The sequence below is a fragment of the Undibacterium sp. Ji42W genome (assembly GCF_049340405.1).
Lineage (GTDB): Bacteria > Pseudomonadota > Gammaproteobacteria > Burkholderiales > Burkholderiaceae_D > Undibacterium.
Genome location: NZ_JBMPOV010000020.1, coordinates 1 through 56295, shown reverse-complemented (window position 1 = coordinate 56295; position 56295 = coordinate 1). Strand labels below are relative to the sequence as shown.

The following is a 56295-nucleotide window of genomic DNA, read 5'->3' as shown; positions in this document are numbered from 1 at the left end:
TAGACAACTACGATTCCTTCACCTACAACCTGGTGCAGTATTTTGCCGAGCTGGGTGAAGATGTGCGTACCTACCGTAATGACGAAATTACGATTGCTGAAATTGAAGCATTGAAGCCAGATCACATCTGCATTTCGCCCGGCCCTTGCACACCAGCAGAAGCGGGGGTTTCCATCGCCGTCATAGAACGTTTTGCCGGCAAGACGCCTATCCTGGGTGTCTGCCTTGGTCACCAGGCAATAGGTGAAGCATTTGGCGGCAAGGTCATCCGCGCCAAGCAAGTCATGCATGGCAAGACTTCTGCCATTGCCCATACTGGCGTTGGCGTCTTCAGGAATTTGCCCAGCCCCTACACGATTACCCGTTACCACTCCCTGGCGATAGAACGCGCCAGCCTGCCAGATTGCCTGGAAGTGACCGCTTGGACAGATGATGGCGAAATCATGGGTGTGCGCCATAAGGAATTCAATCTCGAAGGCGTGCAATTCCACCCCGAATCCATCTTGTCCGAGCATGGTCACGCCCTGCTGAAAAATTTTTTGACTGGAACAGCATCATGACCATCTCTCAACAAGAAGCACTGACACGCCTGATTGAACACCGTGAAATTTTTCACGATGAAATGTTGTTTTTGTTCCGCAAACTGATGGGTGGCGAAATGTCGCCAGTCATGATCACCGCGCTGACCATGGGCCTGCGCGTCAAGAAAGAAAGCATAGGCGAGATCACCGCCGCCGCCCAGGTCATGCGTGAATTCTCCACCAAAGTGCCACTGGCAAATACTGACAATATGATAGACATCGTCGGTACTGGCGGCGACGGTGCACATACCTTCAATATTTCTACCGCATCGATGTTCGTTACTGCCGCCGCTGGTGCGCGTGTTGCCAAGCATGGTGGCCGCAGTGTGTCTTCTTCTTCCGGCAGTGCCGATGTGCTGGAATCACTGGGTGCTAATATCAATCTCAAACCTGAGCAGATCGCCCAGTCGATAGCACAAACCGGCATAGGCTTCATGTTTGCACCTAACCACCATGCGGCGATGAAGCATGCAGCGCCCGTACGCCGTGAACTGGGCGTACGCACCATCTTCAACATCCTGGGGCCATTGACGAATCCAGCAGGCGCACCGAATATTTTGATGGGAGTATTTCATCCTGATCTGGTCGGCATACAGGTGCGCGTCTTGCAAAGACTTGGCGCGCAACATGCGCTGGTGGTATGGGGTCGTGACAATATGGATGAAGTCTCGCTAGGCGCACCAACCATGGTGGGTGAGCTGGTGAATGGCGAAATCCGAGAATATGATATCCACCCGGAAGACTTTGGTTTGCAGATGGTGTCCAACCGCAATCTGCGCGTATCTGGTGCCGATGAATCAAAAGCGAAAATACTCGACGTGATGAACAATCTCGAAGGTGCAGCGACAGATATCGTTGCCCTGAATGCAGGTGCGGCCTTGTATGGTGCGGGCATAGCCACGTCGATTGCAGATGGTGTCAGGCTGGCACAATCAGCCATCGCTTCTGGCGCAGCCAAGGCCAAACTGGAACAGTTTATTGAAGTCACCCAGCAATTAGGGAAGTAAGCCCATGTCTGACATTTTAAATAAAATCCTGGCAGTCAAAGCAGATGAAGTGGCGACAGCCGAGAAATATCAATCCTTTGCCAGTCTGCGTGCAGAAGTGGAGAGTAACAAGGAAGCGCAAGCAGAACTACGCAGTTTTGAGGGAAGCTTGCGTGGCAAGATTGCTGCAGGCAAGGCAGCAGTAATTGCTGAAATCAAAAAAGCCTCACCGTCCAAAGGTGTGTTGCGCACTGACTTTCACCCGTCAGAAATTGCGCGAAGCTATACAGAACATGGCGCCGCCTGTTTGTCAGTGCTGACCGATGTGCAGTTCTTCCAGGGCGCGCCTGAATACCTGCAACAGGCGCGCGCAGCTTGCGCACTGCCAGCCTTGCGCAAGGACTTCATGATCAATCCCTACCAAATCTATCAAGCCAGGCACTGGGGCGCTGATTGCATCCTGCTCATTGTCGCTGCCCTTGATCACGGACTGATGGCTGACCTGGAAGCCTGCGCACATGAACTGGGCATGGGTGTTCTGGTGGAAGTGCATGACGCGCAAGAACTGGAAGCCGCACTGAAACTCAAGACCACCATGCTGGGCATCAATAACCGTAACCTGCGTACCTTTGAAGTGTCGCTAGATACGACGATAGGTTTGCTGCCAGGAATTACGCCAGACAAACTGGTGATTACTGAATCCGGCATCATGTCAGCGGCCGACGTCACTCGCATGCGTGAAGCAAATGTACATGGATTTTTGGTGGGCGAGGCTTTTATGCGGGCTCAGAATCCGGGTGTGGAACTGGCGAAGGTGTTTGGTTAATTTCCGACAGCGACAATGGCTTAGCGCAATCCCTCAATACTACGTTTGCTGGTAGTTTCGTCGCTCCTGCGCAGGCAGGAGCCCACCGGGCTGGCGCTCCAGCGGCTTTCGTTGATTATCGAAGATACTTGTAAATTCCGCATAAAAAAACTTTCGTCCTTTAATGCAAACCGAGAAAAACCGGACATTGCATCTGGCAGAACTTAATCTTACCACGTACACCCCTTCCCACTAACCATATCCGCCACGATCACCCCAGTGACGAGCAAACCAGATATGGCTACATTGCCTATTCTCGCCCCTTGCGAATACGCATTCATGCAATTTTTTCGTCTGGCCTCTGAGATATCCTTGCCAAACTTTTCTTCCATTCTCAATTCAGATACAGGCTGACTATAAGCCAATGCGGGCTCTTTCAAACGCTGCTTCTTGTCATTCGCAACAGCACCACGCCGCAAGGCATCGAGATCAAGCGACGCTGATTTATTCTCTGTCGCAACTTGAGTAGCTGACACATCAGTTATAGGAAAGATCTGGGGTTCAGGCAATGCGTATGCAGAAATTGGCCTGCTCTTTTCATGGACAGATGGCAATCCAGGCAAAATTGTCCTGGGTGCCAGAATAACTTCAGGCTTGGATTCGGGAAGAGACTTTGACATAGACTGCACCACAATGACATCCAGATATGCCCGGTCATCCTGCTTATTTATATACCGCCCATGTATCTGCCGCAAACCAAGCAAAAAGATCAGGTGCAACAAAATTATCCCTATCCAGCTAAGAGAGTTTTGCCATAGCGCTTGCTGCGGATAAGAAGGTGATAATGTCATCCAGGTTCAGGCTGGTGTGATAATTTAGTATGACAAAATCATACTATAGAAAATTCAGCGCCTGCGCACCAGAAATATCAGGCGTAAAAAAACGCCTTACAATATATCGCTGTAAGGCGTTTGATCGAATGCAGTTTATAACTTATTTCTTTCCAGGCTTCTGAAAGCTTGGTCTTACCAAACTAGCAGCCTTGCCTGATGCCAGCACTGTCAGAGTCACTGCTGGCACATCATCTGCCTGCAATTTTGCCTGCATCGCCATCAACTCATCACGGCGGAAGGCATGAATCTGCACCGTCTCACCAACGCGATAGCGGCCCAGCGCAGTACTCAAACTATCAGCTGCATCTGCCGCAGTTACACGCAGACCATTGATGGCGGCGATGACATCGTTTGGTGACAAACCGGCGACATGTGCCGCACGGTGTTCATGGGCGTTGGCGATCTTGCAGTCATTACCATCACGCACCACACGCACACCGAGGCTGGCTTTTTTGCTTGCACTACCATCGTTTACCTGCAAGGCGAAGTCTGCATACAGACTTGCCAGCGGCACGTCTTCAGTACCACGCACATGCTTATCGAGGAAGCGACGTACGTTCACGCCAGTGACTTGTTCCACCAGGCTTTCAAACTCAGTCTCGCCCAAGCCTTGCTGCTTGCCTGACAGACTACGCTCATAAAAGTCGCGACCAAATTTTTGCCACATGGCGCGCATGACATCATCCAAGGATTTTTTACCCGCAGTTTCTGCGCGTATCATCAAATCCAGGCCCAATGCAACCAGCGAACCCTTGGTGTAATAACTGACTATCGCATTCGGTGAATTTTCATCCTGGCGATAATACTTGGTCCAGGCATCGAAGCTGGATTCAGCCACACTTTGCTTCATACGGCCGCTGCCGCGTGTCACCATATTGATGGTCTTGGCCAGCAACTTGAAGTAAGCAGCTTCATCAATCACGCCTGAGCGTACCAGCATCAGATCATCATAGTAGCTGGTGAAGCCTTCAAATACCCACAACAGACTGGTGTAGTTTTCGTGACGCAAATCATAGCTGGCAAAGGCCGCAGGCTTGATGCGCTTGACGTTCCAGGTGTGGAAATATTCATGGCTGCACAAACCCAAAAAGCCGCGATAGCCATCGCTCATTTCTGGCTGGTGTTTGACTGGCAAGTCAGTGCGGTTGCAAATCAATGCTGTAGAAGCGCGATGCTCCAGGCCGCCATAACCTTCGCCGACCACCATGGTCATGAAGACATAGCGGTCCATCGGGGCTTTTTTGGTACGTGGCTCAAAAAAGGCAATTTGTGTTTCACAGATTTTTTTGACATCAGCGACCATGCGCTCCATGTCCATATTTGGCACTTTGCCCGTCACCACAAAATCATGAGAGATGCCGTGCGCATCAAATGTCGCCAGCGCAAAATCCCCCATTTCAACCGGGTGATCAATCAATTCATCATAATTGGCGGCCACATAAGTTCCAAAACCATAGCGTTTGGCTTTCAACTCAGGCAAGGACGTGGCAACGCGCCAGGTTTTGCATGCGACATCGTCAGAACGCTGGATATCAACGACATGCGGATTCATTTCCTGACCATGTACACTCAGGAACACGCTGGTGCCATTGAAGAAACCATGGCTTTGATCCAGGTGCGCTGCACGCACTGACAAGTCCCAGGCATACACTTCATAAGTGATACGCAAAGCGCCTTTGCCAGGCGCAGCTTGCCAGGTGTGTTTGTCCAGCTTTTTCAGTGCGACTTTTTTTCCTCCCGAGCTTGCCTTGATCTGTACGATGTTACGGGCAAATTCGCGGACCATGTAACTGCCTGGTATCCATGCGGGCAGGCTGACAATCTGGCCGTCAACATCTGGTGCGGCAATGTCCAGCGTGACCAGATACATATGCCCGGCCAGATCTTTGGGAACAATGCTATAAGCAAGCGCATGCGTAGATGCAACTGTGCCCGGTCTCTTTGTTGTTATCGTTTTTTTCATGCTGAACGATCTTTCTGTTTCTTTATTTATTAATTAGTCTGCTGATCTAAGCTGCGGGATAGGTGCGTACGTTCGCGGCGATAAAGGTAAAAATCTGCGCGCCCACGACCACGCGGGTCAGTTGCAAACGTAAATTAATAAACCATTCTGACACGCCATAACTTTGGTATAGACGCTTGTCTATTTTATAGGCAGCGATAAAACCGGCAACCTGCACTACAAAGCCCAGCAGCATATGACTCATGGACAACCAGGCGATCAGGATAGGAACCACCCCCCAGATCAGCGCTTTTTTGGTTTCCTCCTGGTCTGCGCCGCCAGCCATAATGGTCACACCCCAGTGCACACCACCGAGGAAAGACAAAATGACGATGCCATAATATAGCTGTGCCCTGATGACTGATCCCAACCAGTCAGGATGGACGATCCAGCAAGCCAGCGTCAAAAAGACAAATGGCGCGAGGCCAGCAAAACCAATCCGTATCGCCAGTTTTTGATTGAGATTATTCATAGATTTTGGCAGCACCAATACCGCCACGTCTTAAATCAGGTGGAAGAAAACCGCTATTCTATGGTTATTTTTGTTGTATAGATATATCCACAAGCTATTTAGAAGTAACAAAACTGGCAGCGAAGGTGAAAAATTGTAGAAAATCCTTATACATAAGAACGATTGTCTGTTAAAACATATCTTATTTACAGGATTTTCATACAAAATCATTGATCCCTACATTTCAAGCATTTGCTTTCCCCGCTGGATGCTGGTAACTGAACAAGGCATCCGGGGTATCAATATCTTGATGAATGCCTGGGTCATTCACCTCTACTTGCGTGACCGGATGGCTTTGCAAAAGACTGCGGGCACCAACATCACCTTGCAAATCCAGTAAGTGCAGTAAGTATTCATGCGCAAACCCCACTGGGTTGCCACGCCGTCCTTGATACACAGGCGCGACTATCCCAGCCTCTGCCTGCAGGGTATCAAAGAGTTTGATCAAGGTAGAGGGTTTTACTACAGGCATGTCTGCCAAAGCGATTAGCCAACCAGAACTGTCAGCCGTGGCACGTAAAGCATGCTTGAGGGAATTGGCCATGCCAGCATCAGCATCATGACAGATCAGGCACTCAATACCCATGGCCTGCAATTGATTTGCCAACTCAAGATTATCTGGCCTTAGCACGGCAACGACATGCGTCATGGCGGCCAACAAATTGAGGGCACTGTGTTGTGCCACAGATTTGCCATCGGCCAGTACCTGCAAGAGTTTGTCTTGCTTGCCGCTGGCATCAAAACGACGGCCGCGCCCCGCTGCCAGCAAAATGCCTGTCCAGCGGGACGAAGAAGTCATGGTGAATTATTGCTGTATTAGTTGGCTTTGGTATTGCCAGTTGCTGCAGCGATCCTGCTTTCCAGCGTTTTCACATCCAGCATGCCAGGCGCACGCGTACCGTCAGTAAAAAAAACTGATGGCGTACCCGTTACACGCAACTTTTGTCCAAGGGCAAAAATTTTATCGTTTGGTGTATTGCAGTTGGCAGAAGCCTCAGGTGCGACTTTGCCGTGCAACATCCACTCATCCCAGGCCTTGTTGCGATCAGCCGAACACCAGATATTTTTGGATTTGGTTTTGGAGTCCTCTGCCAGAATGTTATACATGAAGGTATACACCGTAATGTTGTCCATCGTCGCCAGCGTCTTGCGGAACTGCTTGCAATAGCCACAATTCGGGTCTTCAAACACGGCAATCACACGCTTACCATCTCCCTTGACCATCTTCAGAGCAGAGTCCAGCGGCAGCTCAGAAAACTTCACCTTGGTCAGGTCATCTATTCTGGCCTTGGTGTAATTGGTGCCATTCTTTGCGTCTATGACTTCGCCCGTGAACAAGAATTGCGCCTTCTCATCGGTATACATGATGTCTGACCCTATGCGTACCTCGAACAAACCTGAATAGGGCGTCTTCGTCACCGAATCAATCTTCACGCCTTCGCGAAAGGTAGGCTGTACCAGCTTGCGCACATTGGTTTCTTGCGCCGTCTCGGCAGCAAAGACACTGCCAGCCAGGGCCAGCGCAATGACCATCAGGCCTTGTAGAGTTTTTTTCATTTTCAATCTTCTTTCATTTTCTTCATACTTGTGCGAGAACGACAACACCATAAAAACCATAGTCTGGTTCTTGGTCGTATCCTTTGCCGCAAACTTACAGACACACCACGCCTGGTTTATTTTCCCATGGCATGGGCGATTAATTTGTTCTTTATGACTGGCAAGCGGTCCAGCAAGTTCAATCCCAGGTCACGTATTGTACGCAAAGGTGTCAAATCAGATGCAAACAGGCGCGCCAGGCCATCTGTGGTCGCTAGCATCAACATCACCTCTTCTTTGCGCGCACGCTGGTAACGCCCCAGCAAACGGGCATCACCACAATCGCGGTGTGCTTCTTTTTCTTTGATCACTTTTAGTAAATCGACCACATCAGCAAACCCCAGGTTCATGCCATGCCCCGCCAGCGGATGCACGGCATGCGCCGCATCGCCCACCAGCGCCACCCGAGGCGCGATCATGCTATGTGGACGCATCAGGCGCAACGGAAAAGCCTTGATCGCCTCTGGCAGCACTGGCTGCAAAGCACCAAGCGCCTCAGCGCAATACGGCATCAAACGCTCCACCAGGGACGACAAAGGTTCGCGCAATAAAGTCTCTGCCAACGCATCTGGTGCCGACCAAACTAGCGACACGCGATTACCCGGTAAGGGCAGCAAGGCAATAATACCCTGCTCCTGCACAAACCACTGGTGAGCAACACCATGATGCGGTTTCGTACATTCAAAATTGGTTACCACACCCTGCTGATGATAAGAACGATAATCCAGACCGATATCGCAAGCACCACGCACCCAGGACTGTGCACCGTCTGCACCGATAATCAGAGAAGCGCGTATGCTGCTGCCATCATCCAGCTCTACTTGTGCAGCATCAGCGCCGACTGCCAAAGCCTGCGCCCGCCCCTGCACCAGCGTCAGATTTTGCGCAAACCGCAAAGCCGTATCCAGTGCCTGGTTAAGATTCCTGTCTTCTATGATCCAGGCCAGCTCGTTCACATGCGCGCCATAAGCATCAAAACCCAGCTTGCCCGCGTCAATACCACCGCCCTGCACCTGCATGGCTGACACTGGTGCCACCCGCACCTGATCGAGCGCGTTCCACACCTTCAACGAAGACAGCAAATCATGCGCCACATGGTTTAGCGCATACACCCGCACATCCCAGTCAGCAAAGGCAGACGCCGAATCGGGAGCCGAATCGGGAGCCGAACCGGGAGCCGAACCGGGAGCACCAGCAGGAGCACCAGAACCCGGCGTGCACAACAAACTCACACGCAAACCCGCCTGGGCAAAGCCCAAAGCCGCCGCCTTGCCCACCGCCCCATTACCAACGATACAAATATCGCAATCCCGCACCTGAGCAGACATCAGTCCCCCATCAAAAACCAGATAATGTCCCATTATACGGGAAGCCAACCCACCTGCCCGATGCGCCAGATCAAAGCTCTGCCATAGAGGGAAACACAGGTTTTTTCACAAAAAGCTTGCAAACCACACCCAACATGTCTATAATTCTTGGTCTTGGCCTGGTAGCTCAGTCGGTAGAGCAGAGGATTGAAAATCCTTGTGTCGGTGGTTCGATTCCGCCCCGGGCCACCAAGTATATGCATTATCATCAGCGCTGACCCTTGAGGTCGGCGTTTTTGTTTGCGCGAGGATAAGATGCCTCAGAATCCCCAATTATTGCGACGCTTGCTGCGGGCGAAAGACCGGATGGATGGGTCTGCCCATGAGGACTGGTCTGTCCACAAGCTGGCTGAAGCGAGCGCAGTATCGCCAGCGCACTTTGCGCGTGAATTCAAGAAGGCTTTTGGCCTGCCTCCCCATCGCTACCTGCTCACACGCCGCATCGAGCGGGCAAAAACTCTGTTGCGCGATACTGATCTGCCTGTTACCGAGATTGCACTTCAAACTGGCTGGACCAGTCTAGGCACCTTTGGCCGCATTTTTCGTGATATTACCGGTGAGAGTCCGGGAGAGCTGCGGGAGCGCGAACGCATGCTTCCGCATGCGGGTGTGCATATCCCGGAGTGTGTCATGCGCAATGCGGCACGTCCTGACCTCAATACAGCAGTTTTGGAGAAGCGGCGCATGGAAGCTGCTGGCAAACTGGGGCCTCAATCAAATCAGGAGGATATATGACTCAAGGTGTTAATGTGGCAGGTCTGTATGTGCATGATCAGGATGAAGCGCTGGCATTCTACGTTGGCAAGCTGGGGTTTCTTGTCCACACAGATGTTCGCAATGGTAATTATCGCTGGCTGACGGTGCAGCATCCGGACCAGCCCACTTTCCAGCTAGGCTTATTCGTGCCCGGAGCCCCCTTGCATGACGCGGCAACCGCACAAACCTTGCGTGAAATGGTAGCAAAAGGGGCCATGCCGGCAAACGTACTCGTGGTGGATGACTGCCGCGCTACCTATGAACGTTTGAGCAAATGCGGCGTTGAATTTACGCAAGAACCAGTGAACCGCTACGGCACTGTAGATGCGGGCTTTCGCGATCCGTCTGGCAATGGCTGGAAAATGATAGAAGCTGCGTCCAAGTCACAAGCGGGGAAATCGTCATGAACTGGAACGAATGGATACGACAAAGTCACCGCTGGCTGTCCATTGTTTTCACACTGACAGTATTAGCCAACTTCATGGCGAGGGCAATTTTCCCGGCTGAACCACCGCCGTGGATTACCTATGCGCCACTGCCGCCACTGTTTTTGCAATTATTTTCCGGCCTGTATATGTTTGCATTGCCTTATACGAGCAAGCGACTAACTAAAACGCACACGTAACAAGGCTAGCTAGCGTCACAGAGAATCTGGAAAGACGATACATTCCCTTTCAATGACAAATTACTCAAGCTTGGGGAGCCTCACGCCAGACCGTAGGATCCCCTCGTTCAGCTAAGCACCTATTATCTTTTTCATTGATGCACCGATCTTGCCGCCGCAATAGTCATCACCGTAATCTTCGCGTGCTTTGGCGGCCAGCTTGACCAGAGGAGGTAGCGCACTGACGCGTCGTGACAAGTCTGCCGTCATGGGCGCAGTCTTTTCAAGCAGCTTTTTGATTTTGGGAAAGCGCTCACCTAAAGTCGTCCACAAAGTGGCTGTTACAATGTCAGCGATTCCAGCTGTCTCACCGCCTAATAAAAAGCCGCTGTTTGTCTGCAGGCCGTGACGCTTACCGGTCTCTTCCCATAGCGACATCCATTTTTTCAGCCTTGGAATGAATTCCTTCCAGCGTTTTTCAGTCCACATCTGGCGCCCGCCATCCAGAGTGATTTCGTCGATGACGTCATTGGCATCATTGACTATTTTCATGGTCATGGCACGGAGTTCTGGTGTTGCTGGCATGGAACCTAGTGTTTCGCCGAGATACAGCACGATGGCTGGCATTTCGGCGATGGCGAAACTGGTTTTCTTGTTGATGAGTAAGGGTGGCCCCATGAAGGGTACTGGCATGTTTTTTGTCGGCCCGCTCATGAGCATCGCGATCGATGCATCGTCAGCCTCTACCCAGGTTTTTCCGGCATATGCCAGAATCGCCCGGACAAATTGACCGCGAAATGGTACTGACCAATAGTACAGCTCGTAATCAGGCACATTTGAAATACTCATGACCTTTCCCTTTCTCAACGACTTGCAATTCATAAATAGATGTACTCTACGGAGCTACGAGAAAACCTTTTTCAACGGATACCATCCTCGATAATCGTCTCTTGACTGACGAGCGCTGTTTGCCTGTCATCTTCAGTCAGCCTGGTAGTTTTCCAGCTGCCTCTGGCAAACCAGCAGATGGCGATGAGGGCGACCAGGATATTCGTTACCGGAAATGACCACCACAAGCCATGCGCATGGAGTTGCGTATGCTTGGATAATACGTATGCCAGCGGAAACTGTATCATCCACTGCGACACCAGGGCGATGATCATGGCATTGAGCATATTGCCGGATGCACGGAAAGCCGACACGATGCAAAGCTGCACACCTATGCCGCCCCAGGCCAGGCACATGATACGCAAGAAATTCACTGCCTCTGTAATGACCGCGGCGTCATTGGGAATAAAAAAACTGACGATCAAAGGCGCGAGTGCATAGGCGAAGATACCCACCACGCTAAGTACGGCAAAGCCTATCAAGGTACCCAGCACTGTAATACGCGATGCCCGATCAATATTGCCTGCCCCGATATTTTGTCCCACCAATGTGGATATCGCCATGGAGATGCCCATGATCGGTATCGTGATGACTTGGAGAATATTTGCACCGACGCCATAAGCCGCGATCGTGACGGTGCCAAAGCTGGACACCAGGAAGGACATGACGATCAAGCCCAGGCCACGCGTTGATAGTTCAACCGAACCTGGCAGGCCCAGAAAGAAAGCCCGGCGGATGTATGCAGGGTCTGGTTTTAAAGCGCGCCAGTCCAGCTGTATGCCATGCCTGCCGCGCAAGAAAATGATCATGCCTATCAAGGCAGCCAGTGCCTGAGTGACCAGGGTTGCATAGGCTGCACCCATCACACCCAAGGGAGGAATGATGTGCCAACCATAAATGAACAAGGGGTCAAGCAAGAAATTTAGCAGGACCGTGCCGGCGACGATATATAAGGGGATTTTGGTCTGGCCTACGCCACGCATCAGTGCCTGGAACATCGCATAAATGAATACAAAAATGATGCCTATGAAAGACACACGCATGAAACCCAGCGCGCCATCATGAACTGCTGGCTCTACCGCCAGCAGTGTCAGCAAATGCGGTGCCAGGCTGTAACCAATCAGGCCCAGTACCACTGAGCTGATCGCGACCATCACCATGGTCTGCGCAGCTACATGGTTGACCATATCTTGCCGGCCTGCTCCCATGTATTGTGCTGTCAGCGTCGCTCCTGCCATGGCCAATCCAGAGCCGAGGGCAATGACCAGGAAGGTAACAGGAAAGCTGATGGAAATCGCCGCTACCGCAGAGGCCCCTAATCGACCGACCCAGAACGCATCTGTCAACTGATAACCAGTCTGCAAAATATTGCCGAGAATAATGGGCAACGCCAGCGTCGCAAGCGCTTTGGTAATCGGGCCCTCCAGAAAAAGCTGTTGGCGTTCCACGCGATGTCCTTTATTGGCTTTAGTGGCTATAGTTTGCACTGACAGATAGTGCGTATTGGTATGCATTATGCGACTATAGAAGTCAGATGAGTGTACGGCACCGAACATTTTGCTTTTGCCAAGGTCTCTCAACGCTCCTTACCGGCTAATACCCAAAGTATGCAATACATGCACTGCATATTCATAGTCGGAAAGATTCGTTTTACGGCACAAAACCAGCTCATATACTGTGCCGTCTGCCACTTGTCCATCAACATATATGAAAAAGAATCTGCATGTTCTCGCCCTCGCCGCCAGTGTCTTCCTCATGGGGAACGCTGTTGCCGAAACCAAAGAGGTCGTTATCGCTTATCAGGACATGGTCGTGCCCTGGCGCTATGCGCAGGAAACGCACAACCTGGAACAAAAGACAGGCTACAAAGTCACCTTCCGCAAGCTGGCCAGTGGTGCTGATGTGATCCGCGCACTGGCCTCTGGTTCCGTACAGATAGGCGAAGCAGGGTCGGCACCGATTGCCTCTGGCTTGTCGCAAGGTTTGAACATTCAATTGTTCTGGATACTGGACAATATCAATGATGCCGAAGCACTGGTGGTGCGTAATGGCAGCAATGTCAAAACACTGGCTGATCTGAATGGTAAACGCATTGCGGTGCCGTTTGTCTCGACCTCGCACTTCCATACCCTGCTGGCACTGGAACATGCCAAGGTTGATCCACGCGGTGTCAAGATTATCAACTTGCGGCCGCCAGAAATTGCTGCAGCATGGGAACGTGGGGATATTGATGCGGCCTTCATTTGGGATCCGGTTCTGGCCAAAGTGAAAAAGACGGGCAAGACCCTGATCTCTTCTGGCGAGATCGCCAAACAGACCGGCACTGCCACCTTTGATGGCATCGTGGTCAACAAGGATTTCGCCAAACAGAATGATGCATTCCTCACAGAGCTGGTGAAGCTATTGGCCGCCACGGATGCGGACTACCGCAACAACAAGGTGAACTGGAAAACAGACTCAGCACAAATCAAGGCAGTCGCAAAATGGGCTGGTGCAGAGGCTGCTGAAGTGCCTGCCAGCCTGGCCTTGTATGAGTTTCCAACTTTGCAGCAACAGGCGTCGGCACAATGGCTGGGTGGAGGTGCGGCCAAATCACTGGCGGCAACAGCGGCTTTCCTGAAAAGCCAGGGCACTATCCAGACGGTTTTGCCAGACTACAGCGTAGGAGTCAATGCCACATGGGTACGCAAAGCGGCAGCACAATAAGCCCGTCGGCTGCACATAGCGGTGGCCGGCTTGATATACGCAGACTCTCAGTGCGTTTTGCCGGAGCCGGGCAGGATGAAGCACTAGCCTTGTCAGACATCAACCTGTCTATCGTGCCAGGAGAATTCATCGTCGCACTTGGTCCGTCGGGATGCGGCAAGACGACTTTGCTGAATTGCCTGGCCGGGTTCATCCAGGCATCTGAAGGTGAGCTCACGCTGGACGATGTAGCAATCACGGGCCCCAGCCCTGAAGTGGGCGTGGTGTTTCAAAAACATGCGCTGATGCCGTGGCTAAACGTGCTCGACAATGTTGCGCTGGGATTGCGATTTCGTGGCATTGGACGCGAGCAGCGCAATGCGCTTGCGCTGGATCAATTGCGGCTGGTAGGACTGGAGCAATTTGCTGCATCTCCTGTCTATCAATTATCCGGTGGCATGCAACAGCGCGTGGGAATTGCCCGTGCACTAGCGAATAATCCGCGTGTGCTGCTCATGGATGAACCGATGGGGGCACTAGACGCCCTGACGCGTGAGGCCATACAAGAGTTGCTGGTCAAGGTCTGGCAAGACAGCGGAAAAACTATTTTCTTCATTACCCACAGTGTGGAGGAAGCGCTTTTTCTGGGGACGCGGGTGATCGTCATGTCACCGCGCCCAGGCCGTATTGCCCAACAATTTGAGTTGCCGTTTTCTGGTGAATATCTGGCCTCAGGCGATGCGCGTGCGGTCAAGTCTTCACCTGACTTCATCGCCTGGCGTGAACGCCTGCTACAACTTGTGCATCATTCTGTCTAAAGCCTCCCACATGCCACCATCATCCACTTCAATTGCAAGTCCTGATAACGTATATACAGAAACTGCCAAACGCGAGGCAGAGCCGCTATTGCCGGTAGCAAAGGTATACCCGCGGCCAGGCAGCGGTAAAACTCTGGGCGTGACTACCGTCACTATCGCCCTACTGTTGTCTGGATGGTGGTTCATCACCGCAAGAGCCTGGGTGGAGCCCTTGTTCCTGCCTTCGCCTGCGGCAGTATGGCTGGCTGCTCAACAGGCGTGGAATGGCAGTATCCAAGGCGGGCTGCCATTGCTACAGCATCTGGCCTGGAGTCTGATACGCGTATTTGGTGCATTTCTGCTTGCAGCCATCAGCGCCGTGCCGCTGGGACTATTGATGGGCACCAACCGTATCGTGCGCGGCATCTTTGACCCTATCCTCGAATTTTATCGCCCACTGCCACCACTGGCCTACCTGCCATTGATCGTCATCTGGTTTGGCATTGATGAAACAGCCAAGATAGTGCTGATCTACCTGGCCTGTTTTGCGCCTATTGCGGTAGCTACCCGCGCTGGCGTCATCAAGGTGGCGTCAGAACAATTGCATGCGGCACTGTCCATGGGTGCAAGCCGTTGGCAATTATTACGGCATGTGATCTTACCGGCAGCGCTGCCTGACATTCTGACTGGCTTGAGGATAGCCATAGGCTTCGGCTGGACTACCCTGGTCGCGGCTGAAATGGTGGCGGCCACGGCTGGCGTGGGGCAGTTGGTGCTGAATGCGTCTAGCTTCTTGCGTACCGATATCGTGATCATGGGCATCCTCCTCATCGGCATCGTGGCTTACCTGTTTGATCTGCTAATGCGCCGCCTTGAACGCAAGCTGGTGCCATGGAAAGCATATAGCTGAAAAGGGGCTGGGTTCATGTGCCTGTGGGGCTCATTTATCTTTTCCCGACTTGCAGATTAGCTTGCGAAAGCTTTAACAATATTTCTTCTGGCAGCGTTCACAATAAAAAGCCCGGCGCTTTTTATGCCCGAGGTGTCCCTTCAGGAAGGGAATATGGCACCGCGGGCAAATTTTCTTGGTATGCGCAAGCCAGTGCTGTTTCAAGACGAAGGCTTTTTTCCATTCGAGAAATTCAAAGCTGTATTGCCTTGCCTGCGCCACCATGTCGGACAATTTTTCACTTGATAAACTGCCCACAAGCGAAAGTGGATGCAGGCGGATTCTGAACAGGACTTCATTCTTGATGATATTACCGACACCAGAAAAAATATCCTGTTCCAGTAAGGCATCACAGACATACATAGACGGATTGGTGCGTAATTTTTTGCGTGCGGTTGCAGCATCCCAATTGTCTGACATGACATCTGCAGTCCAGTCATAATGAGTATTGATATCACCTTCCAGATAGTTGATTGAACAGGTATAAAAATTGAGTTCCTGTCCATCCTTAAATGACAAGGACAGGCGCGGAACCGCGTCTTTTTGTTCATTGATACGGTAACTGCCAAACATCAGAAGATGTATGCGTACCGTGAAATCCTCAAAGACGATCAGGAAGTGTTTGCCCCAAGTGCGCAGGGCCGTGATCTTTTGATTGGCCATGCGTGACATATCCATCTTCGCATTGCCATGTGCTTTCTGTACGGTCTTGCCTGAAAAACTGCTGGCGGCTTCCTGCAAGATGCGGATGGATGGACCTTCAGGCATGGCTGCTCCTTATCACGATTTTATTAGCAAGCAAGTAGCTTGCTGGAGATAAGGGGAGTGAGCTATAGGAAAAAACTGAGAAAGATGTAGGACGCTCAATGAACGTTAAATGGACGTGAAATGATTTGTACGTTCGAAATCAGTACTTTTTTAAACAATGTCGTGACTTGGCAAAGCTACCGCAATGTAAACGCCATAATGCCGATGCAGTAAATCACTGCACCGGCTAATAACAGGCTCGATAATTGGTGGATAAATCAGATCGCAATTACATCAAAGTCACATCATTTCCAGAAAATATAATCCGCCTGGTAATTCACCGTTTGTTTGTTACCTACGCCACCTGCATCGCAAGCACTTGCTGGTGCGACACCGCCTTTGGTCGCCACTCGCTGAATGTAAGTAACACCTGTCATGGCACCGTTGCCAGTGGCGGGATTGGCTTTCACCAGTTGATAGGGGATATTGCCTGTGCCAGCGGGAGCGACTGCTACCTGGGTGGCAGTGACCTTGGAGCCGTCCAGGTTTTCCCATGTGGCTGGTGGGCCGTAGTATTTGCCAACCTTGGTACCGCTGCGGTCACTCAGTGTTGCGTCCGGGCCAACGAAGGCCCATTCAAACTGGCCAGCCATGTCTTTTTTGGCGCGGCATTCATAAGTAATCAACCCCGCGCCTACGGTTTGCATGGCGACCTTATTGCCTGCGGGTACCTTGACTGCATCGGGCAGGCTGTCTTGTGAATACATGGCTGCCATCGGCGACATGGAAGTGCATCCTGCCAGGATGGCGCTTGCCAGCGCGGTGGAAATGCAGGCGATGCGGGAAGCGGTAGTCAGAGTGAAGGCTTTCATTTAAGGCTCCTGAGTAGTGGTTGAGGTATCAGTCATTGAGACCAATATGTCAGATACGCAAGAGATCCCTGATCGGATTCAATCATTTTTAACTACATCAATAATGAGCTCAATTGACATTGCCAGAGTCAATTTTTCTCGGCTTCAATTTTTTAGCTGTAAAATTATCTGGAATATGCCCACATTTGCTATATCAGTGTGGGACCTGTTAATCCAACAGAAAAGCATGAGTATGAACAGAAACCCGTCACAGGCCGAAAAAGATTTGCGCGCCCTCATCAGGGCAAATAAACAAACACTCAAAGGCATGATGCTGCCACAAGCACTGGACCTGATGAGCGCGTATTACCAGAATGCGCGCGACTACGATGTCACCCCTGACGAAGGGGATGCTCTGGTGGTGTATGACGACATCACCAATCGCGGGCGCGGCACGCGTTTTGAAGTAGGCATAGCTCGTCTGTTTTGCCTGCCAACGAAAAAGTCTAGTACGGGGCCACAGCCAGCACTGCGTTTACGGCTGCGCCTGTGCTACAAGTTTGACATGGACGTGGCCACCGGCATTTTGCCTGAAGATACCTGGTCGCATTATTGTTGGTCACCTGCAGACATGGCGAGTGTGCTTGAGCAACTGAGCAACGAAACTGCATATCAGGTTTTGAAAGACAAAGTACCCGCCGAAGTCAATATCAGTCTGGAAGAAACGACTTACCTGCCGACAAAAAAACATCCTGCATCAGATGCCCAGCAAAACTGGTGGGGCGTGTGGGATGTGGACTGACATATTTTTTTATATCGGCATCGACTATTTTGATTTTGCCTTTATGATCTGATTCAGGCGGAAACCTTCGATATCGGTTTGACTTGTATCCAGATAGGGACATGGTCTGACATCTGGAAGCTGAATTGCTGCACTGTGTAGTTCTTGCCAAATTCGCGGATATTCCAGGTGGCGATATTGATAGTTTCATCGAGCTTGGAAGAAGGTATTGCGGCCTCCTTGATGCTTTCTTTCAACACCAATAAACCTGCGGCAATCTCTGCAGACACTTTGCCATGATGCATGATTACCCCCTCCCCTTGAAAGCGTGAATATTTCATCGGGAGCCGATAACAGAAATGTCCATGGTGAGACTTATCATAGCATCGTAAAAACCAGGCAAAAGATATTTTCCAGACAAGTGTAACAATTGTATCTCTGTCATCACATCGTCACACGCTGCTTATATCGTCGCTCTTTTTTACCGAGAGACGCTCATGCTATCTACACGCACTCCAGAATATTTATTGGCATCTTCCCTGCTGGTCTTGCTTAGCGCCTGCGGTGGCAGTAGCCTGCAACCTTTACCTACCCTGAATGGCGATAAACCTTTGGTCGTAGCTCACCGTGGTGCATCCGGTTATCTGCCGGAAGAGACTTATGAAGCCTATGTGAAAGCGATTGACCTGGGTGCAGATGCGATAGAACCCGACCTGATTTCCACCAAGGATGGTGTGCTGATTGCGCGCCATGATCCTAATCTGGCTTACAGCACGGATGTCGATAAACACCCTGAATTTGCCTCCAGAAAGAAAACCATAGACGTCGATGGTGAAACCCAAACTGGCTGGTTTGCCAGCGATTTTACCTTTGCAGAGATCAAGACGCTAGGCGGTATATCTACGGATGCTGAGCGCCCACAACAATACAATGGCTTGTATAAAATCGTCAGCTTCCAGGAGATCATCGATCTGGTCAAAGCCAAGACCAAAGAGACCGGCCGCACGATTGCCGTCTATCCTGAAACCAAGAACCCAAGCTATCATCGCGCCCTTGGTTTGCCACTGGAAGACAAGCTCATTGATCTCATCACCAAGGCAGGCTGGAATGATAAAAATGCCCCTATCTTTGTGCAGTCATTTGAACCAGGCAGCCTGAAAGAAATGCGCAAGAAGGGTTTGAATGCCAAGCTGGTGCAATTGATCGATGCTGACGATGTTGACCTGAAAACCGGCGCACTGACTTTTGCAGCACCTTATGACAGGCCATACGACTGGGCTCTAGCCGGTGACAAACGCCTGTTCAGTGACATGGTGACACCTGCTGGCCTGGCTGAGATCAAGACTTATGCTGATGCCATAGGCCCGTGGAAGCGTTACATCGTCAGCGTCAAGGGTACCGTGGGAGCCGATGGCAAAGTAGTGGATGTGAATGGCGATGGCAAGATCAATGAAGCGGATGCGACTACCCTGGCACCCACCAGCCTGATCAGCGACGCGCACAAGGCTGGCCTGCTGGTCCACCCTTACACTTTCCGTAATGAAAAGCGTCGCCTGGCAGCCAACTACAATGGCGATCCCAAGGCAGAATATCTGCAATTCTTCCGCCTCGGGATTGACGGCATGTTCTCTGACTTTGCCGACACCGCACTGGCTGCACGCGCCGATTATCTGAAAGAAACAGGCAGGTGATCTTTCTGATCAGTGTCTTGCCTGTTCATGCGTGAAGTGTTTTAACTTCACGCATGAACGGCTCTTATAGTCCTTTAGCCAAAGTACCCAGACGGGTAATATCATTGATCAGGAAAGGCGGCACACAAGGGATATGCTCGGCTGGTTTGACAGGGCAATCCATGCGGCCTATCAGTGCCCCTGCACCGCGCCTGGTCATGGCCTGGAAGGCTGAATCAGTATTTCCATACGGCACGGTCGTATCATCACGGCCATGGAAGAATGAGATCGGCGATTGTGGCGTCCAGTCATTGACATTACTTTGCGCAGTGATGGCTGCATCATCATCGTTAAGGAAGTTGTCGAGGAAGGTAGGATCAAAAGTAATATCGCTATTGCTGCCCAATGCAGACGACAACAAGAGATTACGCACATTGGCCCTGTCATTCGCTCCCAGTTTTTTCAAGAAACCGGGACTGATGAGTGCGCCGACAATTGGGTTCTCTTTACGCACAGCATCGAGCATGGCATTCAGTGTCAACACGACATCGTAGGGCCCGGCACCGATGAAGGTGCTGGCAGGCAAGGCACCTACCCTGTTTTGCGTCAGGTAACGCAGGGTTGCCATGGTCGCGTAGGCACCTTCTGAATAACCGGTTAAAAATACCTGGCCATTGTCAGCAAATGTTTTCATTTGCCGCCAGCGGGCATTGGCCGTCATGAAATCGGCTACAGACAATGCCGTCGGCGCTGCCAGCAGATAGGGATGCGGCAAGCCCTTGGTAGTGCCATAGCCTACATAATCAGTAGCGCTGACCAGATAACCCATGGAGGCGAACAGTACTGCAGGTTCATCTGCCGTGGCATGATTGCTCGGTGCCTCGGCATCGGTTTTAATGGTCGCATGCTGATAGCTGAGTACCGGGCTGGCAACGCTGCCAGTCTTGCGCGGTATAGCCGCAAGGCCAGAGGCAATCACGTTGCGGCCACTGGTGTCAGTCGTGGTGTAAGTGATTTTGTAAGTATCAACTGCGTACAAGGGTTTGATTACTGCCGTTACTTCTTTTGGCAAGGCCGCGGTCACTTCAGCAGCGCTGATGGTTTTGATAAAAGTGGCTGCCTCAAAATGTCCTGGGCCGGGAGGATTGGCAACATCCGGTGTAGTGACAACGGGCGTGGTCACCGGGCTGGACGAAGAACCGCCACCACATGCAGTTGCCATGAGACATACCGCAAGACTGAGGATTTTGCCTGAGGACGTGTGTTTTAATAAATCAAATTTCATATTTTCTCCCGTTATTGCTGAGGGTATGGCTGGCCAGTAAATATGGCACGAATGCATGTGGCAATTCTTCATGTTGACAGCGATCTGACCAGATATGCATGATATACATTGCATTGAAGCAAGTGCTTAAAACTACGCGCAAGCGCGTACAAACAGCCAAGTACATTTGCCGCATCTATCTATAACGGCAAACAGCGGAATCGGATGACAAAAATCAAGAAGAGATAAGTGGAATGATCGCACTCTTATGGCAATGCCATCATCTTATGGCTTTGGCTTACCCAACTTGGTCGATTCGTTAACAGCAGCAATCAGTCGATTCGAAGGGCTATCTTGCCCTGATAATACATTGGTACTGTCATTGGCAATTGCGGTCGATTTTTCCGATTTTTGTGACCCCTTCAAAGCAGTTGCAGTAATTTCGTTCACTTTTTCTGCTAATTTTGATGGAGACTGGCTGGTTTGCATACCTGCCAGAATTTTTGTCTCTATCGCTTTAATCCAGTTTGGTGACTCTTTATCCGTGAGATGAGTGATCTGATTATTTTCAATCTTCAGGTAAGTGACAGGGGTTGCACCAGAATTGTCACGTATCAAAGTCTTGTCGCAAATCGCGACGGCCTTGACCAGGTTGTCCTGGCTTTCTGTATATCGTCTTCTGATGACATCTTCATCAATATGGTGGCCGCCTTTAGCTACACGATTGGCTACGCGTTCTACATTGACGTCTGCACTGTTTAGCCCGACGTAGCGCAATTGCACCTGGAACCCGGCAGCTTTGGCTTCTTCCATGCGCCTAAGTATGCCATTGCCGGTGAGCGTGGTTTCCATCGTAAACGAGGTCTTCGCCGCCAGGGCTTGTTTGAACTGGTGTATTGCTTCACGACCTGCGGCCACATCAACAGCGCGCGGGTCTTGCGGATTCATGAAGCGGGCGATGGCGTCTGGGTCTATATGATTGCTTATCTTGCTGCCAGAATCAATTTCGCGCAAACTGGATTTGCCCGACCCATTCGTGCCACCATAAAACAGGGCGACGGGGCGTTCACTCATGTTGTGACTTTTCTACAGGAACATCATGCACGCGCGTAATGATTCCCTCAGGAGTGCGCCTGACCAGATAACCTTGCTCATCAACATAACTGATAGTCTCTGTCTCGTTGAGTTTTTTAATATGCTCTGCAAACTTCTTGTCCAGTTCCAACTCGTGCAGATCATCTTCGCTCAATTTATTTTCTTGATTCGGCTGACTCATTTTTCTTCCTGATCACAATAAAGAAATTAGAAAATACATACTTCAATTTTTGATTCTAGACGTTTGACGCAGAAAGCATAAATGAAGTTGCAATATGTTACGCCGTTGATAAAGCAGGTTTTAATGTTGGCGCATCAGTTTTCCTGCGTGGCAAGAAAGAAAAATTTCTTGCCAAAACCAAAAAGCATAGGCTACTATCAAGCTCTCACCTCAACCAACTTAATCTGAAAGGAGATCCACATGCGACTAATACAAAACCTCTCTCCTTCATTGGGTCTGGTTTTCTACTGCGTGCATTAATTCGTATTTCATCGCGCTGTTGATACAGTGCACACGTCTGCAGGCAATTCATCATACTCTTCATCTTGTCGACACTAGTCGATGAAGTGATGCGTCTATACCAGCGCCCAATTCCGTAAATATTTTTTTGGAATTCCTCTATGGGCAATTTTTTTCAGCAATTGTCTGAGCGCGTATCCGTAATCGCCTCAGACCGTTTGTGGCTTGAAGACAGCGCTATACAGCAACTCAAGACTACAGCACAATTAACACATATGGTCAGCGTAATTGGCCTGCCTGATTTACACCCGGGCCGGGGCTACCCTGTCGGCGCGGCATTTTTATCACAAGACCACTTCTACCCTGCCCTGGTTGGCAATGACATAGGCTGCGGCATGAGCCTGTATCAGACCGACCTGGCAATCAACAAGGTCAAGCTGGATAAACTCGACAAGCAAATCGGCAATCTTGATGAACCTGTCGATGAAGATGAATGGCAGCAATTACTCAGCCTTGATCCTGATCTCGCAACAAAAAAACAGACAGTCGCTAACGGCCTTTTGGTCGCAGGACTGGATTTACTGCAAATTCGCTCGCTCGGCACTATAGGTGGTGGCAATCATTTTGCCGAATTGCAAATCACTGACAAAGTCGATGACACAAGCAGCTACGGCGCAGCAAACCTGCATGCCAAACGTGTGCAATTACTGGTGCATAGCGGCTCGCGTGGTCTGGGGCAATTCATCTTGCGTCAGCATGTAGATGCACATAGTCACGCGGGTCTCGCAAGTGATAGCGAAGCAGCTAAAGATTATTTGGCCAAGCATGATGCCGCGCTGGCTTATGCAGCACTGAATCGTGCCATGATCGCTGCACGTATATTGCGCCGCCTGCGTTGCAATGGCGAACAGGTTCTTGATGTACATCACAATCTCGTGACACCTGTACAAGCAGATGGCAAGAGTTTGTGGCTGCACCGCAAAGGTGCCAGCCCCAGTGATCAGGGACTGGTGATGTTACCGGGTTCACGCGGCGACTTTAGCTATCTGTTGCAACCAAAGGCAGAGAACGGCGCAGCCAGCTTGTATTCACTGGCGCATGGTGCAGGCCGTAAATGGCAGCGCTCAGATTGCAAGGAAAGGCTATTCAAACTGGCGACACCGGATCAACTGAGTCGCACGGAATTTGGCAGCCGCGTAATATGTGCCGACCGCGCCCTGATTTACGAAGAAGCACCGCAAGCCTATAAAAACCTGGATAGCGTACTCGACTGTTTGCTGGGTGCAGACCTGGTTACGGTCATATCCCGCAGCACACCCCTGCTGACCTACAAAACACGCGGGGAGTGCTGCTGATGCTATATTTACAAATCACCGCGAATACAGGCCCGGCAGAATGTTGCCTGGCAGTTGCCAAGGCTTTGCAACTCTTCAATAAGGAAGCAGCAAAAGCAAGTGTCACTGTGCGCATCATTGAACGGGTCGATGGGCCATATGCTGGCAACCTGCGTTCTGCCTTGCTGGAATTGAGCAGCGACAAAAGTGGGGATGTGGTACTAGAGCTGGCCCAGGCATGGGAAGGTAACCTGCTATGGATCTGCAATAGCCCTTACCGGTTAGGCCACAAACGCAAGAACTGGTTTTTGGGATGCAAAGTATTTCAGGTTGGCAGCACCATGCCTGAGAGTGAGATACGTTATGAGGCCACTCGTGCGTCCGGCCCAGGTGGGCAACATGTCAACAAGACTGACAGTGCCATACGCGCTACACACATTGCCACCGGCATTTCAGTCAAGGTACAGACTGAGCGCAGTCAACATGCCAACAAGCGCCTGGCAGCGCAATTACTGAGCAGCAAACTGGCAGAATTGCATGCGGCAAAAGAACGCGACAGCAAAGCCGAAAGACGCATGCAGCATCACGATACAGAAAGGGGGAATGCCGGACGCATATTTGTGGGCATGGATTTCAAAGAACAAAAAACCTAAAGCCTTTTTGCGACAGGCTTCTTGAAAGCCTTCTTTGCCATTGCCGCACCAGCACCGCTGCCGCTATCGGTGGCGGTGCTTTGTGTGGTGGTGACTGGCAATTCAGGCTTGCAAGTCAGCAAGGAAAAGGTCGCCTGTAATTCTTTTTTAAGGGTTTTCAGCTGGCGCATGTGTCCGTCTATCTGCGCCATCTTGTTCAATAATTGCTGCTCAATGTCTGCGCGGGCAAACTTACCCTCTGCCAGGCGCGGCATGATGGCCTGTATTTCTGCCAGAGAGAAACCCAGTGCCTGCGCGCCGCGGACGAAGCGCAGGGTTTGTACGTCGGCATCGCCATACTTGCGGTAACCATTGCCCAGCCGTGGGGCAGGCTTGATGATGCCCTGTTTTTCGTAATAGCGCACGGTGTCGGCCGATACTTCGCAGGCTCCCGCAAACTGGCTGATGTTCATTGCTTGCTCCAGACTGAAATCTCTCTTGAGTATGGAGTTTAGTCCAGGCTTTAGACCGAGCACAAGATGAAATAATTTCGCTTTGCAGCAAAAATTGGTAGGTAGTGATTATTGCTTGACGGCGTTACTTGCTTGCGAAATGATGAGAGCTTGCTTAAAAAAGCAAACAAATACAACAACGGGCAGGCCGAAGCCTGACTCAATGGAGACAAGATGAGTAAAATTTTGAAGCGCACGACCATAGGTCTGGCGATAGTACTTGCCTTGGGCGCAACGGCTGGGTATCTGAAACTGCGCAGTTCCGGCCATCCACAAATAGACGGTGAAATGCAGTTGACTGGTTTGACTGCTCCCGTTAAAGTCTTGCGCGATGAGCTGGGCATACCGTATATTTTTGCCAGTAATACACCTGACCTGTTGCGGGCACAAGGCTTTGTGACTGCACAAAACCGGCTGATGCAGATGGAATTATTCCGTGCCACCTGGCGTGGTGAATTGTCGGCCATCCTGGGTACAGAGACCGTGCCCAGCGACGTACGTATGCGGGTGCTGGGCATACGCCGCAATGGTGAGCGCCATGCAGAAAAACTGAGCCCTGAATCGCGAGCATTCTTTCAATATTATGTCGATGGCATCAATGCCTATATCAAGTCTTATCCCGGTGAACATCCCATAGAACTCAAGGCCATAGGCTTGGCACCACAAGCCTGGTCGGTGGCCGACCTGGTGGCGCTGGTGCATTACATCCATTACACCCACTCAACCAATTTCAAGGCGGAAGTCATCGCACAAAAGCTCATCGATCATCTGGGCATGGAAAAAGCACGCGAGATTTTCCCGCTGACTGTGAATCCTGACTGGAAGACGACGCCAGTAGCATCCATCAAGCAATCAGAAAACCAGCAGGCACAATCCGCACAATTGAATCTGGCATGGAGTGATTTGAATATCGCACCCGAGACCTTGAATCATCAGGGCCTGGGTTCGAACAACTGGGCAATTGGCCCATCTCGCTCTCAATCCGGCAAGGCCATGGTGGCGAATGACCCGCATCTGGATAACCGTATCTTGCCGGGTACCTGGCATCCCATAGGTTTGTTCACACCCGAGATACAAGCCGTGGGTGCCGCCATACCCGGCATGCCTGGCATTATGGTAGGACGTACCAAGCATGTGGCTTTTGGTGTCACTAATGCCTATGGTGATGTGCAGGATTTGTATGTGGAAAGCCTGGACCCGGTCAATAGAGATCATTACATGGATGGTGGCCGCAGCATACCCTTCACCGTGATCAATGAAAACATACGTATCAAGGACAAGAGCGCCGCAGGCGGGTACCGGGAGCAGCCACTGGTCATACGTTTCACCAAACGTGGACCAGTGATTACCGACCACCCCGGCCTCGGGCCCAAGGGTGACAAGCTACTGGTCTTGCGTTCTACCGATGCCGAAGTATTGACACCGCAAATCGGCATAGAAGGTATGCTGACTGCCGCCAATGCCAGCGAATTTGACAAGCAAGTACAAAAAATAGATTTGATGATGTTCAACTTTGTCTTTGGTGATGACCAGGGAACTATCGCTCACCGTGCCACTGGCGCTGTTCCGATACGCGCAGGTGCGGACGGCGGCTTCCCGCGCCTGCCACCAGCAGACGGCAGCGATGACTGGACAGGCTTTATCCCCAAGGACAAGATGCCCGGCATGGTCAACCCGGAACGTGCCTGGGTGGGCACTGCTAACCATGATACCCGGCCCAAAGATTTCCCCTGGTATTACACCAATTATGTCTCGCCCAATTATCGCTATACCCGTATAGGACAGGTACTGGGTGCTGCACAAAAGATGACGGTGGAAGATCACTGGAAACTCATGCATGACAGTCGCAATCTGCAATCAGATACCTTGCGCCCTGCCCTTATCGCGACACTGGAAAATGATACTGCAAACAAAGACCTGGCCGCCATCCTCAGGAACTGGGATGGCCGGGACGATGCAGCCCTTGCTGCACCGCTGGTCTATCAGGCACTTTACAGGGAAGTCGTGATAGGTACGTTCAGTGATGAACTGGGTGACGATGTCGCCAAGGACATGCTGTCAACCTGGTATTTCTGGCAGCAGCGTTTTGATACCCTGCTGGCAAACCCAGACTCCATCTGGTTTGACGATATGCGCACCAAGGACAAGCGCGAAACCCTGGCCGATGTGATACGCGCGGCAGCACCACGCGCCCGTGCAGAGATCGAAGTCTTGCAAGGTAAAGATATGTCCCAGTGGCGTTGGGGCAAGGCCCATACTGTGCGCTTTGTCAGCCCCTTGCGCCGCAATGGCGCAGGGCAGGAATTGCTGGGTGGTTTTACCGTTGAACGCTCCGGCAGTGGCGAAACTGTCAGCCGTGGTGTCTATGATTTCCAAAAACCCTACGAATCTAACTTCTTCGCCTCCATGCAGGTCATCATGGACTTTGGTGACAATGAAAAGATAGAAGCGGCCATGGCCGGTGGTGTCAGTGAAAGGCATTTCCAGGAGCACCAGAATGACATGGCCAAACTGTGGGCAAAAGATGAACGCCGCCCTTGGTGGTTTGCGCCTGACAAAGTGGAAGCCAATGCCAGGCACAGGCAAACCCTGAAGCCCTAAAGCAAAAATGGCAGCCTCATCGCTGCCATTTTTTTCTATTTTTTAGTCTTTCAAATCAAAACTGACCTGTCGCTCACGCAGGGCTTTGGCATGGCGATGACGTGCCCGCAGGCGGGGGTCAGCAATGACACTACCCACTGTCTCGCCCACCACCATGGCGATGCCCAGTATCGGCAACACCAGCATCAGGCCAGCGATACCAGCCAGCTCGCCACCGACAAAAATCATCAGCACAGAAATGAGCGGATGCATGTGCAGGCTACGTCCCAGGGTCATCGGCATGAAAATAAAATCATCGAGCAAACGTACCGTGATGAAGACAGTAATCGCACCGTAGGCCAGCAAAGGAGTATCAGGCGCATCGGTAGCAGCTACCAGTACCACCATGATGCAGCCCAGCACCGAGCCAACAAAAGGCACCCATGCCAGAATGGCCGATATCAGCGCCAGTGTGAATGGTGCTGATATACCAATGGACCACAATCCCAATGCCAGTATGAGCGTATCTATCACCGTCAGCTTCAGCAAACCCTGAAAATAGCGGCGAGCCGTCTGGCCAATTTCATGCATGAGAAACAAGGTTTCTTCAAAAAAGGCATTTGGTACTGCCCGCGCCAGAAATTGCTTGAACTTGCGGCCATCACGCAAGAAAAAGAAAGTCAGGAAAGGTGTCAGAAATACTGCAGGCAATATGCCGGCCATGGAAACCAGTATGTTGGCGACATATTGCTGGGCAAAATTATCGGTATTACTCGCCATCCACGCATTCACCATTTCACTGGCATGTGCCTTGCGCAGTATGGAAAAATTTTCTTCCATGGACTGCATGGAATTGTGCACGAAACGTATCCCGCCATCGACATAATGTGTGAACATCTCTTGCAAAGACCCTGCTCGCAAGGTGAATTTATTAATGATATAGGCCAGCACCAAGGCCAACACAATAAAAAAAATGCCTCCGACCAGGGTCGCTGCCAACTCGCGTGGCAACCCCAACAGGCTCAAGCGCGCCACTGCAGGCACGAGTATGTAATACAATATCATTGCAAACATAAACGGTATCAGCAGCCACAAAACCTTGGGCAGTAAAAATAGCAACAGGCAAGTCGAGGCAAGTACACACAGCCATACGATGGGGCCGGATTGTCGCTGGTTCACAAGGCCTCACTACGCCACACATCATCCAGGGAATCGCGCAGGCGGCGGCTGTTCAGGCGGGCCAGTTCCAGCGAGATCTTGTAGCCGATGACGGCATTGGTTTCGAGTAAAGAGCTGAAGTCAGCACGAAAAAATACCGCTATTTCACAATTTTCTGCCGCCTTGGCCTGTGCACTGCGCGGTGAGTTATCCAGCAAGGCCACGTCGCCAAAAAAATTACCCTCGGTCAGATTGGCGATGAATTCATCGCCATGCTCACGCCTTCGGTTGATATTCACTATGCCAGACAGAATGATGTACAAGGCCTGCCCTTCCTCGCCTTCATCAAAAATGATTTCATTGGCAAGATACTGCCTGTCATGCAGCATGCCATCAATAATCTTTAATTCGCGCGGGCTCAAAGTGGCGAACAATGACATACCTGATAAGCGTTGCAGGCGATAAGAAGCGGGAGGTTGTCTTATCCAGGTCAGTGTCATGCGTAATTCCTTTTATTCTTGGTAGCGGAACAATCCGCAATTATGCGGCACAGGGCGAGAGTTGCCCATCAAAATCTGATGCGTGGTACCCAGGAGTTACACTAAAAGCGTAAATATTAGCACCACAAATCCCGCAAAGACACTTTCATATTTGTTTCCCGCGCGCTATCCCCACGTTTGTGGCCTGCCTTAGAATAGCAGGACGTCAAGCGCACATACAGGCCGGATTCAGGATATACGCGTGAATAAATAAGCTACCAGCGGGCGGGCATTCATCACAAGAGCTTAGTAGCAGAGCTGAGTTCCAGATGATTCAGCATAAGTGCAGATCATCTGTCCACCATGGCCATTCTCTCTTTGCTGTAACGCTCGCCTGCGACAGTTTTCATTGCCAGCCCCAGGGCTTGCATATCGGCATTACCCAGCACTACCTCGCTGGCAAGCAGATTTTCTTCCAGATACTTCACCCTCTTGGTACCTGGAATGGCGACAATATCCTGCCCCTGATGCATGACCCAGGCCAGGGCCAATTGAGCGGGACTGATATTTTTAGCATTGGCAATTGCTCTTACCTGAGCCGCTGCCTGCATATTGCGATCAAAATTCTCACCCTGCAAACGCGGGTCGAGATGGCGAAAATCCGTTGCAGGATAAGCTTCAGCACGCAGTGCGCTACCGCTGAGGAATCCGCGCCCCAGAGGGCTGAAAGGCACCAGGCCTATACCCAGTTCACGCAAGAGCGGCAAAATTTCGTCTTCCAGATTGCGCTCCCACAAGGAATATTCGCTCTGTAATGCACTGATGGGGTGGACCGCATGCGCACGGCGTATGGTATTGACACCCGCTTCTGATAAGCCTAAAAACCGTACTTTGCCTTGCTGCACCAAATCAGCCATACAACCTGTTACGTCTTCTATTGGAATGTTGGGATCTACCCTGTGCTGATACAAAAGATCAATATAATCCGTACCCAGCCTTTGCAAAGACCCCTCCACTGCCTGACGTATGTGTTTGGGATGGCTGTCCAGGCCAGTTATTTGATTGTTTGCTATCTTAAAACCAAACTTCGTGGCGAGTACGACCTCACTGCGCCTGCCTTGCAAGGCTTTGCCCAACAAAGCTTCATTAGCATAGGGGCCGTATTGTTCTGCCGTGTCAAAAAAATTCAAACCCAGTTCCAGCGCCCGGTGGATGGTAGCTATGCTTTCACTTTCATCAGCAGCACCATACGCTGCACTCATGCCCATGCATCCCAGCCCCAGCTCAGAGACGAGCAAACCTTGTTGTCCCAGTTCACGAGTTTTCATCATTTGTTTCCATTTTTTAAATTGAAATCGCGTATCAACCCAGCCAGATTCCAGTCACGCTGATTTGCCATTACGGCTGTCAATATCATTGCCATGCCGAGCAATTGCTCGGCACTCAAGACCGTAGAAAAAAAACACACATCGACCAGCAAGGCCACCAGCGGATAAATAAAGGATAGTGTAGCAATCCGCGTTGCTGACAGTCTTTGAAAAGCATCGTACATGAGTTTATACATCATCCCGGTATGGACAAAGCCCAGCAACAATAAACTGCCCCAGCTTTGCCAGTGCCAGCTCCAGTTTGATAAATCTGCCATCGGTGCCAGCACCACGGCACCTGTCAATAATTGCAAACCTGCAATTTGCGCCGGGGCTATGCCTTGCAGTTTCCGGGTCGCCAGCGTGGCAAATGCATACAGCAGTGCTGCCAGCAAGGCCAGGCCGGCACCTGTCAATGCCTGACTAAAATGTCCATCAGTACTGCGCAGGAAATCATGCCGGATATCCAATCGCGAACTAAGCACCACGCCAGCGAAAGCCATTAACAGGAAAGGCAGCTTGCGCCAGATTTGCCCATCCTTTTGCGTCATCGCCAGCAAGATCAGTAAAAAGAAGGGTTGTACATGATAGACCACCGTGGCTATGGAAATACTGCTGAGACGATACGCAGAAAACAGGCATAGCCAGTTGATGATGAGCGCAGTAGCACCCAGTAATAACCATTTTACTTGTACGACATTTAAGTTTATCCAGCCACCCTGCCAGTACAGCAAGGCCAGCAGACTAAAGCCACCAATCAGGCAGCGCAATAAAACCACAGTCGTCGCAGGTTGGCCGCTAGCCAGCACGAACAGTCCTATGGTGCCCGACAAACTCATTGCCACCACCATTTGCCACTTGCCGGTGTTCCCAGAATTGCCAAAATCACTACTATTCATCGTGTCCACCTGCTTCTGATTTAAGTAGCTGCCATTATCGACAAGCTGACACTCTTCTACAATACGCATAAAATACAAAGGATTGTTGCCATGAAGGCAAAAATAAAAGGACGTACGAAATGGAAATGCTCAATGAGATGGTGATCTTCGCCCTGGTGGTGGAAAGCGGCAGTTTTTCGGCGGCTGCCCGGCAACTGGGGGTGAATACCTCCGCCATCAGCCGTCATATCACGCGGCTGGAAGCGCATATGGGTGGCAGGATGTTGCAAAGAACCACGCGTTCATTTGCACTGACCGAACTGGGGCAGGAGGTGTTGACAGGCAGCATGCGCATCTTGCAGGCAGCGCGTGAAACCCATGCGCTGGCAGGCACGTACAGCCAGTATCCAAGCGGCGTGATACATGTGACTGCCCCAGTAGTATTGGGCGAAGTCTGGCTGGCCCCCTTGCTTCCGGGTTTTCTGGATGCCTATCCGGATGTATCCGTGCGCCTGACCCTGATAGACAATACCCTGGACCTCATCGATGAAGGCGCGGATCTGGCGATACGCATTTCTCGCGAACTGGCACCTGGTCTGGCAGCCCGGCCATTGGGCAAGATGCGCTATGTAATGGTGGCCACTCCAGATTATTTGCAGCAATCTGGCTACCCCGCCGCGCCAGATGAATTACCTGCACATCGTTGCATTTATCTGGGCTATGGCAGCTTTGGTGATCACTGGACCATGCAAAAAGATAAGCAGCAACGCAATGTGAAAATCCCGGCGCGACTGACTATCAACAATAGTTCAGCCATACTCGCAGCTACGCTTGCTGGTGGCGGCATAGGCCTGGTCCCCGACTTTACGGCGCGTGCTGCCATCGCATCGAAGCAGGTAGAAGTAGTTTTACCTGATTGGGAATTTTGCGCGCCATACACGGGCAATATTTACGCGGTATATACACCGGGCAAACATCTGGCCTTGAAGATCAGGGTCTTCATCGATTATTTGCTACAGGCACAAAACTCATCGGCATCATAAGACAAAGCATCATACGCATTTCAACTATCCAATCTTGATTTTCTTCATAGTTCAATAACGTATAAGGTAAGCTGGATTTGTTCGTGTACGCGAATAAGGAGCAATGTAATACTGATTTTTCAGATCATTTAGAAATATCAGGTTTACCATCATGACCTTCGCCCTGCACAGCCGAGCCCTGCCTACCGCTACTTCAGATCAGCAAGAAGATGCGCTGGCTATCGCCAATGCTTTAGCTGATCAACTGGCCAGCACGGCTGTTGAACGTGATCACGCAGGCGGACATGCGCAACAGGAACGCGAATGGATACGCGCTTCTGGCTTGCTGACACTTTCCATCCCGGTAGAATTTGGTGGCCAGGGTGCGGGCTGGCCTCTGGTTTTCCAGGTGATACGCCTGCTGGCCAAAGCCGACAGCGCGCTGGCGCATGTCTTCGCCTTCCATCATCTGCAACTCGCTGGCATACAGCTGTATGGCAATGCGCCGCAACAGCGCCGCTTGCTGGCAGCGACGGTAGAACAAAGACTTTTCTGGGGTAATGCCCTCAATCCCCTGGACAAGCGCACCACGGCAACAAGGACAGAAGGTGGTTATATCCTGAATGGCATCAAGAGTTTTTCATCTGGCTCTGTAGGCGCAGAATGGCTGACGATCTCGGCCTGGGATGAGGCCACTCAAAGTGCTTTGATCGCTGCTATTCCTACCAGACAAAAAGGGATCTCAGTGCAAGCTGACTGGGACGCCTTTGGTCAAAAACAGACGGATAGTGGCAATGTGCATTTTGAAAATGTCTTCCTGCCTGCTGATCTGGTGTTGCAAGCGCCAGCAACATTCCCAACTGCGCAGGCCACTCTGCGCTCGCAAGTTGCGCAACTGATCATGACAAATCTGTACCTGGGCATAGGCCTGGGTGCTTTTGATGCTGCCCGCCAATACACGCAAGAACAGGCCAGGGCATGGTTTGCAGCAGGCGTGGATAAAGCCACGGACGACCCTTACATACAACATCGCTACGGCGAACTCTGGCTGCTATTGCGCCCGGCAGTTGCACTGGCAGACCAGGCAGCAGCGAGCCTGGAAAAAGCTTTTCGCCAGGGGCCGCTGGTCACAGCAGAAACCCGCGGTGAACTCGCAATTGCCGTGGCAGAAGCAAAATGCCTGGCGCACCGCGCAGGTATAGAAGTCAGCTCGCAAATGTTTGAACTGACTGGTGCCCGTTCCACTTCAGCACGCTATGGCTATGACAGGTTCTGGCGCAATGTCAGGGTACATACACTGCACGATCCCATCGATTACAAATTACGCGACTTGGGCCGCTATGTGTTGAATGGCAGCCTTCCTGAACCTACGGCATATTCCTGATTGGCAAAAAGAAGTGCGTACATCCATCATACAAATACAGTCTGTCAGCAAGGCTTTTCCTCTACCGGATGGCAAGACTTTTCATGCAGTCAAATCTGTGAGTCTCGACATTGAGCAGGGCGATATCTTTGGCCTGATCGGCAAGAGTGGTGCTGGTAAATCAACACTGCTGCGACTGATCAATTTGCTCGAACGTCCAGATAACGGCGCAGTTATAGTCGCCGGGCAGGAACTGACCAAGCTCGGTAAAAAAGAACTGCGCGTCGCCAGGCAAAACATCGGCATGATTTTCCAGCAATTCAATCTCTTGCAAAACGCCCGTGTGTTTGAAAATGTGGCCTTCCCATTGAGAATACACTCGAAGCAAAGCAGGCATGAAATCACCGAGCGTGTTGCTGAATGCCTGGACATCGTCGGCCTTGCCAACAAGACAGACAGCTATCCAGCCCAACTGTCAGGCGGACAAAAACAGCGAGTGGCGATTGCGCGTGCGCTGGCCAGCAAACCCAATGTGGTCTTGTGCGATGAACCCACCTCGGCGCTGGATGCAGAGACCACGCGTGAAGTGCTGGATACGCTGCGCGACATCAACCAGCGCCTGGGCGTCACCATCGTCATCGTCAGTCATGAGCTGTCTGTACTCAGCACAATCTGCAACAAGGTCGCGGTCCTTGAAGATGGTGAAATTGCCGAAAGTTTTTCATTGGCTGATACTGGAATATTACGGAAAACTGCACTGGGCCGTGAACTGGCTTTTCATGGACAGGAGAATGGCAGCAATGCACAGCGGAGGGAAATAATCCATGTTTGAAAACCTGATTTCGTTATTGCCTGAACTGGGTACTGCCACACTACAAACTGTCACCATGCTGGCCATAGGCCTGAGTGCTGCGGTACTGATAGGTGGCCCGCTGGGTGTGTTGCTTTTCCTGGTGGGAGATGGGCAGTCACTGCAAAACCGTCCGCTAGCGGTCTTCCTGGGATGGCTGGTAAATACCATACGCTCGTTCCCTTTCATTATTTTGCTGGTGGCGCTGGTGCCATTCACACGCTTTATTGTGGGTACCTCGATAGGCCCGCTAGCAGCAGCCGTGCCTTTGTCGATCGCGGCAATCCCCTATTTCGCCCGTCTGGTAGAACAAAATTTTCGCGAAGTGCCACGCGGCGTCATTGAAGCTGCGCATGCCATGGGCGCATCTGAACTGCAAATCATCATCCGTGTCTTGCTGGTGGAAGCACGCAGTGGTCTGGTGCTGGCATTGACTGTATTGGCGATCAGCTTCCTGTCTTACTCGGCTGTTGCAGGTGTGGTTGGTGGCGGTGGCATAGGTGACCTGGCGATACGTTACGGTTATTACCGTTTCCAGACCGACGTCATGTTCATCACGGTTGCCCTGCTGATCGCACTGGTGCAGATCATACAGTTCACGGGTAACCGCATTGCCCGCCATATCGATAAACGCTAACTCTTTAATTTTTCAAAAGGACATCATCATGTATCGTCGCCCATTCCTCCTTGGTGCACTCGCTGTTACACTCGCCACTAATTTGACTGGCTCTGCCTTTGCCAAAGATCCGAAAGAACTGGTGATAGGCACCAGTGCTGGCCCCTATGCTGACCAGGTCAAACTGGGTATCAAACCGATACTGGAAAAGCAGGGCTACAAGGTAAAAGTGGTCGAATTCAACGACTATATCCAGCCCAACTTTGCACTGGCAGAAGGTTCACTGGATGCGAATGCCTTCCAGCATATTATCTATTTGAAGAAATTTTCGACCGACAATAAACTGGCACTATCAGAATTGATCAAGGTGCCGACTGCGCCGATTGCGATATACAGCAAGAAGCACAAATCCTTGAGCGAAGTCAAAGAAGGAACTACAGTCGCATTGCCAAATGATCCAACCAACCAGGCACGGGCGCTGGTTCTACTGGATCAACTGGGCTGGATCAAGTTGAAGGCAAATATTGATCCTATCCGTGCATCTGAAAAAGACGTGGCGGATAACCTCAAGAAAATCAAGCTGATACCACTGGAAGCAGCGCAACTGCCACGCTCTCTCGAAGATACTGATTTCTCTTTCGTGAATGGCAATTTTGCTCTGGCATCTGGCCTCAAACTCCATGAAGCACTGGCGCGTGAAAAAATCTCAGCCAATTATCAAAACCTGGTTGCCATACGCACTGATGACAAGAGCAAGCCCTGGGTAAAAGATCTGGAAGCAGCTTACCGTTCCAGGGAATTCCTGGAAGTAACGAATAAACATTTTGCGGGTTTTGCCAAACCTGATTATCAGGTAGCGCTTGAAGTCGCAGCCAAATAGATATTTAGTATGAGCAAAAAACTTATCCGCTTCAATGCATTCCAGATGAACACTGTCGGGCATCAATCACCCGGCATGTGGCGTCATCCCAAGGATAATAGTCATCACTATACCAGCGCAGACCACTGGACAGAGCTGGCGCGCCTGCTGGAAGACGGCTTGTTCGATACCATCTTCCTGGCAGATGTGCTGGGTGTATATGACGTGTATGCGGGTGACACCGATGCCGCATTGCGCCATGCGATACAAGTGCCACTGAATGATCCGCTGGCGCTGGTGCCACTGATGGCCAGCGTCACCAGCCACCTGGGCTTTGGCGTGACTTGCGCACTGACTTATGAACACCCTTATACCTTTGCACGGCGCATCTCTACTCTGGATCATCTGACAAAGGGGCGCATAGGCTGGAATATCGTGACTGGTTATCTGGATAGTGCAGCCCGTAACCTGGGTCTGCAAAAACAACTGAGCCATGATGAGCGTTATGACTTGGCGGATGAGTACATGGAAGTGGTTTATAAATTATGGGAAAAAAGCTGGGATGATCAGGCTGTCGTGCGCGATAAGGAACGTGGTATATATACTGACCCGGCGCATGTGCACGCTATCCATCATCATGGCAAATACTATAGCGTGCCCGGCATGCATTTGTCCGAGCCTTCACCGCAAAGGACACCCTTGTTATTCCAGGCGGGTAATTCCGCGCGCGGCACCGCTTTTGCGGCACGGCATGCAGAATGCACGTTCGTCAGCGGCCCCAGCAAGCAGGTGGTTAAACGTTATGTCGATGACACCCGCGCTGCATTGAAAACTGCCGGGCGTGAAGCTGGCGATGTATATATCTATGCACAGGCATTGATCATTACGGCAGAAAGCAGCGAGGCTGCAAAAGCCAAATATCAGGAATATCGCCAGTACATTGATATCGATGCTTCACTGGCTTTATTGTCTGGCTGGACAGGTGTGGATTTTTCCAGGCTGCCGCTGGATGCCACGATCGACTACATAGAATCTGAAGCAGGCCGCTCTGCGTTGGCCTCATTCAGTTCTGCTGATCCTGGCAAGAAATGGACAGTGCGCGAAGCTGCAGAATTTATCGCCCTAGGTGGCCGTGGTCCAGTGTTTGTTGGCGATGCCAAGGAAGTAGCGGATCAACTGGAAGCATGGCTGGATGAAACCGGCATTGATGGCTTTAACCTCAGCTTCGCACTGGCGCATGAGACCATCAGGGATGTGGTGAAGTTCATCGTGCCGGAATTACAAGCGCGTGGCCGTTATAAAACCAGCTACAGCGATGGTACTTTGCGCCAACAGTTATTCCAGCGCGGCTCACGTCTGCCAGAAAACCACATAGGCAGGAACACGCATATTCACAACACGCTGGCTGATGCCGCCTGAGAACCTGTTTCCGATCTTGCTGCGCGAGCGTGATCGAAAATAGGTTCTAAAAAGATCGCATGAATAGACCACAATAACATCATCAGGGAACATCATGAAACGCCGCCATTTTCTACAACTGTCCACTGTCGCTGCAACTACTGGCATTGCGAGCTTGCCATCACTCGTCCATGCTGCATCACCGCTCAAAGAATTGCGTCTCGACTATGCCTATTACTCACCAACCAGCCTGGTGTTGCGCCGTTTTGGCTGGCTGGAAGAAGAGTTCAAGGCTGATGGCACGAATATCAAATGGGTACTCAGTGCCGGCAGTAACCGCGCACTGGAATACCTGAATGCCAATAGCCTGGACATAGGTTCTACGGCTGGTCTGGCCGCCTTGCTGGCCAAGGCCAATGGCAACCCGATCAAGACACCGTATATTTTTTCACGTCCTGAATGGACGGCATTGGTAGTGCGCAAGGATTCTGCGATACGCACTTTAGCCGATTTAAAAGGAAAGAAAGTCGCAGCTACCAAGGGCACTGATCCCTATCTGTTCTTGCTGCGCGCCTTGAAGACTGCGGGCCTGAAACGTTCAGAAATTGAACATGTGAGCCTGCAACATGCCGATGGCCGCGCCGCGCTGGAGCAGGGCAAGGTAGATGCATGGGCCGGGCTTGATCCGCATATGGCAGCCAGCGAACTGGAAGCCAATTCGCGCTTGATTTATCGTAATGTTGCCTTCAATACGTATGGATTTTTGAATGTGCGTGAAGAATTCCTGAACAATCATGGCGCGGAAGTAAGCCGCGTATTGCAGGCCTATGAAAAAGCCAGGGCATGGATACGCAATAATCCGACTGAGGCAGCAAAAATTTTGTCTGAAGAAGCCAAGGTCAGTTTACCAGTGGCCCTGTTGCAAATTAAATTGCGTAGCGATTTCAGCACTGCGCTGCCATCGAATGAGCATATACAAGCCTTGCAGGTTGCCGCGCCTATTCTGCAGGATGAAGGTCTGGTGAAACCGGGCGTTGACCTGAGCCGTGCCATACACGATCTCGTCGATACCCGCTTTGCCCAGAAGCTGATCACGGTGTAAACCATACAAACCAGCCAGCATCATGCCACCGACCAGTGTCACTATTATTGCAGAAACGTCTGACTATGCAGTCGCCGCCAGCAGGCAGCGCCCTGCCATGCCGCGTTTCTTGCTAGGCCTGATACTGCCCTTCGCCTTGATCGCACTGGCAGAAGTCAGTGTCAGTCGCGGCTGGATAGCGGCCAATCATTTGCCTGCTCCCTGTGAAATTTTCAGCACTATCGTTCATCTGGCACAGCAAGGACTGCTCGCGCACATTGGCATCAGTAGCGCCAGGGTAGCAGCGGGTTTTATCGCAGGCGCAGGTCTGGCTATCCTGACCGGGTCACTGGTGGGTTTGAGTAATCGTCTGGAGGCGATACTGGACCCCAGCTTCCAAGCTTTGCGGGCGATACCTTCACTGGCCTGGGTGCCTTTGCTCTTGCTATGGCTAGGCATAGATGAAGCGCCCAAGCTGGTGTTGATTGCCATTGGTGCTTTCTTCCCTGTGTATATGGGTGTGGTATCGGGCATACGCGGGGTAGACAGGCGTCTCATCGAAGTGGGCAAGCTGTACCATTTGTCCACCACTGCCATGATCAGGCGCATACTTTTGCCCGCCGCCTTGCCAGCCATTATCACCGGTTTGCGCAATGGCCTCAGCCTGGCCTGGATGTTCATGGTAGCGGCAGAACTGATTGCTGCCAGCCAGGGTCTGGGGTATTTGCTGACCGATGGTCGTGAAACCAGCCGTGCCGATATCGTGCTGGCGGCGATTGCCATACTTGCTGTATTGGGCAAGAGCAGCGACTGGCTCATGCAAAAACTGGAAACGCATTTGCTGGCCTGGCGTGATACTTACCAGCCAGGAAATGGACCCTGAGATGTCGGCATTTTTACCCCCTTTATTGCAAATCCAGGTCGCCAGGAAATCGTATGGCACACGTCACATACTCAAGAACCTGCAACTCAGTGTGCAGCAAGGTGAAATCCTCAGCCTGATCGGTGCCAGTGGCTGCGGCAAAAGCACGCTGTTATCAATCATTGCCGGGCTGGATCGCAATTTTGAAGGACAAATCAGTCTCGATGGTAACAAGCTGCAGGGTGTCAGCCGCGACATAGGCTTCATCTTCCAGGAACCACGCTTGTTCCCCTGGCTAACGGTGGCACAGAATATCGCTTTCGACAGTAATGTCGCCAACCGCGACCAGCCTAAAGTTGCCAGGCTACTGGCGGAAGTCGGTATGCATGGCTATGAGCATGCCCTGCCCAAGCAATTATCGGGCGGCCAGGCACAGCGCGTAGCAATTGCCCGTGGCTTATTCTCCAGTCCCAAAATCCTGCTGCTGGATGAACCTTTTTCTGCCGTGGACGCCTTCACCCGCATGAAGTTGCAGGATTTGCTGATCAATATCGCCAACGAGCATGGCTTGACCATCATTCTGGTCAGCCATGATATTGATGAAGCCCTGTATTTGAGTGACCGTGTCGTACTGATGGAGCAACATACGGTTCAACATAACGCGAGCATAAGACAAGAATTTGCCGTATTGCAGGAAAGACCACGCCAGCGAGCGCATGCGGCTTTGTCAGCGATGAAAATTAATATACTGGAAAGCTTGCACGAAGCACATGCTTTTTAAGTCGATTTAAGTGTACTCACCTCAGTTTTTGTAGCTTTGTAAAATAAAAAGTGCATAATTTTGCAATCCTGCCCGCCTATTGGTAGGATTAGTCCTTTTCATGCTTGCCACAATTGGTACATGAATATAATGCTGACATAAGAGAATGTAATTATTCCTCCTGTGCAAGTATTTGGGCAATAAGCAGATTTACCACTATTTTTTTGGATGCCATGCAAAACAGCCTGACGCGTAAGCCTATTGAAATCAAGATTTCTACTGTTGTTGCTGTTGCAATTTTGTTGCATGACTCCGCTTTTCCTGTGCTGGAAGCAGCATTGAAGGAAATGACCGCGGGTTCGCCAGATTTTTTTGACGACGAATTTGCCGTCATTGATGTGGAAGCCATTACTGAACAGACGCTGGACTGGAATGCGCTGATCCCTTTATTCAAGTCACATGGTTTGAACCCGGTTGCCGTGCGCCATGCCCGTGAAGAAGACCATGCCACCATACGCTCGCATGGTTTGAGCATAGATGTGGTCAGCAAACCCAGGGCAGAGCCTGAACTTAAGCTTGAAACCGCGGTTGATGTGCCAATCGTACAACCAGCCCCGGCACCAGTAGAAATTGCGCCTGGCCCGGCACCCGTTGCAGTTGAGCCACAGGTGATTATTCGCAATATGCCCGCCATGGTGATCGACACTCCCGTGCGCGCTGGCCAGCGTATATACGCACGCGGGGCGGACCTGATCATTACCGCCTCGGTGAATAACGGGGCAGAAGTAATTGCCGATGGCAGCATCCATATTTATGCGCCTTTGCGTGGCCGCGCCCTGGCCGGGGCGACTGGTAACACCCACGCCAGGATTTTTGCCCTGACCATGGAACCTGAACTGGTTTCCATCGCCGGTATTTACCGTACCTTTGAAAACGGCTTTCCGCCGTTACAGCCCCACCATGCGGTTCAAGTTAAACTGAATGGCGACAGTATTGAAGTATCATCAGTGAAATCAGCAGGCTAGTCTGCAGGTTGTACTGGAGATTAGCAGCCTCAATTTTCAGTATCTTCGGATAGATAAAAGGAGTTATTTGTGGCAAGAATCATCGTTGTGACATCCGGTAAGGGCGGCGTAGGCAAGACCACTTCCAGTGCCAGTTTTTCTTCTGGCCTGGCTATGCGCGGCCATAAAACAGCCGTGCTGGATTTTGACGTGGGTTTGCGTAATCTTGACCTCATCATGGGCTGTGAACGCCGTGTCGTGTATGACCTGGTGAATGTCATCAGCGGTGAAGCGACGCTGAACCAGGCCTTGATCAAGGACAAGCACTGCGATAACCTGTTTATTTTGCCCGCCTCACAAACCCGCGATAAAGATGCGCTGACAGAAGAAGGCGTAGAGCGGGTACTGAATGACCTGATCAAGATGGATTTTGAATTCATCGTCTGCGATTCGCCAGCCGGTATTGAGCGCGGAGCTGTCATGGCGCTGACTTTTGCCGATGAAGCGATCGTCGTGACCAACCCGGAAGTCTCGTCCGTCAGGGATTCTGACCGCATCCTGGGTATCATCCAGGCCAAATCCAAACGTGCCCAGGCGGGTGGCGATCCGGTCAAGGAACATCTGCTGATCACCCGCTACTCACCAAAACGAGTGGAAGCCGGTGAGATGTTGTCTTACACCGATGTACAGGAAATCTTGCGCATACCGCTGATTGGTGTTATTCCTGAATCCGAAGCGGTGCTTCATGCGTCTAATCAAGGTAACCCTGCCATTCACATGAAGGGCAGTGATGTTTCAGATGCCTATGAAGACGTGGTTTCCCGCTTTTTGGGGGCAGAAGTGCCCTTGCGTTTCATCAACTACGAAAAACCGGGGCTGCTGCAACGCATTTTCGGAGGCAAATAATATGGCTCTGCTTTCATTTTTATTTAATACCAAACCAAAAACCGCCAATGTAGCGAAGGAGCGCCTGCAAATCATCATTGCGCGTGAGCGCACTGGCCGGGATGGTGGTTATGATTTTTTACCTGCATTGCGTGAAGAACTGATCGCTGTTATTTCCAAATACACCAAGGTGAATCCGGAAGATATCAAAGTATCATTGGATAAACAGGGAAATCTGGAAGTACTGGACGTCAATGTCGTTTTGCCGGAACTGGAATTACGTAGTTAAGTCTTCAGGACACTGACTGGTTTGCAAATACAGGCAGTGCGACAAGGAATTTACTAAAAAACAACAACATCAGCAATGATCGCCTTCTATTAGTGAAAGTTTGTAACAAGAAGTAATTTGTGTTTTATTCACATTTTTTCACAATTACTTATTTTTTCACTTGCTTTCGATATAATGGAAGATATTCCACTTTATTTGCCGGACATCAACGGTAACATCCTATGAGAATCGCTGTACTTGACGACGACAATAACTTGCTCGAATTGGTCTGCACCATACTGAATGCAGCTGGTCATACGACTCACCCTTTCCTGAGCGGAAAAGAGATGCTGCATCAATTGCGCAGGGAGAGTTACGACATGCTGATACTGGACTGGCAAGTGCCAGACCTGAGCGGCACTGAAATCTTGCACTGGGTGAGAGAGAAACTTTCGCCTACGCTACCGGTCCTGTTCATGACCAGCCGCTCTGGTGAAGACGATATCGTCGCAGGCCTGGCTGCCGGTGCCGACGATTACATGATCAAGCCGATACGCCGCAGTGAAATGGTGGCCAGGGTGCAGGCCTTGTTACGCCGCGCTTACCCTACCCAGGCAGCGTCTGAACATTTACAATTTGGCATCTACAAATTTGAGACCCGCGCTGGCCGCGTCAGTGTCAATGATGTGCCTGTGGAAATGACGCAGAAAGAATTTGACCTGGCCCTGCTGTTGTTCCGCAACCTTGGCCGCCCCCTGTCCCGCGCTTACATACTCGAAGCAGTATGGTCGCGCGATGTGGATATCCCTTCACGTACCATGGATACGCATATTTCCAGGGTGCGCAGCAAACTGGAATTGCGGCCTGAAAATGGCTACAGGCTGGCACCAGTCTATAGTTATGGCTATCGCCTCGAACAGATGACACCAGAATAAATACCCCCGGGGCAGCCAAAGCTGCCCCGCTTAGTTTTCCCCATCAAGGAGTCCCGCATGAGACCATGCGCCCCCACGCTCTTGCAAAAGACCCCCTATTGCATGTTACTGAGCCTGGCAATTACTGCCCCTTTTGGCGCTTTTGCCGCTCTGCCCCCCGCTGCTACAGGTACACCGGGCAGTTTTATCAATACCCCGCCAGACATGACTTATTTCGCCCTCCAGGGTGATACTTTGACATCGATCGCCAAACGCTACACCGACAAGACGACCAATTGGCCGATACTGGGCAAGCGCAACAAGATAGGCAATGACAGGGCGATACCCATAGGCACGGCAATACTAATACCGCTGGAACTGTTGCCAGAAGAACCAAGCGAAGCCAAGGTCATTGCCATGACCGGCAACCCGGCTTACAAAGCTGCCGACGGCAGCAGCGGTACGCTGGCCTTGGGCAGCGTCTTGAAAGAAGGCGCGCAGATCAGTACCGATAAAAATGGTTTCCTGACCATGGCCTTGCCGGATGAATCACGCATATCCATACCGTCGAACAGCAATGTCAGCCTCTCCAAGTTGCGCAAGACCAAATATACAGGCAGCCCGCGTACTGAAGTCACCTTGTTGCAGGGCAAGGTAGAGTCACATGTTTCTTCGCTAGTCAGTAACAAGGGGCGTTTTGAAGTGCGCACCAACCTGGCTGTGGCGGGCGTACGCGGCACCAATTTCCGCGTTGGCGTCAATGAAGATGGCATTGCCAATGAGGTGCTGGAAGGCGGTGTTGCCGTCAATAATACCGTCGCCAAGAAGATGGATGAACTTGTCCTCACCACCGGCAAGGGCAATATCGTTTCAGCCGCGGGTGTGGGCAAGCCTGTTGATTTGCTGCCACCACCCATTTTGAATGACAGCTATCTGTTGCAAGAACGTCCTACCCTGCAATTCCAGGTAGAAACCAATCCTGCTGCCACGGGTTATCGCGTGCAAATCGCCCAGGACAAGGACATCATCAATGTGCTGGCAGAAAACCACTACAAAGATACTCGCTTCAAGTTTGATGGCTTTGCCGATGGTAATTACTTTGTACGTATCACAGCCATAGATAAACTCGGTCTTGAAGGCCTGCCACTGGTCAAAGCGGTGACCCTGAAAGCAAGACCAGAGCCGCCTTTCACGGTACAGCCCAAGAACAAGGTACGCGCCGAACGTCTGGATTTTGCCTGGACAGAATCCGGCGATGCCCAGGCTTATCACTTGCAAGTCGCCAAAGATGCAGCATTCAAGAACCTGCTCATCGACAAGCCTGACTTGAAAGAAGTCCAGTTCAGCGCCGACCGCCCTGCCGAAGGTGAGTATTTCTGGCATGTCGCAACGATAGTGCAAAAAAATGGCAAGCCAGATCATGGTCCTTACAGCGATGCCCAGAAATTCGTGGTTTTGCCGGTGACCAGTCTGGCACCGCCGGATGAAGGCAATGGTAATCAATTGTCATTTAGCTGGGCTTCTGAACCGGGACAAAAATTCCTGATACAGATCAGCACTGATCCTGATTTCAAGAAACTGTTCCTGAGCAAGGAACTCGACAAGGCTGAGCTGAAAATCAACCGACCAGATGCTGGTGTTTACTTCATCCGTGTGCGCTCAACTGACCCGGATGGTTATGTCAGCCCCTTCTCATCGACCCAGAAAATCACGCTGCAACAGCGCTGGACCAGTGGGGACGGCTCGCCCATACAGAGTGGCAGCGGCCCTATCGGCACCAATTATTGATACAATCACAGTATAAAAAGGACAGGCAAATTTAGCAGCACCCTATGAAAAACAGCCACTTACAGGTAGAACGTATTGCATTACGCGAGTGGCTGGTTCTCAGTATCCTCATCCTCTGCGTCACCGCTGGCCTGCTCTACTACAAGACCCTGGAGCGAACTGATCTGGTCTTGTATGACAGGCTGATGCAACTCAATTCCCGTCCGGCGCGGGATGACATCATCATCGTTGGCATAGACAGCCACAGCCTTAGCGAACTTGGCAAATGGCCATGGCCGCGTATGCGTCATGCTGAACTCATCAAGCAAATCAGCGCAGCCCAGCCTGTGGCTATCGGCATGGACTTTGTCTTTACGGAAGCTGAAGAGCGCAATGAGCAGGCGCAAAATGGTGACCAACAACTGGCAGAGGCGCTGGTACGCAGCAATAACGTGGTCTTGCCGCTGATCTCGGAAAATGCGGGCAAGGGCCTGACCACGGTGCGGCCCATCCCCTTGCTCGCAAGTGCTGCGCGTCAACTGGCGCATATCAACCTGGAACTGGACAAGGATGGCGTAGTGCGCAGTGTTTTCCTGCGCGAAGGCATGAATGGAGAATGGTGGCCGCATTTTGCGCTGGCACTGGCCGACATCGGTAGCCAGGTGACCCCGGGTACCGAAACAAATTTGCCGGGTGAACGCCTGCCGGCCAGCTTGCGCAATGCAGCACCTGAGCCTGGTACCTGGCAACGCGACTATCTGATCCATATTCCTTTCGCTGGCAGCAGCGGGCACTTCCGCTCTGTGCCTTATGTCAGTGTGTTACGCGGCGAAGTGCCTGCTGATTTCTTCAAGAACAAGTATGTGCTGGTTGGCCCTACGGCCAGTGCCATGGCGGATTCTTTCCCTACGCCGGTATCTGGTAACGAGGGCATGATTTCCGGCGTGGAGATCAATGCCAATATCCTCGCCGCGCTGCTGGACCAGCGCAGCATACATGCGGCACCCAAGCTGTATTTATACCTGCTGAATCTGCTGGCCGTGGCGCTGGCGCTGACGGCTTACCAGATGCTGTCGCCACGCAAGGCCCTGATGGCAACTGCGGTAGTGGCAGTCATCACCATGGTCGGTAGCTGGGCCATGCTCAGGTATGCAGGTTATTGGGCAGCCCCCACTGCGGCCCTGTTTGCGCTCATTCTTGCTTATCCCCTGTGGAGCTGGCGCAGGCTGGAAGCAGCGATACGCTTTCTGGCAGAAGAATTCCGGGTGCTCGACCAGGAACCCCATCTCTTGCCCGAATTTATCGATGAAGATGATGAAGAACCCGCGCGTGCCCTGACCGATACCCTGGAACAAAGCATCAATGCCATGCGTGAAGCAGTCGATCGCGTACGTGACCTGCGCCAGTTTGTCAGCGACAGCCTGGCCAGCCTGCCTGATGCGACCATGGTCACCACTACCGATGGCAATGTCTTGCTGACCAATCAGCCTGCCCTTGATTATTTTGCTGGCATAGGCATGGCCAAGGTCAATGATGCGTTGGTACCCTACCTGTTCGCCAAGATGTCGCCACCAAGCAATGCTGATACCGGTTCAGATGCCAGTTTTAGCTGGTGGGATTTACTGGATATCAAACACACCAAAACCATGTCGCAGGGTATAGAAGTCAGAGACCCGCAGGGCAAGGATTTGCTGATCAAGAGCGCTCCGAGTTACAACGGTGAAAAACAACTGGTGGGCTGGATAGTCAGCCTCATCGATATCACCAGCGTGCGCGCCGCCGAGCGCAGCCGGGATGAAACCCTGCATTTCATTTCGCACGACATGCGTGCACCACAGGCCTCGATACTGGCACTGCTGGAATTACAAAAAGATAGCAGCACGGCCTTGCCGGCGGATGAATTCATGGCACGCATAGAAAGGGCATCCCGCTCCACTTTGGGCCTGGCAGATAATTTTGTACAACTGGCACAGGCAGAGTCCCAGAATTATCGCTATGAAGAAGCAGATTTCCAGGACATCTTGCTGGTAGCGACCGAAGAAATGTGGACACTGGCGCGCAGCAAGAATATCCGCATACAAACAAAAATCCAGGATGAAGAATTCCCGGTACTGGTCGATAACTCACTGATGACCAGGGTACTGACAAATCTGCTGTCAAATGCCATCAAATACAGTCCCAAGAACACCACGATCACTTGTTCGCTGGTGCGTGAGCAACGCCTGGCTGACTCTATCATCGTCTGCTCTATCACTGACCAGGGTTATGGCATTACCCATGCAGACCAGGCTAGGTTATTCCAGCGCTTCCAGCGTTTCAAGACCAGTGACCAGCCCAAGAACGACGGGATAGGCCTGGGCATGGTATTCGTCAAGGCAGTTCTGGACAGGCATCAGGCGACCATCGACTTCACCAGCGTGCCGAATGAAGGTACGACTTTCAATGTACGTATTCCAGCCGATCTGGGATAAATTCCGGCCTTGAGCATGAACAAAAAAGCAAATATTGTCGTATCGCACGTTGTAAAAAAGGCATAACTCTTGGCTTATACGGCTCACTTGATATGCATCAAACATCCGGTCTGAGGAAAATGCTGGTGCAACGCGCTATAATGCAGCCTTACATCCTCCCCCAGCTTATTTCAGCTTAATTGCAATGCAACTGTCTGCTGTTGGCCTCAACCACACGACCGCGCCGCTGTCCCTGCGCGAAAAGGTCGCCTTCTCGCCTGAGCAAATATCTCAGGCAGTGGTGGCTGCGCGTGCCTGGTTTGGTCGTGATGGCAATGTGGCAACGCATGGTAATGAAGCCGCAATCCTGTCAACCTGCAACCGCACAGAACTGTACGCTGCTTGCAGTGGTGCCAATGCCATTGATTCTACTGCACATTTTCTGGCGGATTTTCATCAGCTGTCTTACACAGATTTACGCCCGCATTTGTACACCCTGCCGCAAGACAATGCGGTAAGACATGCCTTTCGTGTTGCTTCCGGCCTGGATTCCATGGTCATTGGCGAACCGCAAATCCTGGGGCAAATGAAAGATGCGGTACGCCAGGCAGAAGCAGCCGGTGGCCTTGGTACGTATTTGCACCAAATGTTCCAGCGCAGTTTCGCTGTCGCGAAGGAAGTACGCACTACCACAGAGATAGGCGCGCATAGTGTCTCCATGGCTGCCGCTGCAGTGCGCCTGTCACAGAGAATTTTTGACAAGATATCTGACCAGCATGTCCTGTTCATCGGTGCAGGCGAAATGATAGAGTTGTGCGCCACCCATTTTGCGGCACAAAACCCCAAGTCGCTCACGATAGCCAACCGCACTCTGGAACGTGGTGAAGCATTGGCCCACCGCTTCAGCGGCAAGGCCATACGCCTGGCAGACTTGCCACAGCAACTGGCGCAATTCGATATCATCGTTTCCTGCACTGCCTCATCCCTGCCTATCATCGGCCTGGGTCTGATAGAACGTGTCGTCAAGGCGCGCAAGCACCGCCCCATCTTCATGGTTGACCTGGCTGTGCCACGCGATATAGAACCTGAAGTCGCCAAGCTGGACGATGTGTTTTTATATACCGTCGATGACCTCGGCACTGTCGTGCAAACCGGGCTGGAAAGTCGCCATGCTGCTGTTGCCCAGGCTGAGGCCATCATAGAAACCCGCGTGCAATCCTTCATGCATTGGGTGGATGGCCGCGCTGTTGTACCGGTGATACAGGATTTGCATGAAAGCAGCGAGCAATTGCGTCTGATGGAGCTAGAACGTGCACGCAAGATGCTGGCACGCGGCGATGATATAGACGCTGTACTGGAAGCACTGTCCAAGGGCATCACAGCCAAGTTCCTGCATGGCCCGCAACAGGCACTGCATCAAGCCAGTGGCGATGAACGCGCCCGCCTGGCAACACTGTTACCTCAATTATTCCGCACCAAGCGTTAGCGACTCGCTACGCCACTTGCCTGTCCGCTTAAGCGCACAGGCAAGTCCCATCTGGGTCAGGCTGACCCGCCCTATCATTAGCGTTATTCGCATCCATCGCTATATAGCAAAAAGAGTACACCATGAAACCATCAATGCTACACAAGCTCGACCAGCTTGCCGAACGCCTCGACGAAGTTGGCCACCTGCTCATGCAGGAAAGTGCCACCAATGACATGGACAGCTACCGCAAACTGAACCGCGAGCATGCTGAACTGGGCCCCTTGGTCGCCCTGTACAACAATTACAAACAAGCGCAAGCCGATATCGCCGAAGCCGAGCTCATGCTCAGCGACCCCGACATGAAGGCCTTTGCCCAGGACGAAATCGAAGCCGCCAAGAGCACCATGCAGACACTGGAGAGTGATTTGCAAAAAATGCTGCTGCCCAAAGACCCGAATGATGAGCGCAATATCCTCATGGAGATCCGCGCTGGTACTGGTGGCGATGAGGCGGCGCTGTTTGCAGGTGACTTGCTGCGCATGTATATGCGATTTGCCGAGCGTAACCGCTGGCAGACAGAGATCATGTCGGAATCACCATCTGAACTGGGCGGCTACAAAGAGGTGATCGTGCGCCTGGCTGGCCAAGGGGTATACTCAAAACTTAAATTTGAATCCGGTGGCCACCGCGTGCAGCGCGTACCTGCAACAGAAACCCAGGGCCGCATCCATACCTCGGCCTGTACCGTTGCCGTCATGCCCGAGGCTGATGAGCTGGCAGACGTGATCATCAACAATGCCGACCTGCGCATAGACACCTTCCGCGCCAGTGGTGCCGGTGGCCAGCATATCAACAAGACTGACTCCGCCGTGCGCCTGACGCATATTCCTACAGGTATCGTGGTGGAATGCCAGGACGGCCGCAGCCAGCATCAAAACAAGGCACAAGCCATGCGCGTACTGGCAACCCGCATCATGGATGGACAGTTACGCGAGAAGCAAGCCAAGGAAGCGGCCACCCGCAAAAGCCTGATCGGTTCCGGTGACCGCAGTGAGCGTATACGCACCTACAATTACCCGCAAGGCCGCATGACGGATCACCGCATCAACCTGACGCTGTACAAGCTCGATTTCATCATGGATGGTGAACTGACAGAGTTGACGACCGCGCTGGTAGCAGAACATCAAGCCGAACTGCTGGCTGAGCTGGGTGATGATTGATAGAAATGACGACAGAAAGGCCGACAAAAATGCAAAGAGAGATGGCTAATAGATATGACAAATAAGCATATCCATAAGACAAAACCAGCTTTCGCGTAAAATCAACAGTATTTGATTGCGCAATTGCATGAAACTGTCGGATACTCGCTGCCACTATCCTGTGATACAGAACTAAAACGCCAGGATTACGTCCAATAACAATTCTTTCATCGCGTTCACCATGAATCTGTCGAAAAAACTTTTGCTGTCGATTGCCCTTACCTGCATAGGCTTACTGGCAGCCGCCATGTATTTGCAAATCGTGGAAAAAATGCTGCCTTGCCCGTATTGCGTATTCCAGCGCTATGCCTTTGCCCTGGTTGCGGTTTTCTGCCTGATAGCTGTCGCCAACGATGGCATTATCCATCGCCTCACGACGGGCATGGCACTGCTATCCGCGCTGGTTGGTCTGGGTGCTGCCGGCAAGCATTTCTGGATACTTGAACACCCTGCCCTGTCCTGCGGTATTGATCCGCTGGAAACTGGTCTGAACAGTTTCTTCCTGGCACAATGGTGGCCAGCCATGTTCAGGGCTGACGGCCTGTGTGAAACACCTTATCCACCTACCCTGGGCTTGTCACTGCCAGCATGGGCGGGAATATTCTTTATATTATTTAGCTTGACGCTGTTGGTGCTGCTGATACGCAACCAAAAGACCAAGCGCGGCATGTTTGGCCCATCACGCTAATGCTGGATTGGCTACAGCCAGGTATTACCCTGGCGGCTTGTGAAAGCGCCAGCCCGCTGGATCGCATAGACACCCGCCTGCTGCTCATGCATGGCCTGGGCCTGACGCGCATACAATTGATCACGCAATCCGAACTGGTACTCAATACAGAGCAACTCGCCATCATGGATGCGTTGTTTTGCCGTCGCATCCAGGGCGAACCCATCGCCTACATCGTGCGAGAACGTGAGTTCTTTGGCCTGAATTTCCTGGTCACGCCGGCTGTGCTTATTCCCCGGCCTGATACTGAATTGCTGGTCGAACTGGCTTTGCAATATGCCCCCGCCCATTCAAGCTTGCTGGACATGGGCACGGGTTCAGGTGCCATTGCAGTCGCTGTCGCACATCAAAGACCAGACCTGCGAGTGACTGCCCTGGACGTCAGCCTTGCTGCCTTGGCAGTCGCGCAAGAAAACGCCAGACGTCATCTGCCCGCAAATAAAATAGATTTTTTTTGCAGCGACTGGTATGCCGTTCTGGCAGGTAAAAAGTTTCACACTATCGTCAGCAACCCACCTTATATCGTGGTCAATGATGCTCATTTACAACAAGGTGACTTACGCTTTGAACCCATCCATGCCCTGACAGACCATGCTGATGGCCTGTCTGCCTACCGTCAGATCATAGGCCAGGCGCATTTACACTTGCAGTCAAATGGCTGGCTGTTGCTTGAACATGGCTATGACCAGGCAGAAGCTATGCGTAGCTTATTAACGCAAAACTGCTTTACTGAAGTACGAAGCTGGCGGGATTTGGCGGGGATAGAAAGAGTCTCAGGCGGCAAGCTACTGATGCAGACATAAAAAATGGCACCCTTGATACGGGTGCCATTTTTTTTATACAGGAAAAACTTAGTTCCTGGATGGGAATATGCCTTCCATCGCGATGATGTAGTTCAAACCCAGGTATGGTTGCATCACGGTGTTGGTTGAAGTGACAGTCACAGGGAATGCTGTAGGTGTGCCTGAACCTGTATTTGCATTGGTCACAGCAGCGGTACCAACGATTGCTGTCGTGACACCACCCAAAGCTATCGGAGCTGTTGGCGCTGTCGAAGCAGGCAAGAAAATAGCTGCGCCAGATGCCCCGCCAGCAGTATTGGTCAAGCCGCCATTATTTGCTACCACTGCCAGGCCACCATTAGTTGCTGTGCCAACATTTACAGTCGTATTCGCTGTTAATCCAGTGACATCTACTGTTGCAGTATGGGTATGCGCAGGCAAATTCGCTACTGTTAACGTCACACTGCCTGTACCAGTAGAGATGGCTGTTACATTGTTAGTGCCGGCTTTTTCACCTTGCGAGACATTGGCAATACCTGGGCCCGCACCCTGGGAACCAACTACTACACGGCCACGCAAGTCAGGGATGCCAAAAGTAGCCTGGCCGTCACCACCATACATCGTGCCCAACAAAGCAAACATGGCTGAGTTTTGGGAAATAGCGACAGTCTGACCATTGCAGAACAGCCAGCCACGAGGTGGATAGTTAAAGCCTACGGCCAGTACAGTACCCATAAATGCATCCATTGCATACTCCAATTCAAGTTATCGTTCAAATAGGGATTGTGCTATCTAGTCTCTTCTGCATTCACCCCTATCAAGGAACATGAATTCAGAGCTTTCATCAATGGCTCTCATATGCAAACAAACAAGCAATTTCAAAAAAAGCAAACCAATTCTACAACCCTTATATGAAAAACACACTGCAAATTTTGCATCATGATGCTACTTAACAAATTTTAACTTTCAGTCGGAATCGCTCTAGTTGACTATACTTTTCCTCGCAGAGTTGTACAAAATCTGAAGTGGGTTTTGTTAGCACCGCATCCCCTGACTGAGGATCACCTGTAAAACTGGTGTAGCGGTGCTTGGAATGCAGGCCTGAACGTTCTTTCAGTTTCGCCAATGATTGTTCATCACAATCAAGTCGAAACCGGCCTAGCAAATCCTCCCACATTACCCCGGGCAATTGCTGATAATTCAGCAGCAGCAAATCCTCAGCCACCGCATGTTCAAGTCCTGCGCAAAACATGCTGTGCAACACGCTTGCCGCGTATACATCAAAATCTGCTGCCGCGATTTCTGTATCCTCAACTTGCAGTCGCGTTGTATTAAGCAGGCCAGGTATCATTTGCGGCCCCCGCTGACGATAGTGCGAGGCAAGCACGGCTTGCGGTTCGCGGTATAGAAAGATCATGGGAACGTCAGGATAAGCCTCGCGCACAAAGGGTATCCAGGGCAAATGCCAGCTATCGAATTTGATAAAAAAATGGCTGTCTTCTGTCGAGCGCCGTTGTCCAAGCGCAGCAATGAGGTTCTGAAAAACCGATGTTGCGTTCTGGAATTCAGGATGCTCGTGAAGGTAACGAAAAAATGCGTCGATGACTGGCGGCTCTGACATCACTATGCACTGCGGCAGCGACGCCAGCATTTGCGTCAGCAAGGTAGAGCCGCAGCGTGACACATGAAAAATAAAAGCCGCAGGCGCCAATCGCGGCATGCACTCAATTTGCGCAGGCAAACTTTCCAGTATTGTCTGACAAACTTGCCTTTGCTCGCGGCTTTGCTGGTTCAGGGTATCAAGAAAAAACGATTCCAGGAACCGCGCCTCTCCCAGATGGCGCCAGTGTAAAGTGCCTTTCAAGGCATCAATTGCTACCGGGTACCAACCCAGCATTGAAGACAATTGATCTGCACTTATTTGCTGGCCACGCAACAATGCTCTGTCTTCGGCTGCGAAGCTCGTTTTGATACTCATGCGTTTCATTTCCATATTCAGCCCGGTGATGCCTGCCCCAGCCTGATGGCATCAAGGCGACTGGCAATTTGCAAGCCTGCGCTTTGCCCGGTGGCACGCAACATGGTGATGACTTCCAGCACATTACCGTCGTGAATGGCCGGGTCATCATATTTTGGCCTGGGCCTGGCGACCCAGCCGGCATCAAGAAACAATTGCTCCAGCCAGACGTTGCTGACGCAATCTATCATCAAATGCACCCTCGCCTGACTACCCGGATTGACCACCCCATGCAGGCATGCCGCATTCAGATACCAGGTATCGCCAGCAGAAAAATGCACTTCTTCACCATCAATCTTGAACAGCACATCGGGCGTCGTAGTGACAGGTACATGCAGACGGGTAATGCCATCCTCCAGAGAAGTACCATCGTCCCTGTGCTCTTTGATGATGCCGCCGGCTTCCAGAGACATCAGGCGCACGGAAGTTTTTTCACATTGAAACGTATCGACCACTTCCCGTAAATACGGGCAGGTTTGCATGAGTGCAGTATCCTCGAAATTGCCTTCATTCACAGGCATGATGTGATCCATGCGGCCATCAACAGCGCGCAAGGGCAGGCAAGTCCAGTTGTTGATGTAGGCATTGGTATTGAAATGCCTGATCCATTCAGATGCTTCAAGTTGCTGCAGCTCTGCACGCAAACGGGATAGGTCAAAACTGAAAGGCAACTTCAGGTAGCGACTAGGCCGAGACATCAAGCTGCCCTTGTTTTTTCATGTTACTAGCCAGGGTAGTGGCTGATACTACGTCGGCCAAGACCTCAGATCCTGTCGAAGCATGGGCGCGCCATTGCATTTGCTCAAACAGTTCATCAGTACTAAGTGCGACAAATCCCGTCTGCAAATACAGACCCCGCGCCGCAAAATTGGTTTGCTCAACAGCGAGACTGACACTTTTGCCGTGATTTGCCGCGTGTGCCTGCAAAGCCTGCAACATTGCCCTGGCGATGCCCTGGCGATGCGCAGCGGGAATAATCGCGATATCCACCAGGCGAACATCATTGCTGCCTGTATCAATAATGACACGCCCAACTGGCTGACCATCATCTTCAATCATCAAATGCAGGGCTTCAGGGTAATTCAGCCTGATACCCTCCATCTGCACATGCTGTTGCATTTTGATCATTTGCGCGATGAAGGCCGCATCCATCGGCATGTGCCGCAAATCCTCACGGCGGCTGGCGTATAAGGCGTCCAGGAAAGCCTGATCATCGTCATTGACTTTACGCAACGCTAGAGCAGCAGGTAATTTATACACAAGCACCCCCAAGCTGGTTAAAATAACATGCTTGTCATCCTGCCTATGCTTGTGTTTTCTTGCAAGTGAAACTTTTCAACACTCAGACCATGTCCATTACCCTAGAACAAGTTCTCCCCCTGATCGGCAATAAGTTTCAACTCGAAACCTCGAATGGCATCATTCATCTTGAACTGGTCGAAGCCGAGGAACGACCACGTCGTGGGGTGCCTGAATCTTTCCGTACGCCCTTATTGTTGATTTTTGCAGGCTCATCCAGCCAGCCACTGGCACAAGATAATTATTTCATCGAACACCCTGCATTAGGCAAGCAAGTCTGGACTATCGCCCCTACGCTGGCAGACCATGCCAAGGGGCAATATCAACGCCCACATCAGGATGGTGGCACTTGTGTTTATTACCAGGTTTTCTTTAATTAATTTCCTCCGCTGCAAGGCTTTTCTTATTGCCTATGCGACATTCAAATTTTTCATCTAAATTGCTTAATTAATTAGCAGTTTTTTGTTACATTTGCCCGCAAAAAAATTTTTCAATGTTATTATTGCAGTTAATTTTTTAACATTGAATAATTTATCTTCTTGATTCAACAAGATAAATTGCAAGTCAGAAATATCGGCTATCAAACTGAATGACGGCGAGAAGTCTTGTTGTAATGCCCCTGAACCCAGTCCTTGATTTCTGATTTGTTACGTATCGGGTATTTGCTTAGTCCCGATTTTTTTAGCTTATCGGTGGTGTGCGGATGCCTGGAAGTAATCAAACGGAAAGCAGTACTGAACCTGCTGCAAACAAAGTCAAAACCTGGTGGCTAAGTGGTCTGCCCGGCGCGGGGAAGACGACACTTGCGCAAAACCTCGCCATGCATCTGCGTGGGCTATCTATCCCGGTTTGTGTGCTCGACGGTGACGAAATAAGGCAGGGCTTATCCAAGGATCTCGGCTTTAGCCTGGCCGACCGTGAAGAGCAAGGCCGCAGGACAGCAGAAGTCGCCCGCTTGCTCAACCTGAACGGTATTTCTGCGATTGTCGCCCTGGTTTCTCCCAGCATGCGAGGCCGGGCTTTGGCGCGTGGCATTATTGGTCATGACAAATTCATAGAAACCTATATCTCAACGCCTTTACACATTTGCGAACAACGTGACCCCAAGGGCTGGTACGCAAAAGCAAAACAAAATCCCGCATTGCAATTGACTGGTATCAGCGCTCCTTATGAAGCACCCACTACAGCTGAATGCGTGATTGATACCAGCCAGACCGAATTAGCGGCTGCCATCCAACAACTCTCTTCTTTCCTGAAAGCATAATCACTGCATGGCACAAGCTACCTATCATTTCATCTCTGGTCTGCCACGTTCCGGCTCTACCTTATTGGCTGCTTTGTTACTGCAAAATCCACGCTTTCATGCCGGGATGACCAGCCCTGTCGGCACTTTATATACCAGCTTGCTGCATCAGT

Annotated in this window: 58 protein-coding genes and 1 tRNA gene (1 of these 59 only partly in view); 36 read left to right on the top strand and 23 right to left on the bottom strand. The window is 51.4% G+C overall.

Annotated features, from left to right (window positions below; translation table 11 throughout):
• The 3 genes in view from ACO0LG_RS28215 to trpC are tightly spaced (at most 4 nt apart) and all read left to right on the top strand, a layout consistent with a single transcriptional unit that may run on beyond the window.
• Positions 1-560: the 3' portion of an anthranilate synthase component II gene (locus ACO0LG_RS28215; protein WP_423031753.1), read on the top strand. It extends 13 nt beyond the left edge of the window; only the last 560 of its 573 coding nucleotides appear in the window; its start codon lies off the left edge, out of view; it ends in the stop codon at positions 558-560.
• Positions 557-1588, top strand: a complete 1032-nt coding sequence (gene trpD / locus ACO0LG_RS28210) for an anthranilate phosphoribosyltransferase (protein ID WP_423031751.1) — start codon at positions 557-559, stop codon at positions 1586-1588. The genes ACO0LG_RS28215 and trpD overlap by 4 nt, the downstream gene beginning before the upstream one ends.
• 4 nt (positions 1589-1592) lie before the next feature.
• On the top strand, positions 1593-2393 hold the full coding sequence (trpC, locus tag ACO0LG_RS28205; RefSeq protein WP_423031749.1) for an indole-3-glycerol phosphate synthase TrpC: 801 nt from the start codon (positions 1593-1595) through the stop codon (positions 2391-2393).
• A 209-nt stretch (positions 2394-2602) separates the two neighbouring features.
• Here the strand turns inward: trpC and ACO0LG_RS28200 are convergent, their stop codons facing one another.
• The 6 genes from ACO0LG_RS28200 to ACO0LG_RS28175 form a co-directional block, all read right to left on the bottom strand.
• Positions 2603-3223 carry a hypothetical protein gene (locus ACO0LG_RS28200; RefSeq protein ID WP_423031747.1) on the bottom strand — a complete coding sequence of 207 codons (621 nt, stop codon included), beginning with the start codon at positions 3221-3223 and terminating at the stop codon, positions 2603-2605.
• Positions 3224-3365: 142 nt separating this feature from the next.
• Positions 3366-5228, bottom strand: coding sequence for a M61 family metallopeptidase (locus ACO0LG_RS28195; RefSeq protein WP_423031745.1), 1863 nt, complete (start codon positions 5226-5228; stop codon positions 3366-3368).
• A 46-nt stretch (positions 5229-5274) separates the two neighbouring features.
• Positions 5275-5739 carry a DUF3429 domain-containing protein gene (locus ACO0LG_RS28190; RefSeq protein ID WP_423031743.1) on the bottom strand — a complete coding sequence of 155 codons (465 nt, stop codon included), beginning with the start codon at positions 5737-5739 and terminating at the stop codon, positions 5275-5277.
• A gap of 223 nt (positions 5740-5962) precedes the next feature.
• The gene (locus ACO0LG_RS28185) at positions 5963-6577 is read right to left on the bottom strand and encodes a nucleotidyltransferase family protein (protein WP_423031741.1); all 615 of its coding nucleotides are present in this window, start codon (positions 6575-6577) and stop codon (positions 5963-5965) included.
• Positions 6578-6594: 17 nt separating this feature from the next.
• Positions 6595-7335: a DsbC family protein gene (locus tag ACO0LG_RS28180; protein WP_423031739.1), complete on the bottom strand. Its 741-nt coding sequence runs from the start codon at positions 7333-7335 to the stop codon at positions 6595-6597.
• 116 nt (positions 7336-7451) lie between these two features.
• The gene (locus ACO0LG_RS28175) at positions 7452-8702 is read right to left on the bottom strand and encodes an FAD-dependent monooxygenase (protein ID WP_423031766.1); all 1251 of its coding nucleotides are present in this window, start codon (positions 8700-8702) and stop codon (positions 7452-7454) included.
• A 155-nt stretch (positions 8703-8857) separates the two neighbouring features.
• On the opposite strand from ACO0LG_RS28175, the gene ACO0LG_RS28170 reads away from it, so the two are divergent.
• The 4 genes from ACO0LG_RS28170 (at position 8858) to ACO0LG_RS28155 (ending at position 10122) form a co-directional block, all read left to right on the top strand.
• Positions 8858-8933 (top strand) — tRNA-Phe (locus ACO0LG_RS28170).
• A 63-nt stretch (positions 8934-8996) separates the two neighbouring features.
• A complete protein-coding gene (locus ACO0LG_RS28165; protein ID WP_423031737.1) occupies positions 8997-9476 on the top strand; it encodes a helix-turn-helix transcriptional regulator in 480 nt (159 codons plus the stop codon).
• Entirely contained in the window at positions 9473-9904 is a 432-nt protein-coding gene (locus tag ACO0LG_RS28160; RefSeq protein WP_423031735.1) for a VOC family protein, read from the top strand. Before ACO0LG_RS28165 ends, ACO0LG_RS28160 begins: the two co-directional genes overlap by 4 nt.
• Positions 9901-10122 (top strand): hypothetical protein, encoded by a 222-nt coding sequence (locus ACO0LG_RS28155; protein WP_423031733.1) that lies wholly within the window; start codon positions 9901-9903, stop codon positions 10120-10122. Before ACO0LG_RS28160 ends, ACO0LG_RS28155 begins: the two co-directional genes overlap by 4 nt.
• Positions 10123-10233: 111 nt before the next feature.
• Here the strand turns inward: ACO0LG_RS28155 and ACO0LG_RS28150 are convergent, their stop codons facing one another.
• Entirely contained in the window at positions 10234-10950 is a 717-nt protein-coding gene (locus ACO0LG_RS28150; RefSeq protein ID WP_423031731.1) for a glutathione S-transferase, read from the bottom strand.
• 71 nt (positions 10951-11021) lie between these two features.
• The gene (locus ACO0LG_RS28145; protein WP_423031729.1) at positions 11022-12503 is read right to left on the bottom strand and encodes an MATE family efflux transporter; all 1482 of its coding nucleotides are present in this window, start codon (positions 12501-12503) and stop codon (positions 11022-11024) included.
• Positions 12504-12696: 193 nt separating this feature from the next.
• On the opposite strand from ACO0LG_RS28145, the gene tauA reads away from it, so the two are divergent.
• From tauA to ACO0LG_RS28130, 3 genes are read left to right on the top strand one after another with little or no spacing between them, the layout of a single operon-like run.
• Positions 12697-13695, top strand: coding sequence for a taurine ABC transporter substrate-binding protein (gene tauA / locus ACO0LG_RS28140; RefSeq protein ID WP_423031727.1), 999 nt, complete (start codon positions 12697-12699; stop codon positions 13693-13695).
• Positions 13668-14492 (top strand): taurine ABC transporter ATP-binding protein, encoded by an 825-nt coding sequence (locus ACO0LG_RS28135; protein ID WP_423031725.1) that lies wholly within the window; start codon positions 13668-13670, stop codon positions 14490-14492. Before tauA ends, ACO0LG_RS28135 begins: the two co-directional genes overlap by 28 nt.
• 10 nt (positions 14493-14502) lie before the next feature.
• On the top strand, positions 14503-15381 hold the full coding sequence (locus ACO0LG_RS28130; protein WP_423031723.1) for an ABC transporter permease subunit: 879 nt from the start codon (positions 14503-14505) through the stop codon (positions 15379-15381).
• Between the two features lie 72 nt (positions 15382-15453).
• Here ACO0LG_RS28130 and ACO0LG_RS28125 read toward each other — a convergent pair whose 3' ends face one another.
• Together ACO0LG_RS28125 and ACO0LG_RS28120 are read right to left on the bottom strand one after the other, a co-directional pair.
• Positions 15454-16188, bottom strand: a complete 735-nt coding sequence (locus ACO0LG_RS28125) for a DNA-formamidopyrimidine glycosylase family protein (protein ID WP_423031721.1) — start codon at positions 16186-16188, stop codon at positions 15454-15456.
• A gap of 284 nt (positions 16189-16472) precedes the next feature.
• Positions 16473-17039 carry a DUF3455 domain-containing protein gene (locus ACO0LG_RS28120; RefSeq protein ID WP_423031719.1) on the bottom strand — a complete coding sequence of 189 codons (567 nt, stop codon included), beginning with the start codon at positions 17037-17039 and terminating at the stop codon, positions 16473-16475.
• 226 nt (positions 17040-17265) lie between these two features.
• On the opposite strand from ACO0LG_RS28120, the gene ACO0LG_RS28115 reads away from it, so the two are divergent.
• A complete protein-coding gene (locus ACO0LG_RS28115; protein WP_423031717.1) occupies positions 17266-17820 on the top strand; it encodes a hypothetical protein in 555 nt (184 codons plus the stop codon).
• A 53-nt stretch (positions 17821-17873) separates the two neighbouring features.
• Here ACO0LG_RS28115 and ACO0LG_RS28110 read toward each other — a convergent pair whose 3' ends face one another.
• On the bottom strand, positions 17874-18104 hold the full coding sequence (locus tag ACO0LG_RS28110) for a hypothetical protein (protein WP_423031715.1): 231 nt from the start codon (positions 18102-18104) through the stop codon (positions 17874-17876).
• 192 nt (positions 18105-18296) lie between these two features.
• Here ACO0LG_RS28110 and ACO0LG_RS28105 point away from each other — a divergent pair, with 192 nt between their 5' ends.
• Positions 18297-19490 carry a glycerophosphodiester phosphodiesterase gene (locus ACO0LG_RS28105; protein ID WP_423031713.1) on the top strand — a complete coding sequence of 398 codons (1194 nt, stop codon included), beginning with the start codon at positions 18297-18299 and terminating at the stop codon, positions 19488-19490.
• 64 nt (positions 19491-19554) lie between these two features.
• Here ACO0LG_RS28105 and ACO0LG_RS28100 read toward each other — a convergent pair whose 3' ends face one another.
• The 3 genes from ACO0LG_RS28100 to ACO0LG_RS28090 form a co-directional block, all read right to left on the bottom strand.
• Positions 19555-20754 carry an alpha/beta hydrolase family protein gene (locus ACO0LG_RS28100; RefSeq protein ID WP_423031711.1) on the bottom strand — a complete coding sequence of 400 codons (1200 nt, stop codon included), beginning with the start codon at positions 20752-20754 and terminating at the stop codon, positions 19555-19557.
• A 264-nt stretch (positions 20755-21018) separates the two neighbouring features.
• Positions 21019-21807, bottom strand: a complete 789-nt coding sequence (locus ACO0LG_RS28095; protein WP_423031709.1) for a zeta toxin family protein — start codon at positions 21805-21807, stop codon at positions 21019-21021.
• Positions 21800-22009 carry a hypothetical protein gene (locus tag ACO0LG_RS28090; RefSeq protein WP_423031707.1) on the bottom strand — a complete coding sequence of 70 codons (210 nt, stop codon included), beginning with the start codon at positions 22007-22009 and terminating at the stop codon, positions 21800-21802. The genes ACO0LG_RS28095 and ACO0LG_RS28090 overlap by 8 nt, the downstream gene beginning before the upstream one ends.
• Positions 22010-22449: 440 nt before the next feature.
• On the opposite strand from ACO0LG_RS28090, the gene ACO0LG_RS28085 reads away from it, so the two are divergent.
• Both ACO0LG_RS28085 and prfH read left to right on the top strand, forming a co-directional pair.
• On the top strand, positions 22450-23643 hold the full coding sequence (locus tag ACO0LG_RS28085) for an RNA ligase RtcB family protein (RefSeq protein ID WP_423031705.1): 1194 nt from the start codon (positions 22450-22452) through the stop codon (positions 23641-23643).
• Positions 23643-24275 (top strand): peptide chain release factor H, encoded by a 633-nt coding sequence (prfH, locus tag ACO0LG_RS28080; RefSeq protein ID WP_423031703.1) that lies wholly within the window; start codon positions 23643-23645, stop codon positions 24273-24275. The genes ACO0LG_RS28085 and prfH overlap by 1 nt, the downstream gene beginning before the upstream one ends.
• Here prfH and ACO0LG_RS28075 read toward each other — a convergent pair.
• Positions 24272-24727, bottom strand: a complete 456-nt coding sequence (locus ACO0LG_RS28075; RefSeq protein WP_423031701.1) for a MerR family transcriptional regulator — start codon at positions 24725-24727, stop codon at positions 24272-24274. The genes prfH and ACO0LG_RS28075 overlap by 4 nt on opposite strands.
• 213 nt (positions 24728-24940) lie before the next feature.
• Here ACO0LG_RS28075 and ACO0LG_RS28070 point away from each other — a divergent pair, with 213 nt between their 5' ends.
• Entirely contained in the window at positions 24941-27367 is a 2427-nt protein-coding gene (locus tag ACO0LG_RS28070; protein ID WP_423031699.1) for a penicillin acylase family protein, read from the top strand.
• 42 nt (positions 27368-27409) lie between these two features.
• Here the strand turns inward: ACO0LG_RS28070 and ACO0LG_RS28065 are convergent, their stop codons facing one another.
• From ACO0LG_RS28065 to ACO0LG_RS28050, 4 genes are all read right to left on the bottom strand, one after another.
• Entirely contained in the window at positions 27410-28525 is a 1116-nt protein-coding gene (locus ACO0LG_RS28065; RefSeq protein WP_423031697.1) for an AI-2E family transporter, read from the bottom strand.
• Positions 28522-29004 carry a cyclic nucleotide-binding domain-containing protein gene (locus ACO0LG_RS28060; protein WP_423031695.1) on the bottom strand — a complete coding sequence of 161 codons (483 nt, stop codon included), beginning with the start codon at positions 29002-29004 and terminating at the stop codon, positions 28522-28524. Before ACO0LG_RS28060 ends, ACO0LG_RS28065 begins: the two co-directional genes overlap by 4 nt.
• Positions 29005-29333: 329 nt before the next feature.
• Positions 29334-30314: an aldo/keto reductase gene (locus tag ACO0LG_RS28055; RefSeq protein ID WP_423031693.1), complete on the bottom strand. Its 981-nt coding sequence runs from the start codon at positions 30312-30314 to the stop codon at positions 29334-29336.
• The gene (locus ACO0LG_RS28050) at positions 30311-31249 is read right to left on the bottom strand and encodes a DMT family transporter (protein ID WP_423031691.1); all 939 of its coding nucleotides are present in this window, start codon (positions 31247-31249) and stop codon (positions 30311-30313) included. Before ACO0LG_RS28050 ends, ACO0LG_RS28055 begins: the two co-directional genes overlap by 4 nt.
• Before the next feature lie 119 nt (positions 31250-31368).
• Between ACO0LG_RS28050 and ACO0LG_RS28045 the strand changes: the two genes are divergently transcribed.
• From ACO0LG_RS28045 to prmC, 19 genes are all read left to right on the top strand, one after another.
• Positions 31369-32271 (top strand): LysR family transcriptional regulator, encoded by a 903-nt coding sequence (locus ACO0LG_RS28045; protein WP_423031689.1) that lies wholly within the window; start codon positions 31369-31371, stop codon positions 32269-32271.
• 151 nt (positions 32272-32422) lie between these two features.
• A complete protein-coding gene (locus ACO0LG_RS28040) occupies positions 32423-33634 on the top strand; it encodes an acyl-CoA dehydrogenase family protein (protein WP_423031687.1) in 1212 nt (403 codons plus the stop codon).
• Complete coding sequence (locus tag ACO0LG_RS28035) at positions 33600-34445, top strand: methionine ABC transporter ATP-binding protein (RefSeq protein WP_423031685.1); 846 nt, start codon at positions 33600-33602, stop codon at positions 34443-34445. The genes ACO0LG_RS28040 and ACO0LG_RS28035 overlap by 35 nt, the downstream gene beginning before the upstream one ends.
• Positions 34438-35100: a methionine ABC transporter permease gene (locus tag ACO0LG_RS28030; RefSeq protein WP_423031682.1), complete on the top strand. Its 663-nt coding sequence runs from the start codon at positions 34438-34440 to the stop codon at positions 35098-35100. Before ACO0LG_RS28035 ends, ACO0LG_RS28030 begins: the two co-directional genes overlap by 8 nt.
• A 28-nt stretch (positions 35101-35128) precedes the next feature.
• Positions 35129-35959: a MetQ/NlpA family ABC transporter substrate-binding protein gene (locus tag ACO0LG_RS28025; RefSeq protein ID WP_423031680.1), complete on the top strand. Its 831-nt coding sequence runs from the start codon at positions 35129-35131 to the stop codon at positions 35957-35959.
• Positions 35960-35968: 9 nt separating this feature from the next.
• Entirely contained in the window at positions 35969-37357 is a 1389-nt protein-coding gene (locus tag ACO0LG_RS28020) for an LLM class flavin-dependent oxidoreductase (RefSeq protein ID WP_423031678.1), read from the top strand.
• A 94-nt stretch (positions 37358-37451) separates the two neighbouring features.
• A complete protein-coding gene (locus ACO0LG_RS28015; RefSeq protein WP_423031676.1) occupies positions 37452-38438 on the top strand; it encodes an aliphatic sulfonate ABC transporter substrate-binding protein in 987 nt (328 codons plus the stop codon).
• 22 nt (positions 38439-38460) lie between these two features.
• On the top strand, positions 38461-39300 hold the full coding sequence (locus ACO0LG_RS28010; protein ID WP_423031674.1) for an ABC transporter permease: 840 nt from the start codon (positions 38461-38463) through the stop codon (positions 39298-39300).
• Between the two features lies 1 nt (position 39301).
• Complete coding sequence (locus ACO0LG_RS28005) at positions 39302-40060, top strand: ABC transporter ATP-binding protein (protein WP_423031672.1); 759 nt, start codon at positions 39302-39304, stop codon at positions 40058-40060.
• A 212-nt stretch (positions 40061-40272) separates the two neighbouring features.
• A complete protein-coding gene (gene minC / locus ACO0LG_RS28000; protein WP_423031670.1) occupies positions 40273-41064 on the top strand; it encodes a septum site-determining protein MinC in 792 nt (263 codons plus the stop codon).
• A 69-nt stretch (positions 41065-41133) separates the two neighbouring features.
• Positions 41134-41949: a septum site-determining protein MinD gene (minD, locus tag ACO0LG_RS27995; RefSeq protein ID WP_423031668.1), complete on the top strand. Its 816-nt coding sequence runs from the start codon at positions 41134-41136 to the stop codon at positions 41947-41949.
• 1 nt (position 41950) lies between these two features.
• Positions 41951-42217: a cell division topological specificity factor MinE gene (minE, locus tag ACO0LG_RS27990; protein WP_186950806.1), complete on the top strand. Its 267-nt coding sequence runs from the start codon at positions 41951-41953 to the stop codon at positions 42215-42217.
• Between the two features lie 221 nt (positions 42218-42438).
• The gene (locus ACO0LG_RS27985; protein ID WP_162043428.1) at positions 42439-43131 is read left to right on the top strand and encodes a response regulator transcription factor; all 693 of its coding nucleotides are present in this window, start codon (positions 42439-42441) and stop codon (positions 43129-43131) included.
• 57 nt (positions 43132-43188) lie between these two features.
• Positions 43189-44898 carry a FecR domain-containing protein gene (locus ACO0LG_RS27980; protein ID WP_423031665.1) on the top strand — a complete coding sequence of 570 codons (1710 nt, stop codon included), beginning with the start codon at positions 43189-43191 and terminating at the stop codon, positions 44896-44898.
• A gap of 44 nt (positions 44899-44942) precedes the next feature.
• Positions 44943-47348, top strand: coding sequence for a CHASE2 domain-containing protein (locus tag ACO0LG_RS27975; protein ID WP_423031663.1), 2406 nt, complete (start codon positions 44943-44945; stop codon positions 47346-47348).
• 184 nt (positions 47349-47532) lie between these two features.
• Positions 47533-48813: a glutamyl-tRNA reductase gene (gene hemA, locus ACO0LG_RS27970; RefSeq protein WP_423031661.1), complete on the top strand. Its 1281-nt coding sequence runs from the start codon at positions 47533-47535 to the stop codon at positions 48811-48813.
• Between the two features lie 122 nt (positions 48814-48935).
• A complete protein-coding gene (gene prfA / locus ACO0LG_RS27965; RefSeq protein WP_423031659.1) occupies positions 48936-50015 on the top strand; it encodes a peptide chain release factor 1 in 1080 nt (359 codons plus the stop codon).
• A gap of 220 nt (positions 50016-50235) precedes the next feature.
• Positions 50236-50742: a disulfide bond formation protein B gene (locus ACO0LG_RS27960; protein WP_423031657.1), complete on the top strand. Its 507-nt coding sequence runs from the start codon at positions 50236-50238 to the stop codon at positions 50740-50742.
• Entirely contained in the window at positions 50742-51584 is an 843-nt protein-coding gene (gene prmC, locus ACO0LG_RS27955; protein ID WP_423031655.1) for a peptide chain release factor N(5)-glutamine methyltransferase, read from the top strand. Before ACO0LG_RS27960 ends, prmC begins: the two co-directional genes overlap by 1 nt.
• A gap of 48 nt (positions 51585-51632) precedes the next feature.
• Here the strand turns inward: prmC and ACO0LG_RS27950 are convergent, their stop codons facing one another.
• From ACO0LG_RS27950 to ACO0LG_RS27935, 4 genes are all read right to left on the bottom strand, one after another.
• Positions 51633-52310 (bottom strand): phage tail protein, encoded by a 678-nt coding sequence (locus tag ACO0LG_RS27950; RefSeq protein ID WP_423031653.1) that lies wholly within the window; start codon positions 52308-52310, stop codon positions 51633-51635.
• Positions 52311-52512: 202 nt separating this feature from the next.
• The gene (locus ACO0LG_RS27945; RefSeq protein ID WP_423031651.1) at positions 52513-53541 is read right to left on the bottom strand and encodes a sulfotransferase; all 1029 of its coding nucleotides are present in this window, start codon (positions 53539-53541) and stop codon (positions 52513-52515) included.
• 17 nt (positions 53542-53558) lie between these two features.
• Positions 53559-54278 carry an aspartyl/asparaginyl beta-hydroxylase domain-containing protein gene (locus ACO0LG_RS27940; protein ID WP_423031649.1) on the bottom strand — a complete coding sequence of 240 codons (720 nt, stop codon included), beginning with the start codon at positions 54276-54278 and terminating at the stop codon, positions 53559-53561.
• Complete coding sequence (locus ACO0LG_RS27935; RefSeq protein WP_423031647.1) at positions 54265-54840, bottom strand: GNAT family N-acetyltransferase; 576 nt, start codon at positions 54838-54840, stop codon at positions 54265-54267. Before ACO0LG_RS27935 ends, ACO0LG_RS27940 begins: the two co-directional genes overlap by 14 nt.
• 89 nt (positions 54841-54929) lie before the next feature.
• Between ACO0LG_RS27935 and ACO0LG_RS27930 the strand changes: the two genes are divergently transcribed.
• Together ACO0LG_RS27930 and cysC are read left to right on the top strand one after the other, a co-directional pair.
• On the top strand, positions 54930-55259 hold the full coding sequence (locus ACO0LG_RS27930; RefSeq protein WP_423031645.1) for a DUF6916 family protein: 330 nt from the start codon (positions 54930-54932) through the stop codon (positions 55257-55259).
• Between the two features lie 323 nt (positions 55260-55582).
• Positions 55583-56143, top strand: a complete 561-nt coding sequence (gene cysC / locus ACO0LG_RS27925) for an adenylyl-sulfate kinase (protein ID WP_423031643.1) — start codon at positions 55583-55585, stop codon at positions 56141-56143.
• The last annotated feature ends 152 nt before the right edge of the window (positions 56144-56295 follow it).

Bases quoted from the DNA above. Each gene is read 5' to 3' on its own strand.
- ACO0LG_RS28010 (WP_423031674.1), top strand. From the start codon at position 38,461: ATGCCACCGACCAGTGTCACTATTATTGCAGAAACGTCTGACTATGCA.
- ACO0LG_RS28130 (WP_423031723.1), top strand. From the start codon at position 14,503: ATGCCACCATCATCCACTTCAATTGCAAGTCCTGATAACGTATATACA.
- ACO0LG_RS28195 (WP_423031745.1), bottom strand. From the start codon at position 5,228: ATGAAAAAAACGATAACAACAAAGAGACCGGGCACAGTTGCATCTACG.
- ACO0LG_RS27975 (WP_423031663.1), top strand. From the start codon at position 44,943: ATGAAAAACAGCCACTTACAGGTAGAACGTATTGCATTACGCGAGTGG.
- ACO0LG_RS28165 (WP_423031737.1), top strand. From the start codon at position 8,997: ATGCCTCAGAATCCCCAATTATTGCGACGCTTGCTGCGGGCGAAAGAC.
- ACO0LG_RS28185 (WP_423031741.1), bottom strand. From the start codon at position 6,577: ATGACTTCTTCGTCCCGCTGGACAGGCATTTTGCTGGCAGCGGGGCGC.
- hemA (WP_423031661.1), top strand. From the start codon at position 47,533: ATGCAACTGTCTGCTGTTGGCCTCAACCACACGACCGCGCCGCTGTCC.
- ACO0LG_RS28095 (WP_423031709.1), bottom strand. From the start codon at position 21,807: ATGAGTGAACGCCCCGTCGCCCTGTTTTATGGTGGCACGAATGGGTCG.
- ACO0LG_RS28005 (WP_423031672.1), top strand. From the start codon at position 39,302: ATGTCGGCATTTTTACCCCCTTTATTGCAAATCCAGGTCGCCAGGAAA.
- cysC (WP_423031643.1), top strand. From the start codon at position 55,583: ATGCCTGGAAGTAATCAAACGGAAAGCAGTACTGAACCTGCTGCAAAC.
- ACO0LG_RS28085 (WP_423031705.1), top strand. From the start codon at position 22,450: ATGGGCAATTTTTTTCAGCAATTGTCTGAGCGCGTATCCGTAATCGCC.
- ACO0LG_RS28030 (WP_423031682.1), top strand. From the start codon at position 34,438: ATGTTTGAAAACCTGATTTCGTTATTGCCTGAACTGGGTACTGCCACA.
- ACO0LG_RS28035 (WP_423031685.1), top strand. From the start codon at position 33,600: ATGGCAGCCTTCCTGAACCTACGGCATATTCCTGATTGGCAAAAAGAA.
- trpD (WP_423031751.1), top strand. From the start codon at position 557: ATGACCATCTCTCAACAAGAAGCACTGACACGCCTGATTGAACACCGT.
- ACO0LG_RS27950 (WP_423031653.1), bottom strand. From the start codon at position 52,310: ATGGATGCATTTATGGGTACTGTACTGGCCGTAGGCTTTAACTATCCA.
- ACO0LG_RS27945 (WP_423031651.1), bottom strand. From the start codon at position 53,541: ATGAGTATCAAAACGAGCTTCGCAGCCGAAGACAGAGCATTGTTGCGT.
- ACO0LG_RS28060 (WP_423031695.1), bottom strand. From the start codon at position 29,004: ATGACACTGACCTGGATAAGACAACCTCCCGCTTCTTATCGCCTGCAA.
- ACO0LG_RS28180 (WP_423031739.1), bottom strand. From the start codon at position 7,335: ATGAAAAAAACTCTACAAGGCCTGATGGTCATTGCGCTGGCCCTGGCT.
- ACO0LG_RS28175 (WP_423031766.1), bottom strand. From the start codon at position 8,702: ATGTCTGCTCAGGTGCGGGATTGCGATATTTGTATCGTTGGTAATGGG.
- ACO0LG_RS28070 (WP_423031699.1), top strand. From the start codon at position 24,941: ATGAGTAAAATTTTGAAGCGCACGACCATAGGTCTGGCGATAGTACTT.
- prfA (WP_423031659.1), top strand. From the start codon at position 48,936: ATGAAACCATCAATGCTACACAAGCTCGACCAGCTTGCCGAACGCCTC.
- ACO0LG_RS28115 (WP_423031717.1), top strand. From the start codon at position 17,266: ATGAGTATGAACAGAAACCCGTCACAGGCCGAAAAAGATTTGCGCGCC.
- ACO0LG_RS28020 (WP_423031678.1), top strand. From the start codon at position 35,969: ATGAGCAAAAAACTTATCCGCTTCAATGCATTCCAGATGAACACTGTC.
- ACO0LG_RS28090 (WP_423031707.1), bottom strand. From the start codon at position 22,009: ATGAGTCAGCCGAATCAAGAAAATAAATTGAGCGAAGATGATCTGCAC.
- ACO0LG_RS28040 (WP_423031687.1), top strand. From the start codon at position 32,423: ATGACCTTCGCCCTGCACAGCCGAGCCCTGCCTACCGCTACTTCAGAT.
- ACO0LG_RS28015 (WP_423031676.1), top strand. From the start codon at position 37,452: ATGAAACGCCGCCATTTTCTACAACTGTCCACTGTCGCTGCAACTACT.
- ACO0LG_RS28025 (WP_423031680.1), top strand. From the start codon at position 35,129: ATGTATCGTCGCCCATTCCTCCTTGGTGCACTCGCTGTTACACTCGCC.
- ACO0LG_RS28145 (WP_423031729.1), bottom strand. From the start codon at position 12,503: ATGCATACCAATACGCACTATCTGTCAGTGCAAACTATAGCCACTAAA.
- ACO0LG_RS28190 (WP_423031743.1), bottom strand. From the start codon at position 5,739: ATGAATAATCTCAATCAAAAACTGGCGATACGGATTGGTTTTGCTGGC.
- ACO0LG_RS28135 (WP_423031725.1), top strand. From the start codon at position 13,668: ATGGGTACGCAAAGCGGCAGCACAATAAGCCCGTCGGCTGCACATAGC.
- ACO0LG_RS28100 (WP_423031711.1), bottom strand. From the start codon at position 20,754: ATGAAATTTGATTTATTAAAACACACGTCCTCAGGCAAAATCCTCAGT.
- ACO0LG_RS28055 (WP_423031693.1), bottom strand. From the start codon at position 30,314: ATGATGAAAACTCGTGAACTGGGACAACAAGGTTTGCTCGTCTCTGAG.
- ACO0LG_RS28125 (WP_423031721.1), bottom strand. From the start codon at position 16,188: ATGCCTGAAGGTCCATCCATCCGCATCTTGCAGGAAGCCGCCAGCAGT.
- ACO0LG_RS28120 (WP_423031719.1), bottom strand. From the start codon at position 17,039: ATGAAAGCCTTCACTCTGACTACCGCTTCCCGCATCGCCTGCATTTCC.
- ACO0LG_RS28150 (WP_423031731.1), bottom strand. From the start codon at position 10,950: ATGAGTATTTCAAATGTGCCTGATTACGAGCTGTACTATTGGTCAGTA.
- ACO0LG_RS27960 (WP_423031657.1), top strand. From the start codon at position 50,236: ATGAATCTGTCGAAAAAACTTTTGCTGTCGATTGCCCTTACCTGCATA.
- ACO0LG_RS28110 (WP_423031715.1), bottom strand. From the start codon at position 18,104: ATGCATCATGGCAAAGTGTCTGCAGAGATTGCCGCAGGTTTATTGGTG.
- minE (WP_186950806.1), top strand. From the start codon at position 41,951: ATGGCTCTGCTTTCATTTTTATTTAATACCAAACCAAAAACCGCCAAT.
- ACO0LG_RS28050 (WP_423031691.1), bottom strand. From the start codon at position 31,249: ATGAATAGTAGTGATTTTGGCAATTCTGGGAACACCGGCAAGTGGCAA.
- ACO0LG_RS27980 (WP_423031665.1), top strand. From the start codon at position 43,189: ATGAGACCATGCGCCCCCACGCTCTTGCAAAAGACCCCCTATTGCATG.
- ACO0LG_RS28105 (WP_423031713.1), top strand. From the start codon at position 18,297: ATGCTATCTACACGCACTCCAGAATATTTATTGGCATCTTCCCTGCTG.
- ACO0LG_RS28045 (WP_423031689.1), top strand. From the start codon at position 31,369: ATGGAAATGCTCAATGAGATGGTGATCTTCGCCCTGGTGGTGGAAAGC.
- ACO0LG_RS28200 (WP_423031747.1), bottom strand. From the start codon at position 3,223: ATGACATTATCACCTTCTTATCCGCAGCAAGCGCTATGGCAAAACTCT.
- minC (WP_423031670.1), top strand. From the start codon at position 40,273: ATGCAAAACAGCCTGACGCGTAAGCCTATTGAAATCAAGATTTCTACT.
- tauA (WP_423031727.1), top strand. From the start codon at position 12,697: ATGAAAAAGAATCTGCATGTTCTCGCCCTCGCCGCCAGTGTCTTCCTC.
- ACO0LG_RS28155 (WP_423031733.1), top strand. From the start codon at position 9,901: ATGAACTGGAACGAATGGATACGACAAAGTCACCGCTGGCTGTCCATT.
- ACO0LG_RS28075 (WP_423031701.1), bottom strand. From the start codon at position 24,727: ATGAACATCAGCCAGTTTGCGGGAGCCTGCGAAGTATCGGCCGACACC.
- trpC (WP_423031749.1), top strand. From the start codon at position 1,593: ATGTCTGACATTTTAAATAAAATCCTGGCAGTCAAAGCAGATGAAGTG.
- prfH (WP_423031703.1), top strand. From the start codon at position 23,643: ATGCTATATTTACAAATCACCGCGAATACAGGCCCGGCAGAATGTTGC.
- prmC (WP_423031655.1), top strand. From the start codon at position 50,742: ATGCTGGATTGGCTACAGCCAGGTATTACCCTGGCGGCTTGTGAAAGC.
- ACO0LG_RS27930 (WP_423031645.1), top strand. From the start codon at position 54,930: ATGTCCATTACCCTAGAACAAGTTCTCCCCCTGATCGGCAATAAGTTT.
- ACO0LG_RS27940 (WP_423031649.1), bottom strand. From the start codon at position 54,278: ATGTCTCGGCCTAGTCGCTACCTGAAGTTGCCTTTCAGTTTTGACCTA.
- ACO0LG_RS28160 (WP_423031735.1), top strand. From the start codon at position 9,473: ATGACTCAAGGTGTTAATGTGGCAGGTCTGTATGTGCATGATCAGGAT.
- ACO0LG_RS27985 (WP_162043428.1), top strand. From the start codon at position 42,439: ATGAGAATCGCTGTACTTGACGACGACAATAACTTGCTCGAATTGGTC.